Here is a 57671-nt window from a genome sequence, read left to right as displayed (position 1 = left end):
ATATGGACTTCGGTCGTTGGGGGAATCAAGCATATTGACAGAAGATTGATAGACATGGCATATGTATATAAGGTTGATAAAAGATATATAATAAAAGATATATACGTTCCTTCAATTATTCCATATATAACAACTGCTATGATAACTTCTCTTGGTCTAGGGTGGAAAGTAACAGTTGCTGCTGAAGTACTTAGCAGTCCTAAATTTTCCATAGGTACAAAACTATATAATGCAAAAGTATATATAGAATCAGAACAGCTATTTGCTTGGACAATAGTTGTTATTGTCTTAAGTTTGATGTTAGAATATATATTCAAGTATTTACTTAGAAAAATGCTGCCAGTGCGTATACAAAAGTAGGTGTAATAATAATGATTAAACTGAACAATATCAGTAAAGCATTTGATGATTTGACTATACTGAAAGATTTTAATCTATCCATTGATGAAGATAAGATAGTATGTTTTTTAGGTGCTTCAGGGTGTGGTAAAACTACACTTCTTAATATTATTTCTGGAACTCTAGAATATGATAGTGGGTCCATTGAAGGTATAGATAATAATGTATCCTATATTTTTCAAGATACCAGACTGTTACCATGGGCAACAATAGAAAATAATATCAAGTTTGTACTAAAAAGTAATAAGAATATAAATGTTGACCAATTAACTAAAAAGTATATAGATATAGTTAAGTTAGGTAAGTTCAGTGATTATTATCCAAAACAATTAAGTGGTGGTATGAAACAAAGAGTTTCTATAGCAAGAGCTTTCGCTTATCGTTCAGAAATATTACTTATGGATGAACCATTTCAAGGGTTGGATTATGATCTTAAGATTGAATTGATTAATGCTTTTCTGGAATTATGGGAAGAGGATAATAGAACTGTAATATTTGTAACCCACGATCTAGATGAAGCTTTATTATTATCAGACAAGATATACATATTAGATGGCAGACCAGTTGAGATTAAGAAAGAAATTGAAATAAATATTCCCAAAAGGGAAAGAATTAAACAAAAAGATAAATTAAATGATTATAGAAAAATATTAACAACTATTAAATGATGTTATTTATGATAGTGAAAATAAGAATGACGATTTAGATATTGGGAGCTGTGGGATGTGTGGATATCCTACAGCCCCTTTGTATTCAACTTTGTATGAAATTCCATGAGAGAATAGAGGAGTCTTGGTTGAATGTGTATGGAGGACAGTTCAGTGATTTATAAAAAACATACAATAAGTAGTAAATACAAAAACATATTTAACAGTTTTAGAAAATATTTCTGGACTTTTATAAAATATCAGATAGTTGCTAAGATATTGATTGCTATTGTCCTAATTCCAATATTTAAAGAATTGTTTAAGCTTATTTTGAAAAGTAAAGGGATTAATATACTTTTTAACGGAGTCATACTGAAATTTCTACTATCTCCACAAGGATTTTTAAGTGGGATATTAATAATTATTTTTGCTACGTTAGTTCTTCTTATTGAGTATGGAGGACTTGTGATTATAAGTTATGAGGCTTCTATAGATAAACAGCCAACAAGCCTTTTTAACGTATTGAAGATTTGTGTTAAAAGGTTTAAGAATCTTATAGGATTTGGTGGATTCCTGATATTGGTGTATGTCATAATCATATTTCCATGGCTTGATATGGGATATCATACAAGTTTATTGACATCACTGAAAATACCTTCTTTCGTAAAAGCTTATATAAATAGAAATCAATTCCTTTATATGACTATGAAATTAGGAACGGTTATTCTTTTCCTTTTTTCAATAAGCTGGGTTTTTGCTATGGAGATAATAATGCTTGAGAATAAATCGGCTTTTCAAGCAATGAAGAAAAGCTTCTATTTAGTAAAAAATAATTTTAAGACAGTAATAAAACATTTATCTATTACAGTTTTGCTGATTGTAATAATAAGTGTAGGTATATTTGGAAGTATAGCCATATCTTTTCCAATACTATCTCATAATGATTCGTTAACCAATGTAATTATTAACGGTTTATTCATTTTTATTGGAGTATTTTTATATTTAGTCAGTTTTTTGATAATACCTTATGTTATTCATCATTTCACTTATCTGTATATTAGTATTAATGATAGTCCTTTAGAAGTCTTTCCTTTGAGTAAAAGGACAAAGCTGTCTTTGATAGATAAGATATTCAACAATAAGAAAACTGTAAAATTGTTGTTGGTATTATCATTTTGTTTAGTGTTGTTCTTTACAAAATACGTGTTGGCGGACTTTGAAAATACTCATTATAAGGTGGGTGTTACTGCTCACAGAGGGAGCTCAAAAGAAGCACCAGAAAACACTCTTGCTGCAATTAGAGAAGCAGTTAAGAATAAAGCGGATTTTGTTGAGATTGATGTACAAGAAACTAAAGATGGAAAAGTGGTGCTTTTTCATGATAAAAATCTGAAGCGAATCACTGGGCTTGATAAGAATCTATATGATGCCAATTATAGTGAAATCAAAAAACTAGATGCTGGCAGCTGGTTCAGTAGTGATTTTAAGGGAGAAAAGATTCCTACTTTACAGGAAGTCATAGATTACTCAAAAGGTAGGATAAGATTGAATATCGAACTCAAGCAGAGAAAGAAAAGAAAAGGATTAGTGGGAAAAGTTGTAGATATAATCAAGAAGAACAATATTGTTAAGTCATGTGTTGTAACATCATTGGATTATGATTTATTACAAAAAGTTGAGTTATTGGATAGCAATATCAAAACAGGATATATCATGTTTTTTGCAATAGGAGATATTAACAGTATCAAAGGTGTGGACTTTTATAGTATTGAAGAAAGTTATATTGATGAGAACTTCGTAGTAAAAGCACATTTAATGAATAGGGATGTCCATGTATGGACAGTAAATGACAGTGAAAAAATGATGGAATTCATAGAAATGGGCGTGGATAACATAATAACCGATTATGATGAACTACTAATAAATATATTAAGAACTTATCGATAATACTATTTAAATAAACTATGATTATTATATAAGTAACTGTCGGATAATACACTAAGATGAATTATCCGACAGTTACTTATAGCTAATGATGATTATCTTCCTTTATAACTGGTGCGTGTTCTGCTACCATTATTACTATCACGTCTAGTATTACCATTATTTGTATTACCTCTAGTTCCACCGCTAGTTGTACTAGTATCTCTACGTCTAGGATTTGTAGAATATCTTTCCTTATACTCTTCTAAAAATTCATTGTAAGTGGTTGTTATAGTATCGTAACCTCTTCTTCCGCTTTTTCGTTTCAAATAAGCTACGCAATCATTATTTGGTAAATATTTATTTCCAACAGCTTGTATTCTTAATATCACTCCAACATCTGGACGCATTTCAACTTCAGCTCTGTTAGTATATACTGTTTTAGTGTGTGTAATATTAAACGCAACAACCTTAGAATGACTGCTAGGTTTTAGGAATTGTAGATAGTAACTTGTAGCATAATCTACTGGATCCCAAGTAAAGATATAGGCTTGTTTTGAATTGTCATATCTTATCTTAACATTTTTTACTGGTGAAAATTTATGTGGATTATGATTATTATTATCTTCAGGATTAGAAGGTTCATCATTATCATCTTTATCTTTTTTCAACACTTTTGAAGCATAAAAATGAATCTCTTGATCATTTGTGTAATTAAGGTCATCCACTATTTTCAAATTGGCAAATATACTAGTGTTATCTGCTTTTGGGTACTTACCAGTAATTTTAATGGTGATACCTTGATTACCAGGTATTCTCAACTGGGTTTTGTCAACACATAGATTGATATCATTATCTTGAATTTCAATGGTTACATTATGATAAGCTGCACTGTCATTATAAATATTTGTTGTCACAGAAAACTCTTCACCTTCATAACCCTCACCAATATTTATGTAACCATTAACTTGAATAGGTCCAGTATTAGCCCTAGAAATAGTTGCATTTGATAATACTAACACTGAAATTAATAGCATACTGAATATTTTTTTGATAATAATCACTCCTTTTTATAATATATAATTTAGTTGATTAAAAATATCATTATATAATAATATTCAACTAATAATAGCATATTGTGATGTTTATTTCAACATATTTGAAAATGAGTTTGAATTTTATAAAGAATTTTATGATTTATGTCTTAATATTTAAATGAGAATTGACGATATATATATATATGAAATATTTGTTACTAAGCAATGAATGTTATTAAATTAAGAGGTGAAGAGTATGAATATTAATACAAATACTAATGGCGGAGTTAATGTATATAATAACGCTATTAGAAATAATGGGAAAAAAGAAACTCCAATTACTAGATTGCAAAAGCAGATGGTAAGAGTTGATAAGAACATTGCAGATATAAGAGAAAATGAAAAATTGACTGCTAAAGAAAAGCAAGAGAAAATTGAACAGCTAGAAAAGCAAAAGCAAGAAATACTTCAAAGGATCAACGAAGAAAAAATCAAAGAAAAAATGACTGAAGTAGAGGAAAAAATAGAAGAGGCAGAAGAAATTGAAGCTAAGAAGAAAGAAAAAGAAGAAAAACCACCTACTCCTTTAGATGAAATAAAAGCTGAATTAGGAATTGAATTATCTTCAAAATCAATGATAAAAGCTTCAAGAGCACTAGATACTGCTAATAATAAACTTAATACAGCTAGAAAGATGAGACAAGATGCCAAGATCCTAGAGAAGCAGGTTGAAACTGATAGAGGTAGAGGTCAAAGTATTGATGTGAGTGATTTTAGGATAAAACAATCAGTATCATTTAGGTCAAAAGCAGATCAAATAGAAACAGAAGCTATGGAAGCTTTGGGAAAAGCTAATAAGTTAGTCAAAAAAGCAAGCGAAAAATTAGAAAAAGCCAAGGAAAAGAATAAAGAGATAAATAATCAGGTAGAAGAAGATGAAAAACAAGAAAGAATGAATTATACTAATCCTGAAAAAAATATAGAAGAAAAACAAAAAGAAGAGGTTATAGGTAAGAATGTAGATGTAAAATTATAATAACCAGAAGACGAAGATATTGTTTATTCATATCTTCGTCTTTTTGTTATTTAAGAATAAAATAGAATTAAGTCGAAATGAAAATAACTTAAAAATAAAAAGTCGAAATACAATATAATATGATGAAATATATGTAAATATTAAGTTAAATAAAATATCAAAACATTGATATATAATAGAATTAGGATTATAATTAGAATGATAGCGAAAACTATCAAAAAGTTTATAGGTTTAAGTAATCAATAAAATTGAAGGAGATGATTTTTAATGAAAATCAGAAAGCCCTTTACACTTCTAGTAGTTGTATTAATGCTAGTCAGCGTTTTTGCAACATCTGCATTAGCTAATGAAGTGTATACTGTGAAACCAGGAGATGTTTTATGGAAGATTGCTGAAAAATATGACACAACATGGGAAGAACTTGCAGAAGTTAATCAATTATCTAATCCTCATATGATTTATCCAGAACAGGAATTAGAAATACCTGGTAAAGCGGAAACAGTTACAGAAAATGAGGAAGAAGATGTAGCGGTTGAAGGTAAAAAAGTAACAATACTTGGAACTAGTGACGTACATGGACGTATATATGCATATGAATATGCAACTGATAGTCCAGATGCTGATGCAGGATTTGCTAAGCTTCAAACACTTATTAATAAAGAAAAAGCAGAAGCACCGGATGCGATATTATTAGACTGTGGTGATACAGTACAAGATAATAGCGCTGAACTATTCAATGATTTACCAATACATCCAATGGTACAAGCCATGAATACTATGGGTTATGATGTATGGACACTAGGAAATCATGAGTTTAATTTTGATAAATCATTCCTAGATAGAAATATTGAAGCATTCAATAATACTGTATTGGCTGCAAATATTTATAAAACAGATGATACACGTTTTGTAGAGCCTTACAAAATCTTTGAAAAAGATGGTATTCGTATAGCAGTAGTTGGATTATTACCACCTCATATTCCTAGATGGGAAGCTAGTTCACCACAACATTTTGAAGGATTAAGTTTTACACAACCTTTGGAAGAAGCTAAGAAAGTTGTAAAAGAACTAGAAGGAAAATATGATGTTCTAGTTGGAGCATTTCATATAGGTCCAGATGGCGAGTATGGCAGTCAAGGTGCATTAGAGATTGCTGAAGCCCTTCCTGAATTTGATGTTATTTTCTGTGGACATGCTCATTCAAGATTTTCTGATAAAGAAGCTAATGGAGTAAAATTAATTGAGCCTGGATGTTATGGATGGGCGCTTGCAAAAGCTGAAATTACTTTAGATGAATCACAAGATGGATATGTTGTTAAGGATGTTACAGTAGAAAATATAGAAACAAAAGAGATTGAAGAAGATAAAGAAATATTATCTGAGTTTGAATTTGTACATAAAAAATCTGTAGAAGATGCAAATATTGTTGTTGGACACATTGAAGATGATTACGTTAAAAATGTTGATTATATTACTGGAGAAGCAAAAGTTACAACAATGCCTACTGCTCAAATAGAAGATACACCTTTAATGGATTTAATCAATGAGGTGCAGTTATTCTATACTGATGCACAGATAAGTTCAGCTGCAGCATTTAAGAATGATATGAACTTAGTAAAAGGCGATTTCAAGAAAAAAGATGTAGCTAACATCTATAAATATTCTAATACTTTGATGGGTGTAAATATTACTGGTGAGAATTTGAAAAAATACATGGAATGGTCAGCCTGCTATTATAATACCTATACAGAAGGGGATGTAACAGTAAGCTTCAACCCTGATATCAGAGGATATAATTATGATATGTTCGCTGGAGTGAACTATGATATTGATATCTCAAAAGAACCTAATAACAGAATTACAAACTTAACATTTAATGGTGAGCCAGTTAAGGATGATGAAACATACAAATTGGCTGTTAATAATTATCGATTCGGTACATTAAAGGGATTAGAGCTTGTTACTGATGAAGATGTATACTACGATTCTTATGAAACAATGCAAGACGCAGGTAGAATACGTGCTTTAATAGTCAAATATATTAAAGAAGAAAAAGAAGGTAAAGCTGTACCAACAGTTGATAATAACTGGAAGATAATAGGCATAGACCTAGAAAGTCCTTATAAAGATACTGTATATGAAATGATTAAGGATGGTGATCTTACTATTCCAAGATCCGAAGATGGAAGAACACCTAATGTAAAATCAATCAATGTTAATGAACTGATTGAAGAAGGTAAACTAGAAAAAAATAAAGTTGAAGAGTTACCAAAAGCATCATAATAAGTAAAGAGTAAGGGGCTGCCAGGCAGCCTCTTTTAACCATCTTAATTACTATAATATACAAGAAAGGACAAGCTTATGAAAAAGTACTTACCTATTATTTCATTTATATTATTAGCAGCATTAATTATAATCTTATCTCCAATATTTAAAATGAATATAAAACAACCTAATTACTTTAAACAGGATTTTGAAGATGCTAAAGTAGTTGAAGTTGTAAGTGAAGAAATTGATGAAGATCCTACCTTTGAGGGAAGATATCTAGGTACTCAAGTAGTTAAGATAGAAATATTGACAGGTGAATATAAAGGTAAAATATTTGAGGTTAAAAATCCCCTTAGCAGGAGCCATAACGTTTATGCACAAGCTGATGACAAGGTAATTGCAAGTATTGATGATTCACTGGAAGAGGCAAATGTTTGGATTTATAATTACAAAAGGGAAAACATACTATATATTCTAATTGCTTTGCTGTTCATTCTATTAATACTACTTGGAGGCATGCAAGGAGTATATTCAATTATTTCCCTGATATTTACAGGCATCATGATAGTATTTTTCATGCTTCCCCTAATTTTTCAAGGAAATAATCCTATCGTAGTGACCATACTGACTGCATCAATTATAATAATAGTATCATTTTTATTGATAAGTGGATTTAATCTAAAGACATTGACTGTTATTATAGGTACGATTATAGGAGTAGTTATTGCAGGGGTTATCTCTTATGTATCTGGTAATCTGGCACATCTATCGGGAATTACTATGGATAAAGGTAAGGAATTGGTATATGTAGCTCAGGATTATAAAATACAGGTAAGGGGATTAATGTTTTCTGCTATATTAATTGCTTCTCTAGGAGCAGTTATGGATGTAGCTATGTCTATCACATCATCAATTTTTGAGATACATCAAACGAATAGTGGATTATCAAAAAAACAATTATTCAAATCAGGAATGAATATTGGTAAGGATGTTATGGGAACCATGTCCAACACACTTATTCTAGCTTTTGCTGGTAGTTCACTTAATAGTATCATGCTTATATGGGGATATCAAATGGGAAGAAGACAATTCATGAACATTCCTTTTATAGGCACTGAGATTATCCAAGGTTTGTCAGGGAGTATTGGGATTGTCTTGACTGTTCCTGTTACCGCAATAATATCTGTAATGCTGTTAAAGCGAAAACCTATTAAAAGTAACAAAAACAAAAGTAATAAAAAGAATAAGAGGTAAAATAAATAAGCTAGATTAATGCATTATGCAAATTCTAGCTTAAACTATTTGTATGATTAATTTATATGTATTAAAACTAGTAATAACTAAATTTTAATAATATTTCTTTCTGTTTAATTCATTCTGAACGTCATCAAGGGCTTCACCAAATCTTTGGAAATGAATTACTTCTCTTTGGCGTAAGAATTTCAATGGTTCAATTAGGTCAGGATCATCAGTGAGATTCATAAGGTGTTCATAAGTCGCTCTAGCTTTTTGCTCAGCTGCAAGGTCCTCGTGTAAGTCAGTGACAGGATCACCCAATGAGCCGATACCTGCTACAGTGAAAGGAACACCGCTAGCATCAGTTGGGAACAGACCATGATCGTGTTGGGCGTAATGTGGAGCTAATCCGGCGTCTTTCAATTCTTGGATTGTTGCACCTTTAAGTAGTTGGTAGATCATTGCGGATATTATTTCTACATGGGCTAATTCTTAGGTTCCAAAAGGTTATCGGTGTTGGAAAAATTTTTTGTCTTATTTTATTTCTTATGATAGATTTGATAGATAAATATATTTAATATTTGTTTTTGGTACAAAAATTGCAATAAATTATACTAAAATGAAAATTAAATTTATTTATAGAAAATATTATTAAAAGGGTTGAATAGTTAGACAATTAGTTGTATAATATGATTTGTAAAATTATATTACAGATAAGGAGGATTATTATGAAAAAAGTAAACATTCCATATTATTACTAATTAGCGTATAAAATGTGTAGACAGTATTTGATTTAACAGAAATAAATTTAGTTAACGATTTTGGCCAATTGGAAAAAACTAAATGTAGGAAAAAATATTAATAAACTATATGATAAAATATTAGGAGGTTACAGGTATGAAATTAAAAGGATTAAAAAAAGTGGTAAGTTGTATGTTAGTTTTAGGAATGGTATTCTCATTTTCGTTGGTAAGCTATGCTGCTGAAGATTATAATGAGTTCGATTCTTTTAAAATAAGTAATGGTTTTGGATATGTTGGAAAAGCCGGAGTAAGATTAACAGCTGGAGCAGAAGCAGATATTAACATTAAAATGAATGTTAAAACTGTAACTCAAGATCAATTAGTAGAATTTATAGAAACACATAAAGACAAACTTACTGCTGACCAATATAGTGAGATTTCAGAGAATAGCTCATTTGAAGCAGAAGGTATGGGCGCAAATCTTTTCAATTGTTTAGTTAGTGTAGTTTATGGTGATGGTTCTAGTGATTACTTTGCAAATGCAAGAAATAAAGAAGTATTACTAGGTGAAGAAGAAGATAAAGCTATATTAAAAGAGCTTAAAGATATTACTGAACAAGAATATGAATTATCAGGTACTATCAAAGCTAGAGGTCTAAGCTACATACCTACAGAAGCATATTGTTTCGTAGAAGTAACAAGAATCCAATTCAAAGATGGATCAACTTTAAAAGTAATCAACACAAATGCTACAGTAGCTGAAGGCGACGGAACTAGAGATGCTGTAACTGGTTCAGAAGGTAACGAACCTTTAAACTTAATTCCTCTAGGTTAATATAGATTAAGAGATTTCGTATTATTTAAATATAGAGTTTAAAAGTATACAAGCTTTGGGTTTAATGAGAGGACTGCTAATATGGCAGTCCTTTTTAGTTTATACATAAATACAATTGATATTTCTTTTTTGTTGCTTATTGTTAGATTATCTGTTAATATATATCGGGAACTATGTGGTGATATTGCTTGTGATTTGTATAAAGCTAGTGCAATAATTATAATAAAATGTAATGTAAAGGAAGAAATGTAAATGACTAAATTTTATCCAATATATAGAGGATGTATTAGTACAGATCGACGACCAAGTGTAATACAATATAAGATTGAAAAATTGATAAAGAAAAAAGAAAACACTGATAAAATTCAAATACATACATCAATAGATTTCTTTTCAAAAGAAGAGTACTCTGGATATGTAAATGAAAAAGGATTTAAATTAAAAAGATATAAATATTTAAAAGGAGATCCATCATCAATAGTTTATAGAGGTAATATAGTTAAAGAGGGAAAGATTAGTAAAATATATTTAAAGTTTTATTATCCTTTCATATATTGGCTAGTATTCTTATTTTTATTTACCCAATCTATAACATCAGTTGTATCATATATAAATGGGTCAAAAACCATTGAACAACCAATAGGATTTATTATCGGTACCTTAGTATATTATTTTGGTATGATGGCTGGATTTAACTACAGGACTAAAAAAGTTAAAGCACTTATAGAACATTTATTAAATAATAGAAAGATTAAATAAAAAATAAAAAGAACTATTTACATATAAAAACACATTTTATGAGGAGTAGAAGTTACTATGTTTGGACTAGAAAAATATATTAAAGATTATGGAGATGGACCTAAAAAGATTATAAAAATGGGACGTTCTAACTTAATAATTGGTATCATTGCATTAATATTTACCCTAGGAATAGGGATTGCTCTTAGTATCTTGTGCAGACAACTAGAACCATTATATATTTTTGTACCTTTCTCAATAATAAATATTTTAATTATTCGAAACAATATTAAGAAAATAAAAGAAGGTAAAAATAGACTACTTGATGATAATTCAATTTATGAAGCTGACAAGTTTCTTAAAGATTTTCTAAGCAATGATATAAAAAGAGGAGTTTTATTAGATTATCTTAATGCTGCACTTATAGAATATTTTACAATAAAACCGATACTAGTAGAGAATAGAATCTTAGATAATAAAATTAGAGGAGTTATAGATAATAATATCAATATTTCAGTATTCCATGACTGGATTGATATAGTATGGTTTATAGATATTTTTGAATTGGAAGATGATACATATAATAAGTTTAAAGCAATTGAAGATTATCGACTAGAAGGTAAAAATATACCTGTTAGAGAGCTAAGAGAAATGATTAATATGTCTCGTTTTACCAATACAGTTTGCTATTAATAAAATAGAAAGATTAGGTGAAAAATGAATAAAAGTGATGCAAGAAAAATTATTGAGAATGAAAATTTAAAACACTACAATTGGTTTGGTAACCATGAAGTTTATCCATATGAGGTAAGTATAAGCAAAACAGAAAACAGTTGGAGTGTTTTTACTGCTGATGAAAGAACATGTAAAATATCAGAAGCTATATATGATAATGAAAATGATGCTTTAACTGAATTCATTAAAAGGTTACGAGCTGATAAGAAATTAGGATGATAATTGTTAATAAAATAATAAGCCATCAGTATTTGATACATAATGATGGCTTATTATTTTTTTGGTAGCTTTGGATATAGTACAAGGTTGAAATCATCGGGGTTTCCATGCCAACGACCGTTGACTGTCTTGGTATAAACAACTTTATCAATAACTTCTTTGAGTAATTCATTCTTTTCAGCAGGATTTGTAAGATTACCGTATGTCTCTAATATTCGTTCAATTTTGGGGATTAAAGTCACTTGATTTTTATTATGTACAGTATTTTGGTTAAGTACATCTAACAATTCGTTTTTAGTGTTTTTTACTTCGCTTATTTTATCAGTAATTATTTTAGATCTTTCAAGAAATTTATCAACTGAGTAAACACCTTGTTCAAGTAAATCATGTAAAGTATCAGATTGCTTTATTAATGTCATTAATTCTTCATCTAATTTCTTAATAGATTTTTCAGTAATTTCATGTTGTAAATTTAAATTGCTTTTATCATGTTTTGATGATTTTATATCCAACTTATAATTTATTAACCATGTTCTTAGACATTCAATTAGTTTTTCCTCAACAACAGATAATTCACAACTAATATTATTGCATGATGAAATTTTACATATCAAATAATCAGGAGTGCTGTTGGTATAAGACCTTCTAACCATTTTTCTTCCACACATACCACAGATAGCTATTCCAGCTAAAGGATTTTTTATATTATATTTACTGGGAATAGGAGCCTTAGAGTTTTCAGATAAACGCTTTTGTGCAAGTTCAAATGTAGTGTTATCGATTATTGGTTCGTGTAATCCATTAACTAGAATCCAATCTTCTTTTTTGGTTCTAGGTCTTGATTTAACAATTTTACCATCAACCATTCTTTTGACTGTAGGACGTGAATTCCATCGTATTTTACCTATGTATACAGGGTTTTTGAGAATATCCCTTATTGAAGATTCTACCCATATTTTACTTTTTACCGGTGAAATTTTTAATTCATTTAATTTATTGGCTATAAGTGTTAATCCGAATTTATCGGAAGTTCCATCGGAGTGCGATTCACCTTTTGTATATAGGATGAAAATTAATTTTACAGCCTTAGCTTGTTCATGATTTATTTCTAAGGTATAACCTTTATCATTTTCTAATTTTTTTCTCATATATCCATAGGGAGGTTTATTTCCTAAATATTTTCCTTCTTTAACAGACTCTATTCTGCCCCTTTGTAAACGTCTATTTATTGTTTTATATTCACGTCGTGACATGAATAGACCGAATTCAAAGTACTCTTCATCAAATTCATTTTTGGGGTCATAGTCTTTCATAGGGGTTATTATTTTAGTATTAGAGAATTTAAAACTTTGAGCAACTATTCCTTGGTCAATAGTATCACCACGTGCTAAACGTTCAACTTCAACAACAAGAACACCAGACCAAATGCCTTGTTCTACTTCTGATAGAACCTGTTGAATAACTGGACGGGAAGATATAGTTTCTCCAGATACAATCTCTTTATAAATTTTAGTAACATCTAGATTCCTGTTTTTAGATAAATCCAATAATATTTTTTCATGCCTAGCTAGAGTTTCTCCTTCTCCATGTGCTTCTGCTTCCATATCTGAACGGGATTTTCTAAGGTAGATACAATATTCAGCTGACATACAAACACCTTCATTTTTAATTTTAGCTCTTAGGAGGATTATATAATTTCTATTTATATCTATTACAGCAATTATATTTATATGCAGCTATTGTAAAATAAACTTTATGTTATAAAGAAATTTAATGTCTGAAGTGGCGTGAAGTAATAGGACAAAAATTAGCTAGCATAAATTATAAGATAAAAGGAGGTATTATGTATGATTGAATTAGAAGGTAACATTGTTGAAGAATATAAAATTGGCAATACCAAAGTTCAAATAAGAGATAGTGGATACATTAATAGGACTCCTGAAGATATTCAAAAAATTCTTGACAACATAAGTACCATTATTCTAAATCATTATATACGGGAACAGAATAAGGTAGAATAAGAGTATTTATAGAGCATACATAAAATAAAACCTCAACAAATGTGAGGTTAATTATGAGATTATTAAATTATAAGTAGTTAATAAGAATTTTCAAGAATCATGTTTTCAATATAATCGTATAGGAAAAAAGTATCTGCTTTGATTGATAATGAATATGATGGAGGAGTATCGTCTGGTACTGATCCTAAATATAGTGTACCACCAACCCCATAATCATTTATTTCGGTTATATACATTTGGTAGAAGCTATTATTAAGTAATTTTATAATAACCCAAGTGTTAAGTAGGTTATCTTCATTAGATTCTATGTCATCAACAGTAATTACACGACATCCTTGGTAAGAATTATTTGTAGAATTATTTTCATAAATATACATAGATACAGTCCTTTATTACAGTTGCTTAATATATATTATTCATCATAAAATTCTTAAGTTACTAATGAATTAATATATGAAGTATAATAAGGTAGGAGCATTTGTACTCAATATAGTATATAGAAAGGATGATTAAATCAATGAAAAGTATAACAACTTCAGAAAAGGCTGCAATGATTAGAGCCATGGAAATGATGTTTCTAAAAAACGAGAGATTATATGATGATCAATATTCAATAAAGTTTATTACTGCTTTTAATAGATTCTTCCTTAAAATCATGAAGCCCAAATGCATTAGGAATTGGATGGTAAATTTTATGGATAAGACTGGTCCTGGTGTCTATGGTGGTATTATTAGTCGAACGAAGTATATGGATGATGCATTGGAGACTGCTATTGCAAATAAATTTGATGCTATTGTCAACTTGGGTGGGGGTTATGACACCAAGTGTCTAAGATTTGATATGAAAGGATTGGAATATTACCACGTTGACCAGAAATCTGTTATAACCAATTATGAAAAAATAATGTCTGGATTACAATGTGGTATCCCTTCATATGTTAGGTTTGTACCTATTGATTTTGATACGCAAAGACTTGAAGATGAGCTTGTTAAGGCTGGTTATAGTAAAGATAATAGAACACTGTTTCTTTGGGAAGGTGTTACACAATATATTACGATTGAAGCAGTTATTGGAACTCTGGAATTCATCGCATCATGCTCAAAAGGTAGTCAAGTTACATTTACGTATGTAATCAAAAGTGTATTAACATCCCCTATAAACTTTCCAGAGTATAGTAAAATGTTAAAACTAGGTAAAAGAATAGGCGAAGAATGGATTACAGGATTTGAACCAAATAATATATCAGAGTTTCTAAAGGAACATGGTCTTAAATTGATTGAAGATGTTGGTGATATAGAATATAGAGAACGATATTTTAAACCAATCGGAAGAGAGATTTCTATTATGCCAATTGAACGAATGGCTTTTGCTGAAGTTTGAGAAGAGATTTTAGGATTTATAATTTCCATAGCTCTCTTATTAAAAAACTATAATTGTAAAGAGATAGAAAATTAATAACACAAAAGTTGTAGCAAGAACTATAACATTTTATTGTACTACCTAATAATACTAATTATAAGGCTATATATTGAATATGTATTATGGTATAATTTGGCATAATTAATAGAAAAGGATGATGTATAATGAAAAAAAGACTAAGTATGTTTATATTTTTTGTGTTATTTATTTTTAGTAATGTAATTGTTAATGCTGCCACAGCAGGGGATGAATTACAACAGCCAGAAAATGGTTGGAAAAGATATGAAGTTGTTAAGGAAGGAATTGCAGATAACAGAATTACATATGAAGGTGACTGGGGTGGTCAATATTATTCATATAAAACTACTAATTTTATTAAATTTAATTTTGTGGGAACTGAATTAAGATTGATTAGAAGATTAAGTAGTTACTCTTCAAAAAATCTTTCTGTTACAATAGACGGTATAAAATACCAAACAGATAATAAAGATTCTATGCCAGAATATACACCAGTCATAATGTTTGAAATTAAGAATTTAGCTAATGTTGAACATGCAGTTGTAATTGACACTACTACAGCTGATAGTGCTCATCATGTTTCATTGGATTATATAGATATGGATGAAAATGGAGAATTAAAAGGATATGATGAATCACCAATACAAATTGAGGCTCCAACTAATTTGACTGCTCAATCATCTGATTATAATATAACTCTAAATTGGGATGCAGTAGAAGGTGCAGATAACTATACTATACTAAGGTCGACTACATTAGATGCAATAGATACTATAATAGGGAGTAGTGAAGAAACAACTTACATAGATAGTGATGTAGAGCCAGGAATTACTTATTATTATATAGTACGTGCAGTAAAGAATAGCGTAGAAAGCACTGATTCAAATATTGCATCAGCTATGATTAAAAAGGTGAATCCAGCAGTGTTACAAATTAAATTATCAACTACTGATATATATGAATTTAGAGTAACAATGAACGAGGCTGAAAATTTTATTAAGTGGTATATAGATAGATCAAACGATAATGGATTACCATTCTATAAATTTGCTGCTGAATCAGAAATTGAACCTTATACAGATGCAAATGAGTATTTGATATATAATAAAATAGTTTGGTTTAAAGTTAAAGAATACATAAAACAATAAATATTAATTAGAACAAACTTATAACAAGTAAAGACCCGACCTACTTTAATAATTGAAGTTAGGTCTTTTTTGTTGCTTATTGTTAAATTATCTGATAATATTAATACGTATTTATGTTTTTGGAAAAAGACCTTGCTAAAAATTATTGAATATTGCATTGTAATAGTTAGGAGACTATTGATTAATGAATAGATAAAGTACAGAAAGAGAATTTGCCTATGAAAAGAATTATAAAAATATCAATAGTAATTGTTAGTATTATAGTTGTAATTTTAAATAAAACAATTGAAATAAGTGACTCAAGCCTATCAGAAAAACAAATTATTAAAGGTTGCTTTTATGCAAATAGTTTATACTTCGAAGAGGTAGCTTTGTTTTTAATGAATTTACAATATAATGCAAGTTGTTATTATGAAAATAGTAAACTAATTATTAAAGAGATTGATAATGAATATAATATAAGAATAGTAAACATTGAGGATGAGCAAATAGTTCAATCTATTAAGTATCTATTGAAAAATCTTGATTATAAAGAAATTTCAAAGTATGGAGATGAAGTATATTTTAATTATTATACTACTGGACCGTTTCCGTATGAAACGGGGATAGTATATTCGGAAAAGGATATTATTAACTATAACAGTACATTTTCACTTGAAGATAAATTGAAAGATTGTTGGTATTGTTTCTTTTTTGGCTATACTTAAATAAGTGTGTAAGTTAAATTAATAAATAAGAAAGGTATATATATATATGAATATATTAATTATAGAAAAATACATAATATTAGCATTAAATGAATTAATGGAAAAGGAGCATGTATTATTAAAAAATAATGTTCATGAACGAGCAATTTCCTATAAGTTAGGTACATATATTGAAAAATACTTTCCTTCATATAATATTGATTGCGAGTACGATCGTAATGCAAAAGCAATTGAAGATAAAAAAATAATATATGAAATAGAATGTGAATATGGCGAAAAAAAATCAATGCCAAAAAAAATAATACCAGATATTATTATTCATCAAAGAGAAGAAAACTACAGAAATCTAGTTATAATAGAAATAAAAAAAAGCTGTTCTAAAAAAACTAGTCAAGAACAAGATGAAGTCAAATTAAAAGCTGCTACAACTAAAGTATTAAGCAATTTGGGTTATAAATATGGTTTATTCATATTAATAGGGGTTAAGGAAGATATAGGAAGCTATCAGCTAATTTGGTATGAAAATGGTGTTAAAACACGAGAAGTTGATAGTAAATGTCTTATGTAAATAAATAATAATGGCTAACCCCATGGAACCCATTCTTCAGTTCCAATATCCGTCAACAACCCTTTAGTCTTATTGGTAGGCATAGCATATCTCTGATTAAGATAACGAATAGCAGCACCTAATTCACCGTCAGGTCCTCCATACTGGGTAACGAGCAACCCTGCCATTCTTAGATCTTTCTTTTTGATATTAACAGGAAATTGTAATCTTTTTTCATATAACCACATACTTTATCCTCCTTTATTCATTTTCCCATGGCCATGGTCCATCTAACCATTCCCATGGATATTTGCTTGGAGACATACCAAAGTTAACAAGTGGACCCACATTTAACTCATACATACGTCTCTTGTTCTCATATTGACGTTGTATAACATTATAATCCGAAATTGCTTTTTTACAATCGGGATGAGTATCTAGATATAGATTAAGGTCTAAGGCAGCAAATCCTAATTGTTGTATTTCTCTCATTAATTTTTTATCATACATTAATGACGCCTCCAATCACGATAAGGTTGATATAGATTAGGAAACATACTTCCTCTATGGAATCCTTCTTGTAGAGGGACTAGTCCCACATAAGGCTGATTAGGGATATAAGCTGTTGCCAATCTAATCTCGGGTTCTGGTTGTTTCATAGATTCATTCTTATCTTTATCTGGTCTTACTTGAGGTTGCATCCTATTAGGGCGTTCCAGAAAAACAGGTCTTTTTGAGTTGTACATATCTCTCATTAATATACTCCTTATAAATGTCTATAAGTTACCATATGTTATATATGTAAAATTAGTGTTTTTCCAAATAATAATTTCCATATTAATTTAACCCAACTAATAATAAAACCTCTTAAACTCTGAAGGTGTATGACCAGTAAGTTTCTTGAACTGCTTAGAAAATGTATAAGAATCTGGGTAACCCAATTCCACAGAGATTTCTTTTACTGATAGATTGCCAGCAGATAATAATTTTTGAGCAGCGTTGATTCTCCTATTTAGAATGTAGTTACCTGGTGATATTCTATACTGTTTAGTAAAGAGTTTTCTAAACTTCTCATAGCCCATATTTACATATAGAGCTACATCTTCAACTGAAATCCTGTTGGTTATATTTTCTTCTATGTATTTAATGCTCATTGCTAATATATTCATTTCATCTGTTGTTGTTCTATTAATCCTATCAAGGTAAGTTGCCTTAGAAATAATTGAAATAGCCTCATTCATAAGTAAAGGAAGTTCAATTCTGTTAGCCTTATCTAGTCTTTCATGAAAATCCAGCATTTGTTGAATAAGTTCAAAATCGTGTCCTGGAGTCAAAACAGGTTTATCAGGAGAAAATACATATATCTCAGCTAGACTATTAAAAACATTATGACCTATAGAAAGATATAATTCGCTCCAGTCGTCTGTAGTAACTATTGTACTATGTGTTTTATTAGGGAACCTCTGAATGAAATCCCCAGATTCAATGGATATTTCTCTACCTTCAGTATCCTTGTAAATACCTTTACCAGATAAAACAAACAAACCATGATATTCTTGAGGTGTATAATTGATATGTGAACCATTTATGCTATTTTTCCTAACATAACCACTAAGTAATACTCCTAGAGAATTATTGTTACTTAAAACTCTATGATGAGATTCGTTATTATGAAATTTATTATGTACTATTTCTGCTATATTCATATTGCACTTCCTTAATGTCGTTATTTAAAATTCATTTTACCACAAAAAAAGATGAATACAACCCCAATTTTTTGCATTTTATTTATTACCAAAAATGACATTGTAAATACCAGTATAAACATTTTTTTTATAAAGTAATGTGAGTATAATGCTTTTTGAATTATAGTTTTGAAGCGAGGTGGAGCATAATGGGTTCACTTGTATTAAGTGTGCTAAAAAATAAGAGCTGTAAAAATAAGACAACAGAGGTTAGTTCTAAACATAGGAGTAGAAAATACTTCATCATGGAAGGTGTAACAGGTATAGGACAGAATTCCTTGACAGCTGGAGCATTTTTAGCTGGTTTCATTAACTTATTGAATGGGTCAGAACAAGTAAATGGAATGGTAGCAGTAGCCCCTGCAATAGTTGGTTTATTACAGATATTCTCTTCGTTGATATTTGAGAGATTAGAAAGCCGTAAGAAAACTATTATAAGTATGGCTATTGTACTTAGGTCATTACTGTCATTAGTATATTTCATACCTATGTTACTCATACCACTTGGATTTGGACTAGAAGCTTTTATTTTGTGTTACATATTGGCTTACTCAATGAACGCCTTGATAAGTCCTGCATTGTTTAATTGGTTAGTTGATGTTACGCCTATATCAATTAGAGGGCAGTATTTAGCCTATAGAGATAAAATATCTCTAGGAACAACAGCTATACTAACAATCTTTTTGGGAAAAGTACTTGATTATTCTAAGGATGCAGGTAATCAAATGATAGGTTTTGCAGTAGTTGGTGGAATTATTGCTATACTAGGTTTTTTGAATATCTATGCTTTGATGCATATAGATGAATTTAAAGAAAATTACGTTATCAAAAAATATAATATAAAACAAGTATTGACAACACCATTGAAAGATACATCTTTCAGAAAGATAATACTACTATTTATAATATGGAATTTCTCCTTGCAGATAGGAGGTCCTTACATTGCTATATACATGGTTACTAAGCTTAATCTGAAATACACTTACATGATGGCATTATCAGTTGTGGCGACTGTAGTAAGGGTAGTAGTAGCTAATAAATGGGGTAGAATAGCAGATAAGAAATCGTGGTTTTTAAGTACAGAATGTTCCATTGGAATATTAGCTGTGGTACATTTTACATGGGGATTTGTTAATGTATCTAATTACATTGTTCTTGCTCCTATATTACATATACTATCTGGTATAGCTTGGGGCGGTATAGGGATATCAATGTTCAATATACAATTCCTATATGCTAAAAAAGAGGGAAGAACTATGTACATCGGACTAAATGCTGCTATTGGAGGAATTGTTAGTGGAATAGCGGTCTGGATAGGTGGTAGGATAATAAAATTATTAGAAAACAAAGAATTAGTGATTTTAGGTATGCATATAAATAATATGCAAATTACGTTTTTCATATCAGGGTTATTATTATTACTATGTCCATTATTCGTAAAAGTGTTTATAGAAAACAAAAAGTTGGAACAAGAAGCAGAATAACTAAAGGGAAGCTTACCATATATAATGGAAGACTTCCCTTATTGTTTTATATACAAGCATTCTTAAACATTATCTTCAAAAATTATATCTGAAGGAGATAACTTATAAACCATATCTTTTCTTTCTACTATTATTTGTGCTTTTGTAGATGTCTGAGAATCATTTTTTAGCTTATTGACAAGTTCTCTTGTTGGATTAATAGCAACTGGGAATGCAACGGATTTTAACATGGAGAAATCTCCAGCAGTATCTCCATATGCATAGGATCTAGATAAATCAATATCATATTTTTCAACTAATTCGTTAATCGCTTTCTTTTTATTGACACTATCCCACATAGGAGTTACTTCACCAGTGTAGATATCTCTATCATCCGTTAGATACATTGAACCAATAAAATCGTGAAAACCATGTTTCTTGGACATAGCACTAACCAATTCAAATGGTGAACCAGATACAGTAATAACTTTATGACCTTGCTCAGTATGCCATTTGATTTTATTTCTAGTGTAAGTATAGACTCTATCACCCTTTTGTTCAATAACTTTACCTGCTATAAATTCAATTTGGGTTTTATGAAGACCTTTGATAGCATCAATATATATTTCTGCCATTTTTATCAAATAATCATCATAATTACCAATACGTTTATCCCATTTAATATATTTTTCTCTGACTTCGTTATACCATCTTTGCTTATCAATAATTTCTGACTTAATCAATTTCTTAAATATCTCCGTTATAAGACCTTCTCTATATAGAGTTCCATCAATATCAAAAAAAGCTGCAATATTGCTCATATCATGACCACCTTTCTTGTGGGATTAATAACGGCTGTTATGCTGATAAATAGTACATTAATAATCCATAATATCTAGTATTTAATTATTGTTATATTTATTATACATTATTTACTAATAAAACTGTACGTATTTTAACAAATTTCTTTTATATATAAAGTTAGAGGCATAGATAGGTACTCAATAATTTACAGTAAATTAATTATATTTTAATTGAAGTTGATGTTTTTATTTGATATCATTAAAGAAATAATGAAGACTAATAATAACAGTAAGGGAGAGTATGACTATGGCAATGGCACATGAGATTGATTATAAGATTCAGGGAGACGACATGCAGTTGGTTGAGATCGAATTGGATCCTAGAGAAAGTGTAGTAGCGGAAGCGGGAGCTATGACTTATATGGATCAAGGTATTGAAATGGAAACAATCTTTGGAGATGGTTCTCAGAGAAGTAATCAAGGCGGATTTATGGGAAGATTAATGGGAGCTGGTAAACGTGTATTAACTGGAGAAAGTTTATTTATGACAGTATTCACTAATACTTGGAATGATAAAAAACACGTATCCTTTGCAGCACCTTATCCAGGAAAAATAATACCTATGGATTTAACTGAGTATCAAGGTAAAATAATCTGTCAAAAAGACGCTTTCCTATGCGCCGCTAAGGGTGTATCAGTAGGAATTGAGTTCCAAAAGAAATTAGGTGTAGGTTTCTTTGGTGGAGAAGGCTTCATAATGCAAAAGTTAGAAGGGGATGGATTGGCTTTTGTACATGCAGGAGGAACTGTCATTGAAAAAGAGCTTATGCCAGGTGAAACATTGAAGATAGATACTGGATGTCTAGTTGCTCTTACAAGAGATGTTAGTTACAATATTGAATATGTTGGAAAAATCAAGAGTGCTTTCTTCGGTGGAGAAGGATTATTCTTTGCAACAGTATCTGGTCCAGGAAAAGTATGGATTCAGTCATTACCATTTAGTAGATTAGCAGATAGGATGCTAAGTGCAGTTAGAGGAGTACCTGGAGGAAAATCAAAAGGTGAAGGCAGTGTACTAGATGCATTAGGTGGATTAGGTAACTTATTTGATGGCGACTAAATCATAATTGATCTTACTACATTTCCAATTGCTTATTAACAAAATACAAAGTGTATTCAATAATATGCTGAAAAAAACATAAAAAAATGTTATAATAAGTAGATACGAATAAAAATATGGATAAAATGATTGACATATAATGCAAGGAGATGTTAGTATGCCGCCACTTACTACACTGATAAAACCTGCTTCAGGTAATTGTAATCTAAGATGTAAGTATTGCTTTTATTATGATGTAATGAATAGTAGAGAAATCAAGAACTATGGAATAATGTCAGAAGAGACATTGGAACAATTGGTTAAAAAAGCTTTTGAATTCGCTGAAGGACAAGTGACATTTGCTTTCCAAGGTGGAGAACCAACAATGGCTTCCTTAGATTTCTTCAAAAAATTTATAGTATTAGTAAAAAAATATAACACGAATAATATTAAAGTAAACAATGCATTGCAAACAAATGGAATTGTAATAGATGAAGAGTGGGCAAGGTTCTTTCATGATAATGATTTCCTGATAGGATTATCTATGGATGGGTATAAGGATATCCATAATTACTATAGAATCTATCCTAATGGAGAAGGAACTTTCAATAAAGTGTTAAAGACAACTAAGTTATTTGATAAATATGATGTCCAGTACAATATTCTATGTGTAGTCAATAAACACATTGCCAAGCATGGAAGGAAAGTATATAACTTCTATAAAAAACAGGGCTTCAAATTCTTGCAATTCATACCTTGTTTAGATGAGATTGGGGAAGAACCAGGAAGAAATCCTTATTCACTTACTCCAAAAGACTATGAAATATTCTTGAAAAATATTTTTGACCTATGGTATGAAGATTTTGTTAGTGGTAATGGAATAAGTATAAGAATGTTTGATAATATCCTTCAAATCATTATGGGTTACGAACCAGAGAGTTGTGATATGAGAGGACACTGTTCTGTAAGTTCAGTCATTGAAGCAGATGGTTCCATATATCCTTGTGATTTTTACGTGCTGGATGAGTGGAAATTAGGTAATGTGGTTAACGAAGGTTTTGATGAAATATTTAAATCTGAAAGAGCAATGAATTTTATTAAAGAATCCATTAATACAGATTCAGAATGTCAGAACTGTGAATTTTACAGAATTTGCCGTGGAGGATGTAAAAGACATAAAGAACCAAAAATTGATGGTAAATACACTAAGAACTATTTCTGTAATGCCTATAAAGAATTTTATAAATATACATTACCAAGATTTTTAGAAATTGCTAGAAATATTAGATAATCATATTATTGGATTAAATAGAAATAACACTATTATACAGTAATTAAGGTTAATATAAATAAATACAAGATAAAATAAGCCAAAGAGATACTAGAGTGAAATCGGTATCTCTTTTATTTTATTAAGTTATTTCTGATAATTCTTTATTTTATTAACTTGGGTTGAATTGATTTTGAAGTAATAATTATTCAATAAGTGGTTATAATTATTACATAATGGTAGAGGTGTGGATAAGTATAGTGTAATTCGTGAATTATTGTATACAATGCTACAAAAAAACAAGTGTTTATTTTGGTAAATTGTGCATAATATATAAAAAACCTATTGACATATCCTATTATTCATTATATATTAAGGGCATAGTTAATGTTAGGTATAACACCCTTAAAAATAATTGATTGTAATTTGGAGGGACAAAATGAATAATAAAAAGATAGTGTTAGGTGTAATTGGTGCAGATGTTCATGCAGTCGGGAATAAAATATTAGCATATGCATTTGAAAAAGCAGGGTTCAAAGTAATTAACTTAGGTGTAATGGTTTCACAAGAAGAGTATATCAAGGCAGCAATAGAGACTGGAGCTGATGCTATTTTAGTATCGTCATTATACGGACATGGAGAACTGGATTGTAGAGGACTTAGAGAAAAATGTAAAGAAGCAGGTATTGGCGATATTTTACTATATGTTGGTGGAAATTTAGTAGTTGGTAAGACACCTTTTGAAGAAGTTAAGCAGAAATTCTTAGATATGGGATTTAACAAAGTATATCCTCCAGGAACACTTCCAGATATATCTATTAAAGATCTTAAAGAAGATTTAGGAGTGAATGACTAATGGAAGCAGTATTGCTTATTGATTTTGGCAGTACCTATACTAAAGTAACTGCTGTAGACCTTGAAAATAAAGCTATTATAGGAACCTCAAAAGCATTTACAACAATTGAATCAGATATATGTGAAGGACTGAATAATGCTCTAGATAAACTTAAATCCCAGCATAAGGATTTATCTATAAAAGAAATGTTCGCTTGTAGTAGTGCAGCTGGAGGCTTAAGGATGGTAGCAATAGGCTTAGTTCCAGATTTAACTGCTGAAGCGGCTAAAAGAGCTGCACTGAGTGCAGGAGCTAAAGTGATGAAAGTATTTTCTTATGAACTTAATGAGAGTGAAGCAGAAGAGATAGAGAACATTAGACCAGATATTATTTTGTTAACTGGTGGGACAGACGGTGGTAATAAAGAGGTTATTTTACATAATGCTAAGATATTAGCTTCATTAGATACAAAAGCACCTATTATTATAGCTGGTAATAAATCAGTACAAGAAAAAGTTGCAGATATTTTAAGTGAGAAAGAGATTACTATATGTGAAAATGTAATGCCTGAACTTGATGTTCTTAACATTGAATCAGCTAGACTTGCTATAAGAGAAGTTTTTCTTAGAAGAATAGTCTATGCCAAAGGACTTTCAAAAGTAAAGGATTTAATAGAAGGTATTATCATGCCTACACCTTCTGCAGTATTGGCAGCAGCCAAGCTTCTAGGCGAAGGTACTAAGAAGGAAAAAGGTATAGGAGATTTGATAGTCGTTGACGTAGGAGGAGCTACCACAGATATCCATTCCGTAGCAGAGGGGTTACCCAGCAAAGGAGGGGTACTTTTAAAAGGACTTCCAGAGCCATTTGTCAAAAGAACTGTTGAAGGTGATTTAGGAGTTAGATATAGCGCAGATGCTCTAGTATGTACTTGTGGTATTGATGAGTTATTGAACAAGGCTGAACTGTCAGAGGATCAAATTAACGAGTATCAGCAATTTATTAAAGCTAACCCAGGATATATAACTGATAGTGATGAAATATTTGGGAAATTTGATTTTGGGCTGGCTTCATTAGCAGTAAAAAATGCTACTAAAAGACATGTTGGAACAATAGAAACACATTATACTCCTTTTGGAGCGACTTATGTACAGACAGGTAAGGACTTGACAACTGTGAGAAATATTATTGGAACTGGTGGTCCAATAATTAATTGTAAAAGGGCTAAGGAGGTTTTGAAAGAGTCACTTTTCGATCCTCTTGAACCAACAGTATTAAAACCTATGCGAGGTAAGATTTTTATAGATAGCAAGTATATATTTGCTGCCATGGGATTACTGGCAGTCAAGTATCCAGATATTGCACTAAGTATTATGAAAAATGAAATAAAACTAATTTTAGAGGTGGATTAATATGGAATTAAAAAATAAGAAGATGGATAGTAAACTTTTTAAAACTATACAGGATGAAGTACTTTTTCAGTGGTCAACAGGTAAAGAAGTAGATTTTGAAGAAGCGGTAAAATACCATGAAGCCATTCCAGAACATAAGATATTTTCCAGAAAACTTAGTGAAGCCAGTAAATTGGGTAATACACTAATTCAGCCAAGAGCAGGGGTTGCATTAGTTGATAAGCACATTGAACTTCTTAACTATCTAGTTAATGAAGGAGAGGCTGATCTACTACCTACTACAATTGATAGCTATACAAGACACAATAGATATAATGAGGTAGAAAAAGGAATAAACGAAAGTAGAAAAGCAGGAAGGTCACTTCTAAACGGATTTCCTGCAGTTAATCATGGCATATCTTTATGTAGAAAAGTTAATGAGTCTGTTAATGTACCAGTTGAAGTTAGACATGGTACTCCTGATGCAAGACTGCTTGCTGAAATAACAATAGCAGGTGGATTTACTTCCTTTGAAGGTGGAGGAATCTCTTATAATATCCCATATTCAAAAAATATACCCCTAGATAAAACTATATATGATTGGCAATATGTTGACCGCCTTATGGGTATCTATGAAGAGGCAGGTATTAGTATCAACAGAGAACCTTTTGGTCCTCTTACAGGAACATTAGTACCGCCGTGTATTTCTCATAGTGTTGCTATAATTGAGAGTCTACTTGCTGCTGAGCAAGGAGTTAAGAATATTACGGTAGGTTATGGACAATGTGGTAACTTGATTCAAGACGTTGCGGCTATAAGTACTATCAAAACACTTACAGAAGAATATCTAGAAAAATTTGGTTATGAAGATGTAGTTGTCACTACAGTATTGCATCAATGGATGGGTGGTTTCCCTCAGGATGAATCAAAAGCATTCGGCGTTATTTCATGGGGAGCAGCTACAGCAGCTTTAGCTGGTGCGACAAAAGTAATAGTAAAAACACCTCATGAAGCTATGGGTGTTCCAACTAAAGAAGCTAATGCAAGTGGTATAAAAGCTACAAAACAAGTTGTTACTATGTTAAGAGACCAAAAGATGGAACTTACTAAGGAACTAGAGGAAGAGAAGAATATAATAAAAGCTGAAACACGCTGTATCATAGACAAAACAATAGAACTTGGAGAAGGTGACATTGCTGTTGGAACTTTAAGAGCTTTTGCGGCAGGTGTTATAGACATACCTTTTGCACCTAGTAGACAAAATGCAGGAAAAGTATTTCCAGCTAGAGATAACATGGGAGCGGTTAGATTCTTAGAATGTGCCAATATACCATTTACGAAAGAAATCAAAGATTATCATTATAGCAAAATGCTTGAGAGAGCAAAATACGAAAAAAGAGATATGAGTTTCCAAATGGTTATTGATGATATATATGCAATAGGTAAAGGAAGATTGGTAGGAAGACCAAGATAATAATAGTAGAGATACTGTAATTGTATTCTTAGAAGGGAATGGAAAAAATGAAAATTGTAGACGTTATTCTATCGGAAGGAAAAACAGGTTTTTTCTTTGATGACCAGAGAGCCATAAAAAAACATGCTGTACAAAATGGAGCTACATATAGTGGGGAACCAATAACCAAAGGATTTAGTTCTGTAAGGCAGGCTGGTGAGGCAATATCAGTTATGCTTCTATTAGAAGATGGACAAATAGCTTATGGGGATTGTGCAGCAGTTCAGTATTCTGGGGCAGGTGGAAGAGATCCGCTATTTCTTGCAAAAGAATATATACCAATCATAGACCAGTATATTAAACCAGTATTAGTAGGTAGAGAATTAACTAGTTTTAAAGATTTAGCAGAAGAAATTGATAATTATGTATTGCCTTCAGGTGAAAGATTGCATACAGCTGTTAGATACGGGGTTACTCAAGCGGTTTTAGATGCTGTAGCTAAGAGTAAAAAAATGATAATGGCAGAAGTGGTTGCAGATGAATATGATACTACTGTTTCTAAGGTAGAGATTCCTATATTTATGCAATCTGGAGATGATAGATATAATAACGTTGATAAGATGATATTGAAAGGTGCTGATATTCTACCTCATGGGCTTATTAATAATGTTAAGCTGAAATTAGGTGAACAAGGCGAGTTGTTAAAAAAATATATCATGTGGATTCGTGATAGGGTTGTTGAAATAAGAGATAATAATGAATATCAGCCAGTTATCCATATAGATGTATATGGTACTATTGGACTTATCTTTAATAATGATTGTGACAGGATGGTTGAATACCTTAAGGAGCTTGAGGAAGCAGCTTATCCATTGACTTTGAGAATTGAAGGACCTATGGATATGGAAGAAAGAACAGCTCAAATGAAAGCTTTGAGTGAACTTTGTAGAAAATTGGATGATAATGGAGTTCATGTTGAAATAGTAGCTGATGAATGGTGTAATACATTTGATGATATAAAGTATTTTGCTGATAATGGAGCAGGACATATGATTCAGATTAAGACTCCAGACCTTGGTGGCATCAATAATACTATTGAAGCTGTTTTGTATTGTAAGGAAAAAGGAATAGGGGCTTATCAAGGTGGTACTTGTAATGAGACTGATAGGTCATCACAAGTTTGTGTGCATTTGGCTATGGCTACTGAACCAGTTCAGATTCTTGCGAAACCTGGAATGGGTGTGGATGAAGGATATATGATTGTTTTTAATGAGATGGAGAGGATATTGGCTATTAGGGAGATGAAGGAAAGAAATAAATTGGTTTAGTTTTCAGTTAGGGTAAGTCGGTCAGGGTAGAAAAGTGTACTAATCACTTGCCTTACCCTGGGAAGCGGTCGGTCTGCGTGATTAGTACACTTTTTACCCTTCGGCTGATTAATTGACGGATAGATTGTGGGTATAATAAGAATGTTTAAATAGATTAAGTGATTGGATTGAGATTTGAGAAAGGATGGATTTTATAATGAGTAGAGAATTGAGAGTGTTGTCTCCGACGGCTATATTGGGTTATGGTTTTCCTATGGAATCATTTGAAGAAGGTATGAAGAGAAAACCTCATGTTATAGCGGTTGATGCTGGTTCTACTGATCCGGGGCCTTATTATCTTGGAGCGGGAATTTCTTTTACTGATGAATCGGCTGTTAAGAGAGATTTGGAGATTATGATAAAGGCTGCAAGAGAGAATGGTATTCCTGTTATTGTTGGTACTGCTGGTGGTTCTGGTGGTGAGCCTCATTTACAGGAGGTTGTTGAGATAGTTAAGAGTATTGGTGAAGATAATGGTTTGGCTTTTAAGATGGCTGTTATACATGCTGAGATTGAGAAAGAGTATGTTATTAATAAGCTGTTGGATGGGAAAGTAAAACCTTTGCATCCGGTTCCAGAGTTGACCTTAGAAGAGTTGGAGAAGACAGAGCGTATTGTGGGGCAAATGGGGCTTGAACCTATTATTAAGGCACTGGAAGAAGGGGCAGAAGTTATTATTGCTGGTAGAGCATATGATCCTACTGTTTTTGCTGCGTTAGCGGTCAAGGATGGTTTTGATGCTGGTTTGGCACTTCATATGGGTAAGATATTGGAGTGTGCTAGTATTGCGGCTACACCTGGTAGTGGAAGTGATTGTATGTTTGGTTACTTGGGAGAGGATAATTTCAGGTTGGAACCTCTTAACCCTATTAGAAAATGTACTACTTTATCTGTAGCGGCACATACTTTGTATGAAAAGACTAATCCTTATATATTGCCAGGACCTGGTGGAATATTAGATTTACAGGATACTAAGTTTCATCAAGAAACAGATAATATCGTAAAAGTTACTGGTTCAAAATTTGTACCTTCTGATGTTTATACTGTTAAATTGGAAGGAACTAAGAAGGTTGGTTATAGAACGGTTTCAATAGCAGGGACTAGAGATAGTATAATGATTTCTCAGATTGAATCAATTATACAAGAAGTTAGAGATAGAGTAAAAGATAATTTCAAGAATGCAGATTATAAATATCATTTGGATTTTAAAGTGTATGGTAGAGATGCGGTAATGGGTTCTCTTGAACCAAAGAAAGAAATCACTAGTCATGAGATTGGTATTGTCATAGAAGCGGTAGCGGATACTCAGAAGATTGCTAATACAATATGTAGTTTTGCTAGGTCAACTATGCTTCATTATGGTTATGATGGAAGAATATCTACAGCTGGAAATTTGGCATTCCCATATTCACCTTCTGACTTTAAAGCTGGTGAGGTGTATGAATTCAGTATCTATCATATAGTTGAGGTAGATGATCCATATGAGTTGTTTAAGATTGATTATGTTAATGTGCAGTAATTAAGTAAGGAGGGATTTGGTATCATGAAAACTAAGTTGAAAGATATAGCAGAAGTAATTAGAAGTAAAAATGCTGGTCCTTATGAGTTGACTTTTGATATTATTTTTAAAGATTGGGAGATTTTTGAAAAAGCCTGTGAGAAAAAAATTATCAATGAGAAAGTTATAGCTGATTTGTATCATATATCTGTGGAAGATGTTATTAATATAATAGAATTCAAGCCAGCAAAAGCAATAAAAGCGACAATAGTCCGTCCTATGGCATCTGGGAGGTTAGGTGAGACAGATGTTTATGGTGCTCAACAGCATGCGCCTTTGGTTGATTTAGAGGTGGACTTATAGGTAACGAAAAAATAAAAAATATCATTAATAATTAAGCTGATTTATGCTATAATATAAGAGTTCCTAATTAATATTAGGAGCTTTTGTTTTGTCTTGAAGAAATTTGTGTTTTAAGGATTATTATTTTATAAATATAGGGAGGACTGCAAATGAATATTAATTATAATTTAGTAGGATTGGGATTCATTGGGAAAATACATTTGATGGCGATGAATAACTTTAACTTGTTGGATTTACCTATAGAGAGTCCTATTATCAAGAATCAGATAGTCACAAGAAATCCCGTTGATAGATTAAGTGTAGCCAAGTCATTAGGTTTTGAAAGAACTGTAGATTCAGAATCAATATGTTTTGGTAATGATGATATACAGTTGCTTGATATATGTAGTCCTAATATTTATCATAAAGATCTGATATTAAAAGCCTTGGAAGCAGGAGCTAATATATATTGTGAGAAACCTCTTTCTATGAATGATTCTGAGACTAAGGAAATATTGAATAGATATAGTAACAGTAAATCTAAGATTCAATTATGCTACACATTGAGATATATTCCAGCTTTTGCAAAAGCAAGAGCAGCTATTGAAAATAATGCCATCGGTGAGATTACTAGTTTTCGTATAGAGTATTATCATTCCTCATATCTTAATACTGATAAACCTTATGCGTGGAGATTGGATAAAGAGATTAGTGGAGGAGGAGCACTTTATGACTTAGGTAGCCATGCTTTTGACATATTACAATTTTTAGTGGAACCAGTTAAGGAAGTCATGTGTTTTACTGATACTTTTGTGAAAACCAGAAAAGATAGTGAAGGTAATGAAAAAACAGTTACAGTTGATGATTGGGCATTAACCCATGTACATACAAGTAGTAACATAAAGGGAACTGTTGAAGTATCTAGAATAGCAGTTGGCGATGATGGAATTAGAGTAAGAATCTACGGGACCAAAGGGTCAGTGTTTGTTGATGTCTATGATAATCCTCTAGATGTCAAATATTATAATTTCCTAGGAAATAAAATACATCTTCATGAAGATTATTATAATGATAATAGTTATTATAAGCATATGATTAAGTTTTATCCATCTCCTAAGATGTCTCAAGGGTTTTTTATGGATTCACACATAGCTTCATTAGCTTCATTCTTATATCAGATAGAAAATGATATTGTTGTTGATAAAGCCCCTTCAATTAATCAATGTAAAAATATTGAAGGTATTTTAGATGCGTGCCAAAAATCAGTTGATACTAAATCTTTTGAGAAAATTAGCATTTAGAGTGGAATTATATAGTATTATGTAAAAATATATGTGAATAAATACCTATATACATACATACTTATTACTAATTAACAACAATCAACTTATTTGTTATAATATGAAGGCTGTGTTTATATATAGCATAATATAAAATAAATTAAATAATATTAACGGAGGGTAACTATGAGTATTATCTTAGGTCTATTATCATTGATAGTTAGTATCGCTTTACCAGTAATCATAATGGTATTTACAGATTTTCAAGTAATTCATTTTTCATTGTTCTTTATTGTGCCAGTAGGAGCTATTGCAGTAGGTTATGTATGTGGTTTCGGATTCTTCAAAGGATTATTCTTATCCCATAAGAAGATAAAAGGTGCACATTTTTTCATTGGTGTGTTAATGGCAATTATTTGTCTAGTGTCAATTAAATATGCTACATATTATTTGACTTGTTTTGATGAACAAACTCAGGATATTGTTTATACTTTAGACGGAGACCATATTAGCAATTATGAGATAGATGGATATGGTACAATGACTTTCTTTAATTATAATAAATATCTAATAGAAAATACACCAATTACTTTTAGTCGTCGTTCACGTACTTTGGCAGAAGTATCTAATCCAACTTTTGGATGGATAATAGCTATAATTGATTATCTTGGTATTATAGCAGGTTGTTTATTATCTGGTTCAAGTATAAAAGGTAAAAGTGAATATTGTGATACTTGTAATAAGTATAAGAAGAGTAAAAAAATATTCAAGATCCCAAAAGCTAATGGAAAAGCTTTCTTTGATGAACTTGAAACATTAGTGAAAGATATGAATATGGATGTTTTCCTAGAAGAGATAATCCAAAAACATGTTAATAAAGGGGAGAAATTAGATGAATACTATGAATGTCATTTAGTTTATTGTGAAAGCTGTAGAACTGCATCTTTCAAATTCAAATTGTTTGAAAGGACTTCTAAGAATAAAATAGAAGAAAATAGTAGTTTCAATTACAATATCAAAGTTAATTATGATTTGGTAAGAAGTTACATCGATCAAAATGTAGCATAGTAACTAAATAGATATTCTATGATATATAGGGTCACAACAGTAGAATTAACATTAAAATCTTTATTGATTTTGCTCATCTTATTATCTATAATAAAAATAACTGTATCATTACTAGGTTTGTTATGATACTATGTTGTTAAGAATTGATAGAGGTGAAAGCGATGAAAAGTTTTAATATAGATACTGTATGTGTACCCTATATTTATTATATAGAGTATAATGGTAATACTGGGTCATCTTTTGGTGGCTATGTAAAGGAAGTGATATCATGGCTATAACATTATTGCAGGAAGCGTTGATGTATTCAGTTTATTTTGCACCTAGGGGGAGAAAAAGATTATTGAATCTAGGACATCAGATATCTCAGAGATATTTGAGTCCATTAGATAATCTTGTAGGTGTTATAGGTGATGCAGGAGCAGGGAAATCTGTATTTATCAAAGGTATGTTTCCAGGACTAGAGCTTACCAATGATGATGATGGGGTTAATGTAAGACCTCTACCATTATTGGATGGTGCAGATACAGGTTTTTTCAGTAGCCATACGTACCACATTGATGTTAGATTCGAATCAGCATTCACCCAGATATATATGTTAGCTGATGCAGTAAAAGAAGCTGTAAGCAATGGAAAGAGAGTAATTGTCGAACATTTTGAATTGCTTTATCCATATCTTAATATGAATGCAGATATAATTATTGGTATTGGAGAAGAAGTCATTGTGACTCGACCTAGTATATTTGGTCCATGTCCAGGGGATATCGCAAATATTGTTCACAAATCAATAAAATACAGAAGAATGGCTCATACAGCAGAGGATTTGACTGGTTTTGTTTTAGAAAAATTATTTGGATTTGAACATTGTGAGGGGCATAATGACGTAAAACATGGTTTTGTGCTTGAATTTGATACTAAACCAAATATAGATATCGATGTTCTAGAGGAAAAGACCAAAGAACTTATTAATAAGAATGTTGATGTGTGTTATGTTGATGACAATCATATATCAATAGATAATATTAAATTTCCATGTACTGGACCTAGAATACATCTAAAAAATTCTTCTGAAATAGAACATTTTAAACTGGTCAAGGAATTAAAATATAATCCACTGACTAATAGCTATGCATTAATAGGAATTATAGGTTTTGAAGAGAAAATTAATATTAATGAATTAAATAGTTTGAAGTATCATCTATAAGATATATATAAAATTAATACTTGAAATGGAATAATTTTCATGATATTATAAATAAGTAAATAAATAGAATTAGTAGAAAAGGAGGTCATGTAAATGTTAAAAACTAATATAAATACCGGGAAAAACAAACAATATAATATAATTGAACAACATGACCTGCAGTTGAAGGATACTGTCTATTTATGATAATAAGTTATATTTAGCTGTAGGTATAGAACCTACAGTTTTTATATATTAATTAATAAGTAAGATTACTGTAGTTTACACTACAGTTTTTTTATTATACAAAGCTGTAGATAATACGGCTTATTTTTTTATTCATTTTTAAGAATTAGAAGGGGGCAAAGCAATGAATGGAATCAAAATAGTAATGTATGACCACACATATGCAGAAGCTTTAGCTGATATGTGGAACCAAAGTGGACAGAATTGGGGAGGAGAACAGGTATCAAGAACAGCAGAAGACGTTATCAATGAAAATGAGAAAATGGGTAATATCTGTGCATTTTTAGCTCTTGATGGAGATGAAGTTGTGGGTTATTGTAGCTTCTCTGAGTATAAACAAGATGAAGGAGCTTCATATATACCCTTGTTGAATGTTAGAACTGACCATATTGGTAAGAAAATAGGTAAAACCCTTGTAAAAGAATGTGTCAAAAAGGCTATGGAATCCAAGTGGCCAAGACTTGACCTATATACTTGGCAAGGTAATGATAAAGCTGTACCAGTTTATAAAAAATGTGGATTCTTCTGGGAAAGAAGAGATGGAAGTACTCATCTTATGAATTTTATGCCGTATGTTATGCGTACTGAAGCTGTTAAAGAATACTTCAATACTTTTGATTGGTATGATGACAGTGTAAGGGAGATTAAGATTGAAAGTGATGGCAGAAGTGAAGGTGACTTCGAATATTATGAATACATGTGGGAAAAAGATGGTATCACTCTTAAGATGGAATTTGAGAAGAATGGTAGAGGTTTGACTTGTATTGAAACAGATGATTATAAAATAAAGGCAAGAGTGGATAAAAAAGATCTAGTTATCGGTAATGATTATAAGGTGCAGTATGAGTGCATTAACAAGAGCGGTAAAAATCTTGACATTGAGATTAAAGGGATAGAAGATAAAAATATAACTAATCATCTTGAATACAAAGGTAACATTAAGGATAGCAAAATTATTGATGGTGAATTTACACTAGATACAATACAGGAAGAACAGGATAAATATAGAACGCATCCATGTGTGACATCAATAATAACAATTAATGGATTGGACGCTACATTTAAAGTAGGAGTTTATCCTAACTTCCCAGTTAAGATGGAGATAGCTAACCAAAATGGATTAAAGAATTTAGAGGAAGAGATAGTTTGTTACATTAATATAGAAAACAATTTTGACGAAGAAGCCCATGTTGAGTTTTCTTTAATTGATGATGAATGGATTTCATTCAAAGAAAAATCTCAAGTCTGTTCATTGAAAGCAAAAGAAAAGAAATCACTGCCTATAGCGTGTATTCTATCAGATTATGGTTTTTACAGTAAAGAGGTGGAGACTAAAATCAACGCTTCAGGTAAAACCATTAAACATACTGTTAAGCTTAGAGGTTCTTTCAGAGGATGTACAGGAAGATATCATGGTGAAGATGATACATGTTACTCCATATATAATGGTAAATATTCTATATCCCTAATGAAAAAAGATAATGCAACTCGTTTTACTAGTATAGGGAAATATGGTGATGATGGTATATTCCTTAGAGCACCACAGATTGGTAAACCATATACAATAGAACTGTTCAACAAAAAAGCTGATTCAGTATCTTTTATTTCCAAAGAAGAATCAGAGATAATAAAGGCAACTTACCAATTAGAAGATTTCAAGAATATCGTTCTTGAGTACTATGTTGAATTATTTCAAAATGGTATAGCCAAGACATACTGTGAAATTAAAAATGTTTCTGAGGATTATACCTATAAAGAATTAATTTATTGTCAAAGAGCTTTTTATCTATTGAAGGATGTCTTATTACCAATGGATGGTAAAGTAGTTAGAACTCCTAATTTGGATGGAATATTGACAAAACAATGGGACTTCAATAAAGTAAGTGAAAACTGGATTTTTAGTGAATATAGTAACATTAAAACAGGTATTGGATGGCATAACAGTACTAAAATGAATTTTGATGAGGTATTTGTAATAGTTGATACAGAAATCAATAATCTGTTACCTGGAAAAAGCTTTATTACTGAGCCGGTAACATATACAATTGATACATTTGAAACATGGCAGGATTTTAGAAAATATATGGGAAATACTAAGGATATTAGTTATGGAAGTATCAAGCAAAGCTTTGAATGCAGAATAAATAATAATAATCCTTTTATAGAAAATGATTTAGAAGTTGAGTTTGAAGAGATTAGGAAAATACCTGCAGTTGGTTCAGCTAAGATAACATCCAAAAATAATCTGTTCCAATCTATAAATGAACCACTTGATTTTATTGATAATAAATCCATGCTAAAATGTTCTTATGAGAATAAATTTGATATGGATATCATAAAAATGAATGTCAGCTTAGATGTAAAAGATATTGAAAGAGAAAAAGCAGTATTTTTTAAAGGTACTCAGAATGTTGAGCCAAATATAAGTACGGTTCAAGGTAAAGAAGTTTATGAACTAGATAATGGAATAATTAAAATAAAAGGTTCACCTGATTTTTCTCAGGGTATCTATTCATTAATGTACAAAGACAATGAATGGTTGGATAATAGTTTTCCAGAACCAACTGTAAAGAGTTGGTGGAATTTTTGGACTGGAGGATATTCATACATCTCTAATAAACTTAGTTTTGCTTCATTAGCGAAAGAAAAGAAAAAAGCTGAATTCGTAAGCTTAGAGGATAACTTTGGAAATGTATGGTCGGGTATAAAAACTACCTTAGATATAGTAGAGAATGAGGAATACAGAGGTATTAGTATAGACCAATATTTCTTGTTGCTTCCAGGTGTACCTGTTTTATGTGATTTTCCGATCATAAGACAAAACAGTCCTAAGTATATAGAAGATCATCCTTTTGGACATATGACGTTCATTAAACAAGGAGACAATCTAGAAGATAACTGGATAGTACAGAGTGACAGAGGTGAGAAAACTATTTATAAATGTGGTAAAACAGAATTTGACCTATATTCTAATAATATTTCTGTTCATGGTTCTAATAATACTGAGTTCAGAATGATTTATCTAATAAATGATAATGAGCCAATTGAATTCGGTAATACTAATGGTATAGCAGTGGAGGCACATAAGAATTATGTTAGCTGTGATACTGGTACATCTATTATGCAGAATCCTTCATTCATAATTTTCAGTAAAGAGGATTTGAATGAAGTTATGTTAGAGGATTTATATAAAGTAAGATTTGATATATTATAATTAAGAATAAGAAATCTTTACAAGGAGAATTTTATGAAGATAATAGATGCTCATGTACATTTTTCAAAAATAGAATCTTTCATTCATACGGCAAATAATATTTCTCTAGTGGATTGTTCTTATGATGGATATTATGATGAATTTAATGAAAATGGTATAGCAGCTAGTATTGGTATGGGTGTTGAAGAAACCGGGGAAGGCAACTTCCCTGATACTTCATGCCATAATCCAATGATATTAGACTTAGAGAATGAAAGACCTCATAATATGTATGAATGTATAGGAATCAATCCAGTATTGCTAACAGGTATAACCAAAGATGAACAACTAGGGAAGATTGAAGACTATATCAACAATAATACTGTAGTTGGTATCAAATTATATGCTGGATATTATCATTATCATGTATATGATGATATATATAAACCTATTTATGAATTAGCTGTTAAGTATGGTTTGCCTATTGTAATACATTCAGGTGATACTTATTCCGAAAGAGGTCTTCTAAAATATTCCAAGCCTTTGGATGTAGATGAGATAGCTACTGTCTATAGAGATATCAATTTTGTCATAGCTCATCTAGGGGATCCATGGGTAATGGATTGTGCAGAGGTAATATATAAAAACAGTAATATATATGCAGATATATCTGGTTTAATAGTCGGGGATAAAAAACAAGTCAACTATATGATTAAACAAAAACTCTTCATGAATCATATTAAAAGAGCATTAGTTTATGCTAATGACTACAAGAAGATATTATATGGTTCAGATTGGCCTTTGGTAGACACTAAGGCGTATATTGGATTTGTTAAAAAACTAATACCAAAAAAATATTATAAGGATGTTTTCTATAATAATGCAAAAAGAGTATTCAACTTGTAGACCATGATTTATGGTATAATATTAATATCAAATACTAAAATACTAGAGAGGTAAAAACCATGAAAATAACATTTGAAGAAATTGACAAAAAACAAATAGAACCATTTGAATATATTGCAAAATGGAGCAACGATCCAGAAATAAAATATTTTATTGGAGCCAATTTAACTGAAGGTGAAATGCCGGATCGTGAACCAAAAGAATTATTAAAAAATGCTGGTGGTAATGATAAACACATTTATTTGATAAAAGATGGTACAAAACCTATAGGAGATCTATCTATAATGATTGATCCACCACATGTTAAGAAAAAAGAGAAGAATACAGGCTGGATCAGTATCTGTATAGGTGAAAAAGAGTATAGAGGTAAAGGAGTAGCTCTTAAGGCTATGGATTTCTTAGAAGAGGAATGTAGAAAATTAGGAATGAAACGTATCGAGTTAGGTGTTTTTGAATACAATAAACGAGCTAGGGCTTTCTATGAAAAAATAGGTTACGAAGAATTTGCTAGAGTCAAGAATTTTGTTTATTATGAAGGTAAGTGGAGAGAAGACATAAGGATGGAAAAATACTTATAAATAACATATCTATTAACTGATTCAATAGTTTATTAAATTTTTATCAAAATATGGAACTTTTTCAAAATGTTTACGTCTAAGATATATAAGTTAAAAATAAATGACATTATTGCCATTTACTAAACTTGATTAATTATGATAGTTAAGAAAGGGGAATGAGTAATGAAGAAAAAAGTAGTAAGTTTAGTATTGATGGCTGTACTTTTTATAACTTTATTTAATGGTAGTTCCATATATAAAGGAATGGATGTAAACGCAGAGGAATTTAGAAATGGATTTGCACTTATACCACAGAAGTTTGATAGTACAGGAATCAATACAAAAACAACATTCTTATTAAAAGCAGATGATAACAAGTCTTTGACGCTTGATGAAATTAAACAAGGTTTAAAAATTGATGGAGATATAGAATTCAGTGTAAAAAAATCTGAAGAGGGTTTCATAATAACTCTTGCTAAGGAGTTAGAAAAAAATAGTTTATATACAATTAGCTTCAAAGATATAACATGGACATTCCAAACAATGTCTGACTTTTCATTACTAGGTGTATTACCACGTAATGAATCTGTTAATGTTCCAACTAATACAGGAATAGAGTTTTACTTTAGTCATGAGAATGCTGACGTAAAAGATTTTTTTGAAATCAGTCCAAAAGTAAATGGTAAATTCGAGACTCATGGAAATGTTGTGGTTTTTGCTCCAAAAGGTGGTTTGGATCCTAAAACACTTTATACTGTAACGCTAAAAAAGGGATTGAAACTTAATGAATCAGAACAAGTATTAAAAGAGGATTATGTTTTCAGTTTTGAAACAGCTCCTAAGAAGAATGATGAATACAAAGAGCCAGATGGTTATTTTAATTTCAAGAATATAATAAATGAATTTTCAACTTCAGAAAAACCAATAATTCCAATGGATTATTATGTTTATAATGAAAAATTAGCAAAAACTCCAATATCAGTAGATGTTTACTCTTATAAATCAATGGATGATTTTGCTGCTGCTATTAGCAAATATAATAAAATACCTAGATGGTCTTATTTTGGTCATGAAGATGAAAAGATTGAGACAAAAGGTCTTTCAAAAGTCATGGATTTTGAGCAGCCTATAGATATTGAAGACTATAATCAAAAATTCATTAATCTACCTGATAAATTACCAAATGGATATTATATAATAGATTGCAGCTGGGAAGATATTAATTTCCAAACATTCGTACAAGTAACAGATCTTAGTTTTTATTATATGAGTTCTGGTGAAAGAGATATGATCTTGTACAGAGCCGCAAATACAACAGGAAACTCCAATAATCCTTCTACAGATAGTAAGAATATCATATGGTTGAATGATTTGAAAACAGGTAAACCAGTTAAAAATGGTGTTGTAACATTATATGAAGGAAAAGAGACTTATAAAAGCAATGAAAAAGGTATTGTAGAAATTAATAGAAAAAATAATGATAAAACAGAAAATACCATATACAAAATAGAAGCAGGTAACAAAAGTGCAGTGTTAGTAGATTTTGCTATGTATGGTGGAGATTCTGCTAGTAAATATTATTGGAAATACTTCCAAACAGATAGAGGCATGTATAAGCCAGACGATACAGTTGAATTCTGGGGATTTCTACAGAATAGATATGAAGACGAGAAGATAAAAGATATCACTGTAGAAATATCACAAGGAGGATGGTTCTACTGGGATTACTTACCATTCTCTGATGAGATGCCATACGAAAAAACAACTATAGAAACTGATAACGGTTTTTATAATGGCAAAATCAAATTACCTAATCTAGAAGAAGGTAGCTATCAGATATCTGTTAAACATAAAGATCAGGTTATATCAACAAGTTATATTGATGTTAAGAATTATGTAAAACCAGCATATAAGATTGAGCTTTCAAAAGACAAAGAAGCCATATTCCTTAATGAAGTAGTGAATTTTGATATCAATACATTATTTTTTGAAGGAACACCCGTTTCTAATCTTGATGTAAACTATAATATCAATGGTTTTGAACATAAAAATGGAACAATGACTTCTGACAAAAAAGGGAATGTCAGAGTTTCTTACACTCCAAAATATGTAGACGGAACTCAAGGTATCAAAAATATCAGAATAAATGCATATGCACAGCTTCCTGAATCTGGTGAAATCTACGGAAGTGAAGATGTAAGAGTATTCATAAATGATATCAATGTAGATATTGATAGCCATATAGAAGGAAAAGAAGGTACTCTAGCTGTTCAAGTAAATAAATACGATTTGACTAGACTGAATAATGATACTGCCAAAGATTATAATGATTACTTAGGTGAAGCTAAAGAAGGTCAAAAGATAACAGGAACAGTATATAAAAATGAGTGGAAGAGAAAAGAGATAGGCGAGTATTATGACTTCATCAATAAAGTTGTAAGAAAACAATATGAATATTATAAAGAAACAACTAAAGTAAAAGATGTCGTGTTAGTAACAGATAAAGATGGAAAAGCAGAGATTAAGGTAGACTTACCGGATGTAAGGGATTGCTATTATACTGCAGAACTTAACACAGTTGATTCTCATGGTAGAAAAATGAAATTCAGCCAATACTTTGGAAATTATAGGATGCCGAATCCTCCTAATTCAAGAGAAAGTATGGAAGACTATTATAAGCTAAAAGCTGATAAAGACTCTTATGACGTTGACGAAGAAATGAATATCAAGTTTGTCAATAATGATAAGTTATTAGAAAAAGGCAGTTTTCTATATGTAACAGCTCAACATGGAATTAAGGATTATGAAGTCAATAATACTCCAGAGTATAATAAGATATTTGATGAAAGTTCTATACCAAATGTAGAGATTAGGGGAATATACTTTAATGGAAAAACTTACGTGGAAGCAGAAAGTTTTTCTCCAAGATTAGATTTTGAAAAGAACAGGATTATATTTACTGCTGAGACAGATAAAGAGAACTATAAACCTGGAGATTTGTGTAAAGTCTCATTGAAAGCCATGGTATATTCAAAAGAAGAAAATAAAAATATACCTGTAAAAGATGTATATGTAAATGCTAGTCTAGTTGATGAAGCATTACTAAAATTAAGTGATAATGAAGTAGATACATTAGAAGAATTATACCAATGGGTTCAGGGAGGTATTGGCAGCACTTATGGTTCACATAACAACATGAGTAACAACTTGAATCATTTTGGATTAAGGGTTACTATGGATACAGATAAATGTTGTGATGAATCTATTAATGAATCTGCAATGATGATGAATACCAAATCTGATTCAGCTGATGTTTATGTAAGATCCGTATTTAAAGATACCGCATTGTTCAGGACAATTAAATTGGATGAAAACGGTGAGGGAACATTCACATTTAGATTACCTGATAATGTAACTTCATGGCGTATGACATTTGCAGGTATTTCAAAAACATTGAAGGCTGGGTCTAATAAAGAAGAACTTATAGTATCATTACCATATTTCATCAACACAAGTCTTAACAGGACATATTTAGTAGGGGATAAACCATATATAGGGGTTAGTGTATATGGAAAAGAATTAAAAGAAGGAGAAAATGTTAAGTATCAAGTAACAGCAGAAGGAACGGATTATGAAGTAACAGCTACAGGAAAAGCTTTTGAAAGAGTCAACATCCCTCTATGGGAAATGAAAGAAGAGGGAACTTATGATATAGTAGTAAAAGCGATTTCTGAATCAGGCTATACTGATGGTATCAAACAGACAATAAATGTAGTAAAGACATACCATGAGATGAAAGTAGCAGATTACTATGATTTAGTTAAGGGCATGAAAATCAAGACTAATGATAGAGGTACTACTAATTTAACAATGGTTGATAAAGGAAGAGGTAAATTCATACCTGAACTATATTCGCTAATGTACAGCAATGGTAAGAGGATAGATCAAAAATATTTGTCTTACAAGGCAAGTAAAATGCTTACTGATACATTTGATATGAAAGATATTTTAAAAGATGAGGTTAAATTATCTGATTATCAAGTGAATGATGGAGGCTTTGCAATACTTCCATATGCTGAAAGTGATATAGAAACAACTGTCAAGTTATTACCTATAATAAAAGATGATATAAATAAAGAAAAACTTAAAAAGTATCTATACAATGAATTAGGTAACGATAAAAGCAGAAACAAGGCAGTAGCCCTTTATGGATTAGCAGTTTTAGGAGAGCCAGTATTATTAGATATTCAAAAGTTAGAGAAAATATCTAACCTGAATCTAAAAGATTATTTATATCTAGCACTTGCATATAGTGAACTTGGTGACAGCTATAAAGCAACTAACATATATGATAACAAGATAGCTGAGTATGAAGAAGAGTATAAAACAGTAAAAAGAATAAAATATGGAAAATCAGAAGATAAATACTTGGAGTATACAGCTCTTATGATGATGTTGGCTTCTAAGTTAGATATGGATGACAAAGATTTATATTATGAATATGTAACTACAACTTATTCAAAAGAAATACTAGCGAATAGTGAAAAATTAACTTATATAATAGGTGAGATAGACAAAGTAAGTACCAAAGAACCAAAAATAACCTATACTTATCAAGGAAAAACTTATGAAAAAGTTATTAAAGATGGCTGGCCTGTAACAATTGATGTACCTTCTGTGAATCTTGATCAATTCAAGGTTAATAGTGTAGAGGGAGATGTGGCATTAATAGCAGTTTATAATAAAGCGTTAATCAATAATAGTAAACAAGATGATAACATAACAATTAAGAGAGAATATTATAATTATGCTACAGGCAAGAAGACTAATACATTCAATCAATCTGATATCGTTAAAGTAGTCATAGATGTGGATATTGACAAAGATGCTATTGATAAGTATTATACTGTTACTGATTTTGCGCCATCAGGTCTTGTACCTATTGAATATTCAGGGAATTTCGGTCTTCGTCATGATGGATGGTACTATTATAAAGATGTTGAAGGTCAAAAAGTAACAATGCATATTAGTAAGAATCATGAATATGATGAGGAATTATACTACTATGCTAGAGTCATTACACCAGGAACTTATAAAGCTGATGGAACTATCGTTTCTGGTAATAAGGTAAAAGAAAGTATCAAGATTTCAGATACTGATGAGATAGTAATAACTAAGTAGGTTATACTCTAAAGCAGCCACCGGAAGGTGGTTGTTTTTATGTATTGACGAATGGTATATATTGTTGTATTGTTATAGTTGCAAATAACGATTAATAGTAGATTGTTATTAATTTCTTGGAAGGGAAGGGAACAAATGAAAGTAGCAATTATTGGTGCAGGAAATGGTGGTACTAAATTACTTAAGTTATTTAAGGAAATGGACAATGTAATTATTGGACTAGTAGTTGATAAGAATTATAATGCACCAGGAATAACATTAGCGAAAGAATATGGCATTAGATATACTGATGATATGAGCAATATTGACAATGGTATTGATGTTATAATAGAAGCAACAGGAGTAAAAAAGATTGCTGATGAGGTAAAAGACAAATTCCCGCAAAAACAGATTGTTGATTCACAGATGGCAGAATTGATGATGAGAATAGTTGATAAACAAGTATCTATAAGCGACCAGCTTAACAACCAGTTAGATATAATTAATAATACAACAGAAGTCTTGAAAAAAGAAATGGACAAAGTTTCTACCACAACAAAACTTCTTAATGATGTAAGTCATAACCTGATTCACTCTTCAAATGAATCAAAGCAGTACATAACACAAACAGATGAAATAATTAATTCAGTTAATCATATAACTCAGCAAATCAAGATATTAGGACTGAATGCCAATATAGAAGCTGCAAGAGCAGGCGAACATGGCAGAGGTTTCTCAGTAGTAGCTAATGAAGTACAGAAGCTATCAGATAACACTAAAATGTTTGCTGATGAGATTTCAGGATTACTGAAGTCTTTATCTATTGAAAATGAAAATATCAATAATCAGATTGAAAAATTAGGAAGTCTAACAGAAGAACAAGATGACATGGCATCCAATGTCAATGGTGTAATACAAAAATTAGCTTCAAAAGTAGCTAGATAGATTAAATTTAACTCTCCTATTATAAGTTCCTGCAAAAAAGGGAATTATCTATATGATGGTGAAACCAATGAGTGGTTAACCAAAATGTAGAAATAGGAGAGATTTATTTTGGAAAAAAATTTACATGTTGGTTTTGATATAGGTTCTACAACAATTAAGATTGTAGTACTTAATCAACATAGAGAAATAATATTCAGTAAATATAAAAGGCACTATTCTGATATAAAAGAAAGTGTCAGAGAGCTGATTAAAGAAGTATATGATAAATACTGTGACAAAAATATAACAATAAATGTCAGCGGCAGTGCTGGACTTGGGATATCGGAAAAACTAGATATACCTTTCATTCAAGAAGTAATATCTTGCAGTCTAGCTATAGAAAATCTTGCACCTAAAACAGATGTAGCTATCGAACTTGGTGGAGAAGATGCTAAGATAATCTATTTCACTAATGGTGTTGAACAAAGGATGAATGGTACTTGTGCTGGAGGTACAGGTGCATTCATAGATCAAATGGCTTCCTTATTGAAAATTGACCCAATGGGACTTAATGAACTTGCAAAGGACTACAATAATATATATCCTATTGCAGCAAGATGTGGTGTATTTGCAAAAAGCGATATACAGCCATTACTTAATGAAGGGGCAGCAAAAGAGGATATAGCTGTATCCATCTTTCAAAGTATTGTTACACAAACAATCAGCAATCTGGCATGTGGAAGACCTATAAAAGGTAATGTGGCTTTTCTAGGAGGTCCGCTTTATTTTTTGTCTGAACTAAGGAAAAGATTTATAGAAACCCTGAGGCTGAAGGAAGATCAAGTCATATTTCCTCTAGATTCCCATTATTTTATTGCTATAGGGGCTGCAATCAACTCAATAAAAGATAACTCTATAACAACAAAAGAATTATATGATAGACTAGGAGAATTAGATAAAAGCACAGATTATCAGGTCAAAAGATTAAGAGCATTATTCAGGAATACTGATGAATTAGATAAATTCAAAACAAGACATACAAGAGACAGTGTACCAAGAAAAGATCTATCTGATTACAGAGGAAAATGCTATCTAGGAATAGATGCTGGGTCAACGACTACAAAAATAATTCTAATGGGAGATAATAATGAAATACTTTATAGCTATTATAACAGTAATGAGGGACGACCATTAAAGATTGTAATAGATGTTCTAAATGATATTTATAGTAAACTTCCTGATGGTGCTATGATTGTTAAAACAGCTGTCACAGGCTACGGAGAAGGTTTAATAAAAAGTGCGTTAAAAATAGATATAGGAGAAATTGAGACAGTTGCACATTACAAGGCAGCAGAACGTTTCTTGCCAGGAGTGGAATTCATATTAGATATTGGCGGACAAGATATGAAGTGCTTGAAGGTGAAAAATGGTGTAATAGAGAATATTATGCTTAATGAAGCATGTAGTTCAGGTTGCGGTTCTTTCCTTGAAACATTCGCCAAATCTCTCAATCTAACAATAGAAGAATTCAGCCAAAAAGCTCTTTTTGCAGAAGAACCTGTTGACCTAGGTTCAAGATGTACGGTTTTCATGAATTCCAGAGTAAAACAAGCTCAAAAAGAAGGAGCTACAATAGGTGATATATCAGCAGGATTATCCTATTCATTGATTAATAATGCTTTACAAAAAGTTATCAAGATAAAGAATCCAGAAGAAATGGGAGAGAAGATAATAGTCCAAGGCGGTACTTTTTACAATGATGCTGTTCTTAGGAGTTTTGAATTAATATCAGGAAGACAGGTAGTAAGACCAGAAATAGCTGGAATGATGGGAGCGTATGGATGTGCATTAATTGCAAAAGAGAGATATATGAACGGGGAAGTAACAAGTCTACTTACAAAAGATAAGCTGAATAGTTTTAACAGGAAGATACATCATCGTAGATGCGGTTTATGTGCTAATAATTGCTTGCTGACAATAAATGAATTTGAAGATGGCAGAAGTTTTGTAAGTGGAAATCGTTGTGAAAGAGGAAGTGGTGCCAGTAACATTGAAGAAAACCTACCAAATCTATATCAATACAAATTACAACGATTATTCAGTTATAAGCCTCTAAGTAAGGACAAAGCAAAAGCGGTAATAGGGATTCCTAGAGTCATGAATATATACCAAAATTATCCACTTTGGTTTACATTCCTTACAGAATTAGGTTTCAGAGTGCTTATTTCTCCTAGGAGTAATAAGAAAATCTATGAAAAAGGAATGGAAACAATACCATCTGAATCAGCTTGTTATCCAGCAAAGATTACCCATGGACATATTATGAGTCTAGTAGAAAAACAAGTGGATATGATATTCTATCCATGTATATTCTATGAGAAAAAAGAATTTGCATCAAGTGATAATCATCTTAACTGTGCACTTGTAATCTCTTATCCAGAGGTTATAAAAAACAATATGAAAATACTTGAAGAGAAAAATATCAAATTCCTAGATCCATTTTTGACTCTGGATAATAAGAATGCACTAGCTAAAGTACTCCATGAGACTTTTAAAGATTATGATATAGATAAGAAACAAGTAGATAGAGCACTAAAAATAGCTTGGGATGAAAATGAAGCCTTCAAAGAGGATATTAGGAAAAAGGGAGAAGAGACCTTAGAATATCTAAAAGAAACAGGTAAAAAAGGAATAGTTCTATGTGGAAGACCATATCATATAGACCCTGAAATAAATCATGGGATACCAGAATTAATCAATAATCTAGGTATGGCAGTACTAACAGAAGATTCAGTTGCTCATCTAGGTAAAATAAATAATCCATTAAGAGTGGTTGACCAATGGACATACCACTCAAGGACCTATAGAGCTGCCAGTTTTGTAACAACTACAGATTATCTCGAAATAGTTCAGTTAAACTCATTTGGTTGTGGATTAGATGCCATAGCAACAGATATGGTAGCCGAGATATTAGAAAATAATAATAAGCTCTATACATTGATAAAAATAGATGAAGTCAATAATCTAGGAGCAGCAAGAATAAGACTAAGATCATTGAAAGCGGCAATGGATGAAAGACAGAAAAATAGAATTACTCCTATGCATGTTAAGGATTTTTATAAAAAGAGGATCTTTACACAAGAAATGAAAAAAACTCATACTATTCTTGCTCCACAGTTATCTCCTATACATTTTGAATTACTTGAGGAAGCTATAAACAGTTGCGGTTACAAACTTAAAATACTTCCACATGTCAATGAAAAAGTATTGAAAGAGGGGCTTAAATACGTTAACAATGATACATGTTATCCTTCTATCTTAATAGTGGGGCAGATATTATGTGCATTAAAGTATGGTAACTATGATAGAAACAATACATCAGTAATAATATCTCAGACTGGCGGAGTATGCAGAGCTACTAATTATATAGCCATCATCAGAAAAGCATTACAAGACGCTGGATATTCTGATATTCCCGTATTATCATTGAATGCAGTGGGATATGAAAAAAATCCAGGATTCAAATTGAACTTGGCTATGATAAATAAGATGATAATGTCAATATTGTACGGAGACCTGTTCATGCAGTTAATCTACAGGACAAGACCTTATGAAAAGATAAAAGGTTCAACAAAAAGTTTGCATGACAAATGGAAAAAGATATGTATAGATAATATAACTAATGATAGTAAGCTTAGACCAGATATCATAAGAGGTATAGTAAATGATTTTGACAAAATACCTCTGTATGATGTTAGAAAACCAAAAGTAGGCTTGACAGGAGAAATATTTGTGAAATTCAATCCATTCTCCAATAATCAAATAGTAAAAATGATTGAAAAAGAGGGTGGAGAAGCAGTTGTGCCTGATTTGATAGACTTCTTCCTATATAGTGTATATAATGCCAAGTTTAAAAGCAGGTATCTGGGTAAAAGTAAAGTAAAAGCTTTGGCATGTGATATTGCTATTAAATATGTGGAAGCATTTAGAAGACATCAAAGAGAAGCGCTTAAAAATAGTAATAGATTCCAGAATTCAAGAACTATCGGACAACTAGCTAGAGGAGCACAAAATATTCTTTCTCTAGGGAATCATGCTGGTGAAGGTTGGTTCTTGACAGCTGAGATGGTTGAATTACTAGATAGTGGTGTTAAAAATATCATATGTATGCAGCCTTTTGCTTGTCTGCCTAACCATGTAACAGGAAAAGGAATGCTAAGAGCTCTAAAAGAAAAATATCCAGAGGCTAATCTATTAACAGTAGATTATGATCCTGGAGCCAGTGAAGTTAATCAACTTAATCGAATAAAATTAATGTTTGCAGTAGCATTCAAAGATTTGGAGAATACTGAGCAATTAGTAGAGAAGAAAAAAATACTATAGAATAAAAAAGGGGCTGTGGGATAATATACCAAAATGTATTATCCCACAGCTATTTATTTATTGATTAAATATATTAAATTCATATTGTTCTATTGGTTAACCTCTGTTGGTTTCTTTAGCTTATTAGTAATAAAAATGAAAATAGCAAATTCTACTATTATTACACCATAACATAATAATAGATTTTTAGTAAATCCATATATTATAAAGGCTACAAAGGATATAAGACCAGCTATTAACGCATACGGTAATTGGGACGTAAAGTGAGCATCAAGTTTTGCTTGAGCTCCTGTAGCAGAAAGTACGGTGGTATCACTTATTGGTGAGCAGTGATCTCCAAGGATAGCACCACTTAATACAGCAGCCATAGCTGGTAACATCATTGAAGGATCAGTTGCAGCTAATATCTTACCAACAATTGGTAATAATAAACCAAAAGTTCCCCAGCTGGTTCCAGTCATAAAAGCGATGAAACTTCCAATTATGAACATAATAGGTATCAATAGGCTAGGGTTCATTTGAGAAGTTTCAATCCAATCAGCCAAATATTGACCAGTGTTAAGTTTATCTATAACCTCAACTAGTGTCCAAGCAGCAATTAAGATTATTGATGCAGGAAGCATAGAACGGATACCTGACTTAGTAGCACGGAAAAGATGCTTTCCTGAAACTTCACCAGTGGTTATAGCAAATATAGTTGCTATGATTGTAGTGATTACAGAACCACGGAAGAGTGGAAGAGTAATATCTACAGATAACATTTGACTAATGTCCCATTTGGCGTCATATAACATACCACCTAAGATTAGGATAATAAGTGATAGGATAGTGATTATTAAAGCCCACTTAGAACCTTTGTTAGTAACCGCCTGTACATGAGAGATATCTTCAGCTGATTTTGAACAGCTGATATCATTTCCTTCTTCGGCTTTTCGCTCATAAGTTTTCATTTTACCAATGTTAATATTGAATTTTATAACTACAAAGACCATTATAAGAGCTACAATAGCGTAAAATTGCATAGGAATCATTCGCCAGTATGCGCCAGTTCCTGTAGTTGCAGTATAGCCAACTTTTTTGAAAACACCTGTTAATGTACCGATTATGTAAGCTCCCCATGTAGAGATTGGTAATAAGATAACTACTGGAGCACTTGTTGAATCAATGATATATGAGAGTTTGGCACGACTGATACTATAACGGTCTGTGATAGGTTTTGAGATTTCACCTATAACTAGAGCATTGAAGTAATCATCAATAAAGATGACAATTCCTAGAATCCATGCAACAATTTGTGCTGCTTTCTTATTCTTGATCTTTGAAACTGCAAAATCAGCAAATGCCTTAGTGGAATTGGTAATCGTTAAAAGAGTTGTGATGATTCCTAGTAACAATAAAAAACCTACTATTGGCATGTGCCAAGAAAAATCTGTTATTATTTCCCAAACTGTTGTACCTATGTAAGATATTGTGTCCAACACATTGAAACCATGTGCAATCAATGAACCTATGATGATTCCAACAGATAGTGACATGATAACTTTTTTTGTTATGATAACTAATACAATCATTATGATTGCTGGTACTAAACTTAATAAAAGTTCCATAATTTCCTCCTATTATTTCATTTTCTTAAAACTTCTAATGACTAAATTTGGATGTGTTTTATAGCATTAAAAAAGACAATAGGTACACTATTGTCTGAAAGTATCTTATTCAAATAATAGCGCCTTCACTACGGTAGGTAGTGAGAGTGATAAGTCTATTAAACTTAACTCCAACATTATTTATTGGCGGAAAATAATGCTTCGGCAGATCATCCTTTCATCATACTTTATTCGCTTGCCAAGCTAGGTTATGATTACTAATAATCTCTGCGCCTCTATTATGCTTATTCAATTGTCAGTATTGAATTATACAGGAGGACAATGTATAATGTCAAGTTGAATTTATTATTATTAACCTTTTCTAGGTATTTTACTTTCTTTGTTAAATATTTCAATGAGTTCTCTTACAGCTACGTCCATGTCACTAGAGTCTACTTCATAATCAAAAGTACCATAATATTTTTTCCATTTCTTATACATAGGGTCATAATAATTATCAAGCAGTAAACCTACAAAATCATGAAGATTACCATTTTCAATATATTCATTCATCAAGTTGTAATCATGATTGGACATATATGATTTTATTGTAGTGAGTGAATTTTTTATAAAAGACAGGTTTTCTTCAAAAGTACCATTAGTTTCCATGTAATCATCTAACAATCTCTGTATTCTAATTTCCTTGTCAAGATTGACAAGTACGTGGATACCTGTTTTGATATGATTGATAGCATATGCAGGAACGACTCTTCTACCTATTTTTGAGCTTTCCGCTTCAACGAAAACAAGTGAGTCATCAAGGGATATGGTTTTATCATAGACATAAGATTCAAATGCTTTTTGTGGAGGCTGTTCACCTAGACCTACACCACCAAATACTGAACCACGATGATTGGCTAATCCTTCAAGGTCAAGTACAGGCATACCAGCTTTTTCTAGAGCTTTTAACAACAAAGTCTTACTACAACCAGTATAGCCATGTAAAACAATATATGGAGATGGAAGGGTTAATCTTCTTTCAAAGTCTTTTAATATATAGGTTCTGTATGCCTTATAACCACCTTCTAGTTGATAAGCTGGGAGATGCATCAAAGATATGACTGTAGCGATAGATTTACTTCTAAGTCCACCTCTCCAACAGAATATAACAATTTTACTATACCCTTTGGCTGCTTTTTTAATCTTAGCATAGATTTCTGGCAGCTTATGGGAAGCTATTTCAAAACCTTCTTCTTTTGCAGTTATTTTATTAACATTTTTATAAGTATGTCCAAGATAGGCTCTTTCTTCATTATTGAAGATAGGTACATTGACAGCTCCCGGTATTGTTCCTTCCTCAAATTCCTTAGTAGTTCTGACATCTATGAAAATAACTCTATCCATATGTAGACATTTATCAATAGATATGGTTTCCATTATAATTTCCTCTTTTCGAAGTATTTCTAGTTAAATTGATACATATTATTATTTAACGTTGCTTAGTAAGCAGGGTTATACTATAATGATGGTATCAAAATCAATTTGTTTTATTGTTAATCTATAATTACTTTTATACTATAGTATACAGTATTAGTAATATATAATTCAATAACTATTTTAAAAATTAAACTTACAGGAGGCATATAATGGATATTTACGAAAAATCACTTAAGATGCATGAAGATAATAAGGGAAAAATTGAAATGGTTTCAAAAGTAAAAGTATCTAACAAAGATGAATTGAGCCTTGCATATTCACCAGGGGTTGCAGAGCCTTGTAGAAAAATAGCTGAAGATGAAAAGAATATATACAAATATACTTCAAAAGGTAATATGGTTGCCGTTATCACAGATGGTTCAGCAGTACTTGGATTAGGAAATATTGGGCCAAAGGCTGCATTACCTGTTATGGAAGGTAAATCCATACTTTTTAAAAAATTCGGTAACGTTGATTCATTCCCATTATGTCTAGATACACAAGATACTGAAGAAATCATTAATATATGTAAGAATTTGACTCCTTCACTTGGAGGTATTAACCTAGAAGATATATCTGCTCCAAGATGTGTTGAAATTGAGAGAAGATTAAAAGAAGAATTGGATATCCCAGTATTTCATGATGACCAACACGGTACTGCAATCATTGTGACCGCTGCATTACTTAATGCTTGTAAATTGACAGGTAAGAATCCAAAAGAGTTAAAAGTTGTTGTAAGCGGAGCAGGCGCTGCTGGCAGCTCTATCGTTCGTATGATTCATAATTATGGAGTAGGAGACATAATATCTGTTGATATAGATGGAATAATTAATTCCAAACGTGAAAACTTGGATTTCCTACAAAAAGAAATTCTTGAAATAACTAATAAGGAAGATATCGAGGGCGATTTATCAGTAGCTATGAAAAACGCCGATGCATTCATTGGTGTTTCAGCTGGTAATATAGTATCTCAGGAAATGATTAAATCCATGAATGATAATCCTTTCGTATTTGCAATGGCTAATCCTGTACCAGAGATAATGCCAGAAGAAGCAAAAAAAGCAGGAGCAAGAATAATAGGTACTGGCAGAAGTGATTATCCTAACCAAATTAATAATGTTTTAGCCTTCCCAGGCATCTTTAGAGGAGCATTAGATGTAGGAGCTAAAAAAATAAATGAAGAGATGAAATTAGCAGCAGCTTATGCCATTGCATCCGTAATCGACGAAAAAGAACTCCGTGAAGACTATATCGTTCCATCCCCCTTCGATGAACGTGTAGTACAAGCCGTAGCAGAAGCGGTTGCACAAAAAGCCGTTGAAACTGGTGTAGTAAGGGAAAAATAAATTATTGATAATTTTATGTTTCTTCATAATGTGAAATAATATAAAAAAGTGAGTTGCGTGTAATTCGTGATTCACTTTTTTGCAATTAGACTAGAAAAATTTTAGTTATAGTTAATTTTTTTGTTTATATATTTCTACTATATTAAAAGCATGAAATAGCCCTAACTATTCTAATTTAGAAGTGAAATAGTTTTGTGATTATATTGACGCTTACTTCGTAGCAAAATAGTATATGTATATGTGGAGTAGTGAGGCAGGACGCCGAACCCAGCTTTTTGCTCAGGACGAGCAAGTAGCTGGCGTAACATATACATATACTATTTTGCAAAAACCAAGTCAGAACAAAACAGTTTTACTGACTTACTTGCACAAATAATATTATCATAATGAAATATACTCAAATTCTATATTGACAAAACAAATCAATAAACATATAATATTAGTAAATAACTATATAAGAATATTATTATATACTTAAGGAGGTAACTAATGAAAATTGATACAATGGAAGTTAATGTATTAAAAGCATTGGCACATCCAGTAAGGCTTGAAATAGTAAAAAAGCTGTTTGATGGCGAAAGATGTGTATGTGAACTATGTGATGATAATGAGTATTCACAAGCTAATATGTCACAACATCTAAAACTTCTGAAAGATGCAGATATAGTTACTACCAGAAAAGATGGTAACAAGGTTATATATAATATCAAGCACGATGAAGTTAAAGATATTATTACGTTAGTGAATAAATTAGTAAGGACAGAAATTAATAAATTACTTGATAGTGAGGTATAGATATGTTTAATTGGTTAGATTATTTAGCACAAGCTTTTGTTACCAAAGTAATAGGATTATCTATGGAAAGCAAATGGGGAAGCAGTATACATTTTTTCATATATGATACAATCAAGATTATCATTTTATTAAGTATCATGATATTTCTCATTTCATATATACGTAGTTATTTTCCACCAGAAAAGACAAAAAGGATTCTTGCAAAATTCAATGGTATAAAAGGTAATATAATGGCATCACTATTAGGTATTGTTACACCTTTTTGCTCTTGTTCATCTGTACCTATTTTTATAGGATTTGTTGAAGCAGGAGTACCATTGGGACTTACATTTTCATTCCTTATCACATCACCAATAGTTAATGAAGCTGCATTTATTATATTGCTTGGTTTATTTGGATGGAAGTTGGCTGTTGTTTATGTAATTACAGGAGTTATTGTTGGAGTTCTAGGTGGACTTATTATTGGAAAAATGAAGATGGAAAAACAAGTTGAAGAATATGTCTATAATACAAAAGTAGCTGATATTGATCCAAAAGAATTGACTATAAATGAAAGGGTGTCTTTTGCTACACAAAATATAAAAGATATAGTCAAAAGGATTTGGCTATTCTTAATAATTGGTATTGGAATTGGAGCAGCAATACATGGATGGGTTCCAGAAGACTTTCTTGCAAGTTATGCAGGCGAAAATAATCCATTTGCAGTACTTATCGCTGTTGTGTGTGGAATTCCACTTTATTCAAACGCAATGGGTACAATACCTATCGCTCAGGCACTGATAGGCAAGGGAGTTGGTATAGGAACAGCACTTTCATTTATGATGGCTGTAACAGCTCTATCTGCACCTGAATTGGTTCTACTTAGAAAAGTCATAAAACCCAGATTGATAGTTTGGTTTGTCATTGTAACTGGAATAGGTATATTAATGACAGGCTATCTATTTAACTTTATTGGGCATTTATTGATGTAATATAAATAATTTTATTAATTAAAATGGAGGTAATACAAATGGTTATTAAAATTTTAGGAGGCGGTTGTAAAAACTGTCAAAATCTATACAAGAATACTATGGAAGCATTAGAAATAGTAGGTATAGAAGCTGAGGTATTGAAGGTTGAAGATATCAATGAAATTATGTCTTATGGTGTAATGAAGACACCGGCATTAGTTGTTGATGAGGAAGTAAAGATTATGGGACGTGTAGCTAAATCTAAAGAATTGGCAAAATTATTTAAATCTTAGTAAAATTGATTTTTTGTGCATGGATTATAATAAAAATAATGCATTAAAAATGTCATAAATACAAGTAGATAATAACCTAAAAAGTAGAAAACTTGATAAAACCTAGAAAATAGTGTATAATATAAACAAATGCAAAAATAGAAGTAAAAAATATTAGTATTTGGTATGCAAGGTATATAATGTTTTAGAGCAGTATATATTCAAACATGTCAAAAAAATGGTTTAATTTTATTGGACATATTTCTACCGTTTTTTTAAAGAAAGAAAGTATTTTTGAAAATATTAGATTTGAACTGGGGTTTGTTTTGGGTCTATTTATTAGGCAAGAAACTATGCTACTGTTTCTAGTGGCATAATGTGAATATATATATTATATGAAACATAAGCACTCTAACTCTTATCCTTTTAAGAGTTAGGTGCTTTTTTTAATACTGCGCTATTCTTAAAAGCGTATGTGTGACTATGTCACTTTATATAAAGAATAGAAATGGAGGATTATATGGAAAAAAAAGATTTAAGTAAACAACTATATTCTAGAAACTTCAAAAAATGGGGATTTGATATGAACTTGTTCGTATCAATAGTATCAGCAATATTGGTATTAGGATTCATTATATTTACCATTGCTAAGCCAACATTATCTGCAGAGACTTTCAGTGGTATAAATGATAGTCTGAATAAAAATTTCAATTGGTTATATGTATTGACTATTAACCTTTCATTCATATTTTTATTGGTCGTTGGAATTTCAAAACTTGGAAGAATTAGATTAGGCGGATTTAATGCAAAGCCAGAGTATAGCAATTTTTCATGGTATGCCATGTTATTTAGCGCAGGTATAGGTATTGGTATATTCTTCTATGGTGTGGCAGAACCTATCTATCATTTGGATATTCCACAAGAACTTCAATCAGGATCAACATATGATAATTTTAAGATGATGTTTATGCACTGGGGAGCACATGCATGGGCACTCTATGGATTAGTAGCCGTAGGTCTAGGTTACTTCGCTTATAATAAGAAACTTCCTTTTTCATTTAGAAGTTTATTTTATCCATTAATAAAAGATAAGATTTTTGGTATCTGGGGAGACATAATCGATACTTTTGCAGTATTGGCAGTATTATTCGGTCTAGCAACCTCCTTAGGATTAGGTGCAAACCAAATTAATTCAGGGATGAATTATGTTTTTGGTATACCTATTAATTCAACTGTACAAATCATTTTAATTGTTGTAATAACATTTATTGCCACATTATCTGTAGTTAGTGGTATATCAAAAGGGATTAAGTTATTAAGTCAAGCTAATACAATAATAAGTGGTGTTTTATTAGTAGCTATACTATTAATAGGACCAACAGTTTATATATTATCAACATATATGT

Annotated in this window: 48 protein-coding genes, 2 pseudogenes and 1 riboswitch (2 of these 51 running past the window's edge); of the genes and pseudogenes, 39 read left to right on the top strand and 11 right to left on the bottom strand. The window is 31.1% G+C overall.

Going from position 1 to position 57671, the window contains the following annotated elements:
- From HYG85_RS02290 to HYG85_RS02280, 3 genes are all read left to right on the top strand, one after another.
- Positions 1-360 carry the 3' end of an ABC transporter permease gene (locus HYG85_RS02290; RefSeq protein ID WP_212692115.1) on the top strand. Its footprint begins 408 nt before the window's first position, so the window shows 360 of its 768 coding nt (coding positions 409-768); its start codon lies beyond the left edge, outside the window; its stop codon occupies positions 358-360.
- 11 nt (positions 361-371) lie between these two features.
- The gene (locus HYG85_RS02285; protein ID WP_212692114.1) at positions 372-1067 is read left to right on the top strand and encodes an ABC transporter ATP-binding protein; all 696 of its coding nucleotides are present in this window, start codon (positions 372-374) and stop codon (positions 1065-1067) included.
- Between the two features lie 153 nt (positions 1068-1220).
- Positions 1221-2993 carry a glycerophosphodiester phosphodiesterase gene (locus HYG85_RS02280; protein WP_212692113.1) on the top strand — a complete coding sequence of 591 codons (1773 nt, stop codon included), beginning with the start codon at positions 1221-1223 and terminating at the stop codon, positions 2991-2993.
- A 92-nt stretch (positions 2994-3085) separates the two neighbouring features.
- On the opposite strand, the gene HYG85_RS02275 is transcribed toward HYG85_RS02280, so the two are convergent.
- On the bottom strand, positions 3086-3991 hold the full coding sequence (locus HYG85_RS02275) for a hypothetical protein (protein WP_212692112.1): 906 nt from the start codon (positions 3989-3991) through the stop codon (positions 3086-3088).
- A 271-nt stretch (positions 3992-4262) separates the two neighbouring features.
- Between HYG85_RS02275 and HYG85_RS02270 the strand changes: the two genes are divergently transcribed.
- The 3 genes from HYG85_RS02270 to HYG85_RS02260 all read left to right on the top strand — a co-directional run bounded on the left by HYG85_RS02270 (position 4263) and on the right by HYG85_RS02260 (position 8564).
- On the top strand, positions 4263-5042 hold the full coding sequence (locus HYG85_RS02270) for a hypothetical protein (protein ID WP_212692111.1): 780 nt from the start codon (positions 4263-4265) through the stop codon (positions 5040-5042).
- A gap of 267 nt (positions 5043-5309) precedes the next feature.
- Complete coding sequence (locus HYG85_RS02265; RefSeq protein WP_212692110.1) at positions 5310-7325, top strand: 5'-nucleotidase C-terminal domain-containing protein; 2016 nt, start codon at positions 5310-5312, stop codon at positions 7323-7325.
- Positions 7326-7403: 78 nt separating this feature from the next.
- Positions 7404-8564, top strand: a complete 1161-nt coding sequence (locus tag HYG85_RS02260; protein WP_212692109.1) for a YibE/F family protein — start codon at positions 7404-7406, stop codon at positions 8562-8564.
- A gap of 93 nt (positions 8565-8657) precedes the next feature.
- Here HYG85_RS02260 and HYG85_RS02255 read toward each other — a convergent pair.
- Positions 8658-9026: pseudogene (locus tag HYG85_RS02255) on the bottom strand (manganese catalase family protein); the annotation flags it as partial.
- A gap of 417 nt (positions 9027-9443) precedes the next feature.
- Here HYG85_RS02255 and HYG85_RS02250 point away from each other — a divergent pair.
- From HYG85_RS02250 to HYG85_RS02230, 5 genes are all read left to right on the top strand, one after another.
- On the top strand, positions 9444-10124 hold the full coding sequence (locus HYG85_RS02250) for a hypothetical protein (protein WP_212692108.1): 681 nt from the start codon (positions 9444-9446) through the stop codon (positions 10122-10124).
- Positions 10125-10205: 81 nt separating this feature from the next.
- Positions 10206-10376, top strand: a complete 171-nt coding sequence (locus tag HYG85_RS02245; protein WP_212692107.1) for a hypothetical protein — start codon at positions 10206-10208, stop codon at positions 10374-10376.
- A complete protein-coding gene (locus tag HYG85_RS02240) occupies positions 10377-10883 on the top strand; it encodes a hypothetical protein (RefSeq protein ID WP_212692106.1) in 507 nt (168 codons plus the stop codon). It begins immediately after the preceding gene.
- Positions 10884-10940: 57 nt separating this feature from the next.
- Complete coding sequence (locus HYG85_RS02235; RefSeq protein ID WP_212692105.1) at positions 10941-11555, top strand: hypothetical protein; 615 nt, start codon at positions 10941-10943, stop codon at positions 11553-11555.
- A 24-nt stretch (positions 11556-11579) separates the two neighbouring features.
- Positions 11580-11816 (top strand): Imm59 family immunity protein, encoded by a 237-nt coding sequence (locus tag HYG85_RS02230; RefSeq protein WP_113675985.1) that lies wholly within the window; start codon positions 11580-11582, stop codon positions 11814-11816.
- Between the two features lie 53 nt (positions 11817-11869).
- On the opposite strand, the gene HYG85_RS02225 is transcribed toward HYG85_RS02230, so the two are convergent.
- Positions 11870-13465, bottom strand: coding sequence for a recombinase family protein (locus HYG85_RS02225; RefSeq protein WP_212692104.1), 1596 nt, complete (start codon positions 13463-13465; stop codon positions 11870-11872).
- 198 nt (positions 13466-13663) lie between these two features.
- Here HYG85_RS02225 and HYG85_RS02220 point away from each other — a divergent pair, with 198 nt between their 5' ends.
- The gene (locus HYG85_RS02220) at positions 13664-13837 is read left to right on the top strand and encodes a hypothetical protein (RefSeq protein ID WP_212692103.1); all 174 of its coding nucleotides are present in this window, start codon (positions 13664-13666) and stop codon (positions 13835-13837) included.
- A 77-nt stretch (positions 13838-13914) separates the two neighbouring features.
- On the opposite strand, the gene HYG85_RS02215 is transcribed toward HYG85_RS02220, so the two are convergent.
- A complete protein-coding gene (locus HYG85_RS02215) occupies positions 13915-14214 on the bottom strand; it encodes a hypothetical protein (protein WP_212692102.1) in 300 nt (99 codons plus the stop codon).
- A gap of 140 nt (positions 14215-14354) precedes the next feature.
- Here HYG85_RS02215 and HYG85_RS02210 point away from each other — a divergent pair, with 140 nt between their 5' ends.
- The 4 genes from HYG85_RS02210 (at position 14355) to HYG85_RS02195 (ending at position 17698) form a co-directional block, all read left to right on the top strand.
- The gene (locus HYG85_RS02210) at positions 14355-15218 is read left to right on the top strand and encodes a class I SAM-dependent methyltransferase (RefSeq protein ID WP_212692101.1); all 864 of its coding nucleotides are present in this window, start codon (positions 14355-14357) and stop codon (positions 15216-15218) included.
- 203 nt (positions 15219-15421) lie between these two features.
- Positions 15422-16423 (top strand): fibronectin type III domain-containing protein, encoded by a 1002-nt coding sequence (locus HYG85_RS02205; protein WP_212692100.1) that lies wholly within the window; start codon positions 15422-15424, stop codon positions 16421-16423.
- A gap of 218 nt (positions 16424-16641) precedes the next feature.
- On the top strand, positions 16642-17130 hold the full coding sequence (locus HYG85_RS02200; RefSeq protein ID WP_212692099.1) for a hypothetical protein: 489 nt from the start codon (positions 16642-16644) through the stop codon (positions 17128-17130).
- Between the two features lie 46 nt (positions 17131-17176).
- A complete protein-coding gene (locus tag HYG85_RS02195; protein WP_212692098.1) occupies positions 17177-17698 on the top strand; it encodes a hypothetical protein in 522 nt (173 codons plus the stop codon).
- Positions 17699-17730: 32 nt separating this feature from the next.
- Here the strand turns inward: HYG85_RS02195 and HYG85_RS02190 are convergent.
- The 4 genes and pseudogenes from HYG85_RS02190 to HYG85_RS02175 all read right to left on the bottom strand — a co-directional run.
- Positions 17731-17925: pseudogene (locus HYG85_RS02190) on the bottom strand (manganese catalase family protein); the annotation flags it as partial.
- A gap of 13 nt (positions 17926-17938) precedes the next feature.
- Complete coding sequence (locus HYG85_RS02185) at positions 17939-18187, bottom strand: spore coat protein CotJB (RefSeq protein ID WP_113675992.1); 249 nt, start codon at positions 18185-18187, stop codon at positions 17939-17941.
- Positions 18187-18432, bottom strand: a complete 246-nt coding sequence (locus tag HYG85_RS02180) for a spore coat associated protein CotJA (RefSeq protein ID WP_212692097.1) — start codon at positions 18430-18432, stop codon at positions 18187-18189. The genes HYG85_RS02185 and HYG85_RS02180 overlap by 1 nt, the downstream gene beginning before the upstream one ends.
- Before the next feature lie 96 nt (positions 18433-18528).
- A complete protein-coding gene (locus tag HYG85_RS02175; protein WP_212692096.1) occupies positions 18529-19383 on the bottom strand; it encodes a helix-turn-helix domain-containing protein in 855 nt (284 codons plus the stop codon).
- A 188-nt stretch (positions 19384-19571) separates the two neighbouring features.
- Between HYG85_RS02175 and HYG85_RS02170 the strand changes: the two genes are divergently transcribed.
- Complete coding sequence (locus tag HYG85_RS02170) at positions 19572-20906, top strand: MFS transporter (RefSeq protein ID WP_212692095.1); 1335 nt, start codon at positions 19572-19574, stop codon at positions 20904-20906.
- A 62-nt stretch (positions 20907-20968) separates the two neighbouring features.
- Here HYG85_RS02170 and HYG85_RS02165 read toward each other — a convergent pair whose 3' ends face one another.
- Positions 20969-21706: an HAD-IB family hydrolase gene (locus tag HYG85_RS02165; protein WP_212692094.1), complete on the bottom strand. Its 738-nt coding sequence runs from the start codon at positions 21704-21706 to the stop codon at positions 20969-20971.
- A 289-nt stretch (positions 21707-21995) separates the two neighbouring features.
- On the opposite strand from HYG85_RS02165, the gene HYG85_RS02160 reads away from it, so the two are divergent.
- The 17 genes from HYG85_RS02160 to HYG85_RS02080 all read left to right on the top strand — a co-directional run bounded on the left by HYG85_RS02160 (position 21996) and on the right by HYG85_RS02080 (position 49840).
- Positions 21996-22808: a TIGR00266 family protein gene (locus tag HYG85_RS02160; protein ID WP_113675997.1), complete on the top strand. Its 813-nt coding sequence runs from the start codon at positions 21996-21998 to the stop codon at positions 22806-22808.
- A 157-nt stretch (positions 22809-22965) separates the two neighbouring features.
- Positions 22966-24078 carry an anaerobic sulfatase maturase gene (locus HYG85_RS02155; RefSeq protein ID WP_212692093.1) on the top strand — a complete coding sequence of 371 codons (1113 nt, stop codon included), beginning with the start codon at positions 22966-22968 and terminating at the stop codon, positions 24076-24078.
- A 418-nt stretch (positions 24079-24496) separates the two neighbouring features.
- On the top strand, positions 24497-24913 hold the full coding sequence (glmS, locus tag HYG85_RS02150; RefSeq protein ID WP_113675999.1) for a methylaspartate mutase subunit S: 417 nt from the start codon (positions 24497-24499) through the stop codon (positions 24911-24913).
- Positions 24913-26304 carry a methylaspartate mutase accessory protein GlmL gene (glmL, locus tag HYG85_RS02145; protein ID WP_212692092.1) on the top strand — a complete coding sequence of 464 codons (1392 nt, stop codon included), beginning with the start codon at positions 24913-24915 and terminating at the stop codon, positions 26302-26304. Before glmS ends, glmL begins: the two co-directional genes overlap by 1 nt.
- Position 26305: 1 nt before the next feature.
- Complete coding sequence (locus tag HYG85_RS02140) at positions 26306-27757, top strand: methylaspartate mutase subunit E (protein ID WP_212692091.1); 1452 nt, start codon at positions 26306-26308, stop codon at positions 27755-27757.
- Between the two features lie 47 nt (positions 27758-27804).
- Positions 27805-29064 (top strand): methylaspartate ammonia-lyase, encoded by a 1260-nt coding sequence (locus HYG85_RS02135; RefSeq protein ID WP_212692090.1) that lies wholly within the window; start codon positions 27805-27807, stop codon positions 29062-29064.
- A gap of 196 nt (positions 29065-29260) precedes the next feature.
- Positions 29261-30622 (top strand): acyclic terpene utilization AtuA family protein, encoded by a 1362-nt coding sequence (locus HYG85_RS02130; RefSeq protein WP_113676003.1) that lies wholly within the window; start codon positions 29261-29263, stop codon positions 30620-30622.
- 24 nt (positions 30623-30646) lie between these two features.
- Complete coding sequence (locus HYG85_RS02125; protein WP_330619206.1) at positions 30647-30964, top strand: DUF4387 domain-containing protein; 318 nt, start codon at positions 30647-30649, stop codon at positions 30962-30964.
- A gap of 149 nt (positions 30965-31113) precedes the next feature.
- Positions 31114-32244: a Gfo/Idh/MocA family protein gene (locus HYG85_RS02120; protein WP_212692089.1), complete on the top strand. Its 1131-nt coding sequence runs from the start codon at positions 31114-31116 to the stop codon at positions 32242-32244.
- 165 nt (positions 32245-32409) lie between these two features.
- Positions 32410-33291 (top strand): hypothetical protein, encoded by an 882-nt coding sequence (locus tag HYG85_RS02115; RefSeq protein WP_212692088.1) that lies wholly within the window; start codon positions 32410-32412, stop codon positions 33289-33291.
- A gap of 268 nt (positions 33292-33559) precedes the next feature.
- On the top strand, positions 33560-34492 hold the full coding sequence (locus tag HYG85_RS02110; protein ID WP_212692087.1) for an alanine-tRNA synthetase second additional domain-containing protein: 933 nt from the start codon (positions 33560-33562) through the stop codon (positions 34490-34492).
- A gap of 349 nt (positions 34493-34841) precedes the next feature.
- On the top strand, positions 34842-37931 hold the full coding sequence (locus HYG85_RS02105; RefSeq protein ID WP_212692086.1) for a GNAT family N-acetyltransferase: 3090 nt from the start codon (positions 34842-34844) through the stop codon (positions 37929-37931).
- Positions 37932-37964: 33 nt separating this feature from the next.
- Positions 37965-38816: an amidohydrolase family protein gene (locus HYG85_RS02100; RefSeq protein WP_212692085.1), complete on the top strand. Its 852-nt coding sequence runs from the start codon at positions 37965-37967 to the stop codon at positions 38814-38816.
- 59 nt (positions 38817-38875) lie between these two features.
- Positions 38876-39394, top strand: coding sequence for a GNAT family N-acetyltransferase (locus HYG85_RS02095; RefSeq protein ID WP_212692084.1), 519 nt, complete (start codon positions 38876-38878; stop codon positions 39392-39394).
- A gap of 162 nt (positions 39395-39556) precedes the next feature.
- A complete protein-coding gene (locus HYG85_RS02090) occupies positions 39557-44554 on the top strand; it encodes an Ig-like domain-containing alpha-2-macroglobulin family protein (RefSeq protein ID WP_212692083.1) in 4998 nt (1665 codons plus the stop codon).
- 135 nt (positions 44555-44689) lie between these two features.
- The gene (locus HYG85_RS02085; RefSeq protein ID WP_113676012.1) at positions 44690-45478 is read left to right on the top strand and encodes a methyl-accepting chemotaxis protein; all 789 of its coding nucleotides are present in this window, start codon (positions 44690-44692) and stop codon (positions 45476-45478) included.
- Between the two features lie 105 nt (positions 45479-45583).
- Positions 45584-49840 carry an acyl-CoA dehydratase activase-related protein gene (locus HYG85_RS02080; protein ID WP_334300184.1) on the top strand — a complete coding sequence of 1419 codons (4257 nt, stop codon included), beginning with the start codon at positions 45584-45586 and terminating at the stop codon, positions 49838-49840.
- An 89-nt stretch (positions 49841-49929) separates the two neighbouring features.
- Here HYG85_RS02080 and HYG85_RS02075 read toward each other — a convergent pair whose 3' ends face one another.
- Both HYG85_RS02075 and mnmH read right to left on the bottom strand, forming a co-directional pair.
- Positions 49930-51447, bottom strand: coding sequence for a Na+/H+ antiporter NhaC family protein (locus HYG85_RS02075; protein ID WP_212692081.1), 1518 nt, complete (start codon positions 51445-51447; stop codon positions 49930-49932).
- A 109-nt stretch (positions 51448-51556) separates the two neighbouring features.
- Positions 51557-51733: riboswitch (Lysine riboswitch) on the bottom strand.
- A 65-nt stretch (positions 51734-51798) separates the two neighbouring features.
- A complete protein-coding gene (mnmH, locus tag HYG85_RS02070) occupies positions 51799-52863 on the bottom strand; it encodes a tRNA 2-selenouridine(34) synthase MnmH (protein WP_212692080.1) in 1065 nt (354 codons plus the stop codon).
- A 209-nt stretch (positions 52864-53072) separates the two neighbouring features.
- Between mnmH and HYG85_RS02065 the strand changes: the two genes are divergently transcribed.
- The 5 genes from HYG85_RS02065 to HYG85_RS02045 form a co-directional block, all read left to right on the top strand.
- Positions 53073-54248 carry an NAD(P)-dependent malic enzyme gene (locus HYG85_RS02065; protein ID WP_212692079.1) on the top strand — a complete coding sequence of 392 codons (1176 nt, stop codon included), beginning with the start codon at positions 53073-53075 and terminating at the stop codon, positions 54246-54248.
- Between the two features lie 489 nt (positions 54249-54737).
- Positions 54738-55043: an ArsR/SmtB family transcription factor gene (locus HYG85_RS02060; RefSeq protein WP_212692078.1), complete on the top strand. Its 306-nt coding sequence runs from the start codon at positions 54738-54740 to the stop codon at positions 55041-55043.
- Positions 55044-55045: 2 nt separating this feature from the next.
- Positions 55046-56014: a permease gene (locus tag HYG85_RS02055; protein WP_212692077.1), complete on the top strand. Its 969-nt coding sequence runs from the start codon at positions 55046-55048 to the stop codon at positions 56012-56014.
- 38 nt (positions 56015-56052) lie between these two features.
- Positions 56053-56286, top strand: a complete 234-nt coding sequence (locus HYG85_RS02050) for a thioredoxin family protein (protein WP_113676019.1) — start codon at positions 56053-56055, stop codon at positions 56284-56286.
- Positions 56287-56785: 499 nt separating this feature from the next.
- On the top strand, positions 56786-57671 hold the 5' portion of the coding sequence (locus tag HYG85_RS02045) for a BCCT family transporter (RefSeq protein ID WP_212692076.1). 734 nt of this gene lie beyond the right edge of the window; only the first 886 of its 1620 coding nucleotides appear in the window; the start codon lies at positions 56786-56788; its stop codon lies beyond the right edge, outside the window.

The organism is Vallitalea guaymasensis (assembly GCF_018141425.1).
GTDB lineage: Bacteria > Bacillota > Clostridia > Lachnospirales > Vallitaleaceae > Vallitalea > Vallitalea guaymasensis.
The sequence above is the reverse complement of the archived record's forward strand: the minus strand, read 5'-3'. Positions and strand labels throughout refer to the sequence as shown.

Coding starts and splice junctions, on each gene's coding strand:
- HYG85_RS02055 (WP_212692077.1), top strand. CDS start 55,046: ATGTTTAATTGGTTAGATTATTTAGCACAAGCTTTTGTTACCAAAGTA.
- HYG85_RS02230 (WP_113675985.1), top strand. CDS start 11,580: ATGAATAAAAGTGATGCAAGAAAAATTATTGAGAATGAAAATTTAAAA.
- mnmH (WP_212692080.1), bottom strand. CDS start 52,863: ATGGAAACCATATCTATTGATAAATGTCTACATATGGATAGAGTTATT.
- HYG85_RS02120 (WP_212692089.1), top strand. CDS start 31,114: ATGAATATTAATTATAATTTAGTAGGATTGGGATTCATTGGGAAAATA.
- HYG85_RS02085 (WP_113676012.1), top strand. CDS start 44,690: ATGAAAGTAGCAATTATTGGTGCAGGAAATGGTGGTACTAAATTACTT.
- HYG85_RS02285 (WP_212692114.1), top strand. CDS start 372: ATGATTAAACTGAACAATATCAGTAAAGCATTTGATGATTTGACTATA.
- glmS (WP_113675999.1), top strand. CDS start 24,497: ATGAATAATAAAAAGATAGTGTTAGGTGTAATTGGTGCAGATGTTCAT.
- HYG85_RS02110 (WP_212692087.1), top strand. CDS start 33,560: ATGGCTATAACATTATTGCAGGAAGCGTTGATGTATTCAGTTTATTTT.
- HYG85_RS02155 (WP_212692093.1), top strand. CDS start 22,966: ATGCCGCCACTTACTACACTGATAAAACCTGCTTCAGGTAATTGTAAT.
- HYG85_RS02060 (WP_212692078.1), top strand. CDS start 54,738: ATGAAAATTGATACAATGGAAGTTAATGTATTAAAAGCATTGGCACAT.
- HYG85_RS02160 (WP_113675997.1), top strand. CDS start 21,996: ATGGCAATGGCACATGAGATTGATTATAAGATTCAGGGAGACGACATG.
- HYG85_RS02075 (WP_212692081.1), bottom strand. CDS start 51,447: ATGGAACTTTTATTAAGTTTAGTACCAGCAATCATAATGATTGTATTA.
- HYG85_RS02205 (WP_212692100.1), top strand. CDS start 15,422: ATGAAAAAAAGACTAAGTATGTTTATATTTTTTGTGTTATTTATTTTT.
- HYG85_RS02185 (WP_113675992.1), bottom strand. CDS start 18,187: ATGTATGATAAAAAATTAATGAGAGAAATACAACAATTAGGATTTGCT.
- HYG85_RS02250 (WP_212692108.1), top strand. CDS start 9,444: ATGAAATTAAAAGGATTAAAAAAAGTGGTAAGTTGTATGTTAGTTTTA.
- HYG85_RS02215 (WP_212692102.1), bottom strand. CDS start 14,214: ATGTATATTTATGAAAATAATTCTACAAATAATTCTTACCAAGGATGT.
- HYG85_RS02195 (WP_212692098.1), top strand. CDS start 17,177: ATGAATATATTAATTATAGAAAAATACATAATATTAGCATTAAATGAA.
- HYG85_RS02170 (WP_212692095.1), top strand. CDS start 19,572: ATGGGTTCACTTGTATTAAGTGTGCTAAAAAATAAGAGCTGTAAAAAT.
- HYG85_RS02090 (WP_212692083.1), top strand. CDS start 39,557: ATGAAGAAAAAAGTAGTAAGTTTAGTATTGATGGCTGTACTTTTTATA.
- HYG85_RS02065 (WP_212692079.1), top strand. CDS start 53,073: ATGGATATTTACGAAAAATCACTTAAGATGCATGAAGATAATAAGGGA.
- HYG85_RS02200 (WP_212692099.1), top strand. CDS start 16,642: ATGAAAAGAATTATAAAAATATCAATAGTAATTGTTAGTATTATAGTT.
- HYG85_RS02125 (WP_330619206.1), top strand. CDS start 30,647: ATGAAAACTAAGTTGAAAGATATAGCAGAAGTAATTAGAAGTAAAAAT.
- HYG85_RS02100 (WP_212692085.1), top strand. CDS start 37,965: ATGAAGATAATAGATGCTCATGTACATTTTTCAAAAATAGAATCTTTC.
- HYG85_RS02095 (WP_212692084.1), top strand. CDS start 38,876: ATGAAAATAACATTTGAAGAAATTGACAAAAAACAAATAGAACCATTT.
- HYG85_RS02265 (WP_212692110.1), top strand. CDS start 5,310: ATGAAAATCAGAAAGCCCTTTACACTTCTAGTAGTTGTATTAATGCTA.
- HYG85_RS02105 (WP_212692086.1), top strand. CDS start 34,842: ATGAATGGAATCAAAATAGTAATGTATGACCACACATATGCAGAAGCT.
- HYG85_RS02220 (WP_212692103.1), top strand. CDS start 13,664: ATGATTGAATTAGAAGGTAACATTGTTGAAGAATATAAAATTGGCAAT.
- HYG85_RS02115 (WP_212692088.1), top strand. CDS start 32,410: ATGAGTATTATCTTAGGTCTATTATCATTGATAGTTAGTATCGCTTTA.
- HYG85_RS02210 (WP_212692101.1), top strand. CDS start 14,355: ATGAAAAGTATAACAACTTCAGAAAAGGCTGCAATGATTAGAGCCATG.
- HYG85_RS02235 (WP_212692105.1), top strand. CDS start 10,941: ATGTTTGGACTAGAAAAATATATTAAAGATTATGGAGATGGACCTAAA.
- HYG85_RS02050 (WP_113676019.1), top strand. CDS start 56,053: ATGGTTATTAAAATTTTAGGAGGCGGTTGTAAAAACTGTCAAAATCTA.
- glmL (WP_212692092.1), top strand. CDS start 24,913: ATGGAAGCAGTATTGCTTATTGATTTTGGCAGTACCTATACTAAAGTA.
- HYG85_RS02225 (WP_212692104.1), bottom strand. CDS start 13,465: ATGTCAGCTGAATATTGTATCTACCTTAGAAAATCCCGTTCAGATATG.
- HYG85_RS02260 (WP_212692109.1), top strand. CDS start 7,404: ATGAAAAAGTACTTACCTATTATTTCATTTATATTATTAGCAGCATTA.
- HYG85_RS02180 (WP_212692097.1), bottom strand. CDS start 18,432: ATGAGAGATATGTACAACTCAAAAAGACCTGTTTTTCTGGAACGCCCT.
- HYG85_RS02130 (WP_113676003.1), top strand. CDS start 29,261: ATGAGTAGAGAATTGAGAGTGTTGTCTCCGACGGCTATATTGGGTTAT.
- HYG85_RS02140 (WP_212692091.1), top strand. CDS start 26,306: ATGGAATTAAAAAATAAGAAGATGGATAGTAAACTTTTTAAAACTATA.
- HYG85_RS02240 (WP_212692106.1), top strand. CDS start 10,377: ATGACTAAATTTTATCCAATATATAGAGGATGTATTAGTACAGATCGA.
- HYG85_RS02270 (WP_212692111.1), top strand. CDS start 4,263: ATGAATATTAATACAAATACTAATGGCGGAGTTAATGTATATAATAAC.
- HYG85_RS02135 (WP_212692090.1), top strand. CDS start 27,805: ATGAAAATTGTAGACGTTATTCTATCGGAAGGAAAAACAGGTTTTTTC.
- HYG85_RS02165 (WP_212692094.1), bottom strand. CDS start 21,706: ATGAGCAATATTGCAGCTTTTTTTGATATTGATGGAACTCTATATAGA.
- HYG85_RS02175 (WP_212692096.1), bottom strand. CDS start 19,383: ATGAATATAGCAGAAATAGTACATAATAAATTTCATAATAACGAATCT.
- HYG85_RS02245 (WP_212692107.1), top strand. CDS start 10,206: ATGGCAGTCCTTTTTAGTTTATACATAAATACAATTGATATTTCTTTT.